This window comes from Modestobacter marinus (genome assembly GCF_019799945.1).
In the GTDB taxonomy this organism is placed as follows: Bacteria; Actinomycetota; Actinomycetes; order Mycobacteriales; family Geodermatophilaceae; genus Modestobacter; species Modestobacter marinus_B.
In genome coordinates this window covers 1-45226 of record NZ_JABGCH010000034.1, presented here as the reverse complement: position 1 = coordinate 45226, position 45226 = coordinate 1, and the positions used below count along the sequence as shown (strand labels likewise).

Genomic DNA, 45226 nt, shown 5'->3' with positions numbered 1-45226 from the left:
GCGCGATGATGTAGACCTCGGGGTGCCCGAAGAACCAGAACAGGTGCTGCCACAGCATCGGCCCGCCGTTCGCGGCGGTGTACACCTGCGCGCCCAGGTGCCGGTCGGCCAGCAGCGCGAACAGCGCCGCGGTCAGGATCGGGAAGGCGAAGAGGACCAGCAGGCTGGTGGTCAGGGTGCCCCAGGTGAAGATCGACATCCGGAACATCGTCATGCCCGGGGCCCGCAGGCAGACGATGGTGGCGATGAAGTTGACCGCGCCCAGGATCGTGCCCAGGCCACTGACCGCCAGGCCGGCGATCCACAGGTCACCGCCGGAGCCGGGGCTGTGCGCGCCGGTGGACAGCGGGGTGTAGGCGTACCAGCCGAAGTCGGCCGCGCCGCCCGGGGTGAGGAACCCCGACACCGCGAGCGACGACCCGAAGAAGAACAGCCAGAAGGAGAAGGCGTTCAGCCGCGGGAAGGCGACGTCGGGAGATCCGATGTGCAGCGGCATGACCAGGTTGGCGAACGCGAAGAACAACGGCGTCGCGAAGAACAGCAGCATGATCGTGCCGTGCATCGTGACCAGCTGGTTGTACTGCTCGGGGGAGAGGAACTGCAGCTCCGGGCGGGCCAGCTCGCCGCGCATCAGCAGCGCCATCAGTCCGCCGAGGAAGAACCAGATGAACGCCGTGAACGTGTACATCAGCCCGATCACCTTGTGATCGGTGGTCCGCAGCAGGGGGAGCAGCCGCGACCCCTTCTCCGCCACGTGCGCAGGACTGGGCTGACTGACGATACGTGACGGTGCGATGGTCACGGGCTCTCCCGGTGTCGCCCGGCTCCCCACCTCTGGGGCTGAGCACAGGATGCACCCAGCCCACCGGGAACGGCCAGGGGAGGGCTCCCCTCCTCCTCATGGGCGACCGCTCGCGGCACACTGAGGACACCGCCGAGACCGCGGCGGACGTCGACCGGACGACCGGTACGGCTCGGGGAGTTGCCATGGACCCGACGAGCGACCCGACGTCGGGCTGCGTGCCCTCGGCGGAGGTGCAGTGCGCCGCCACCCGCGCGGCGTTCGAGCGCAGCGGCCTGTCCCCCGGCCAGCTGTGGACCCGGTACCTGGCCCTCGGCGGCATCGCCGGTGAGGGAGAGGTGGGCGCCTACCTGCTCGGCCTGACCCGGCTGCCGGCGGAGGAGCGGGACCTGGTCGCGCACGCGGTCAACGAGCGCCTGGACGAGCTCGCGCCGCCACGCGCGCCGTACTCGCGCAGCCTGGGCGACGTGCCGGGCAGCGGTGGCCCGCTGTCCGCGCTGCTGGGTGTGGTGGCGGCCGCGCACCGGACGCCGGATCCCGGGCCGGAGCCGCTGTCCCGGACGATGACCAGCATCTGCCCCGTGTGCGAGCGGGCCTTCTGCCAGCCCGCCGACAGCGGGCGGCGCCGGGTGTACGACTCCGAGGCCTGCCGGGCCAAGGCCTACCGCCGGCGCCGGACCGGCAGCCGTCCGGCCCCGGCCGGCACCCCGGCCTGAGTGCGGGCCGGTCCGGTGGCCGCCGACCAGCCCGCCGAGGTCGCCGAGGTCCGGTCGATCCGGTCGGGGTCCCGGGACGAGCACCCCGCCGGGACGCCTCCGCCCGGGCCGGACGCCGACCTCGCCTTCCGGGTGGTCACCGGCCTCGCGCAGGGCGGCATCCCGGCCGCCGCCGGCGCCGGGATCAGCCTGCTGCAGGCCACGGGCGGCAGGGCCACGTGCGCCGCCACCACCCCGCTGGTCACCGCCGCCGACGAACTGCAGTACCGGCTGGACGAGGGTCCGTGCCAGAGCGCCTGGCGCGACGGGGAGGTCGTCCGGGTGCCCGACGTCCGGTCCGACCGGCGCTGGCCGAGCTGGGCTGCGGCGGCCGCGGACCTGGGGATCGGCGCCGCGCTCAGCGTCCCGCTGGACGACGGCGGGGCGGGCCTGGGGTCGCTGACGGTGTACGCCGGGGAACCAGGTGCCTTCGACGACCGGGACGAGCAGTGGCTGCGCCTGCTCGCGCACGCCGCGACCGCCCTGGCCACCGCGCGGCTCCGGGAGGACGCCGACGAGCCGGGCGCGCGGTTGCGGGCCGCCCTCCGGGACCGGGACGTGATCAGCACCGCCAAGGGGGTGCTGATGGCCCGGCACGGCGTGGACGAGGAGACGGCGCTGCACCTGCTGCTGGAGACCTCCCGGGCGTCCGGCACGCGGCTGCGCGAGGTCGCGTCGGACGTCGTCCACGCCGCGGTGCGGCAGCGGTCCTGACCCCGGGCACCGGCCGCTCGACCTGCGGGATGCGCCGACTCCCGTGATCATGAAACCGGACCGGGCCGCAACGGAGCCCGGCCGGGAGGAGCGCGCGCGTGAAGGTCCTGGGCATCAACGCCATCTACCACGACCCGGCGGCCGCCCTGGTCATCGACGGCAAGGTCGTCGCCGCGGCCGAGGAGGAGCGGTTCAGCCGGCGCAAGCACGGCAAGCGCCCGCTGCCGTGGAGTGCCTGGGAGCTGCCGGAGCTGTCCGCCGCGTGGTGCCTGAAGACGGCGGGCATCCGTCCGGAGGAGCTGGACGCGGTCGCGTACTCCTTCGACCCCGCCCTCATGGGGACGCCGGAGGAGTCCGGCCTGTTCGACGACGGCGACGTGATGCGCAAGAAGTACGCCGAGATGGCCCCGGACTTCCTGGCCCACGCGCTGCCCGGGCTCGACCCGGCCAAGGTCCGGTTCGTCAAGCACCACGTGGCGCACGCGGCCTCCGCCGGGCTGGCCGCTCCGCAGCGGGACAACTCGGTGCTCGTGCTCGACGGCCGCGGGGAGGCGCACAGCCACCTCGCCGGCCGCTACGTCGACGGCCGGCTGGAGGTGCTCGCCGGCCAGGCGCTGCCGCACTCGCTCGGCCTGATGTACGAGGAGCTCACCGACCACCTGGGCTTCCTGCGCAGCTCCGACGAGTTCAAGGTCATGGCGATGGCCTCCTACGGGAAGCCGCGCTTCCTCGGCGAGCTGTCCGAGCTGATCCGGGCGACGGGGGACGGCGGTTTCGTCACCGAGCGGATCGACTTCACCGAGTTCGCCCCGCGGCTGGGCAAGGACGAGGCCTGGACCGAGGACCACGCCGACCTGGCCGCCAGCGTCCAGCAGCGGCTGGAGGAGGTACTGGTCGACCTGGCCCGCTGGGTGCACGATCAGACCGGCGACGAGGTCCTGACCCTCGCCGGCGGGACGGCGCTGAACTGCGTGGCGAACACCCGGATCCTCGCGGAGAGCCCGTTCGAGCAGGTCTGGGTGCAGCCCGCCGCCGGGGACGCCGGAACGGCGCTGGGCAGCGCGCTGCACGTGGCCGCCGAGCTCGGTGAGCGCACCGAGCCGATGCCCGGCGCCGCGCTCGGCCGGGGCTGGAGCGACGAGGAGATCGAGCGGTGGCTGCAGACCGCCGCGATCGACTACGAGCGACCGGACGACGTCGCCGAGGCCGTCGCCGAGGTGCTGGCCGACAACGGCATCGTCGCCTGGTTCCAGGGCCGCAGCGAGTACGGGCCGCGCGCGCTGGGCCACCGCTCCCTGCTCGCCCACCCCGGCTACGAGGCCAACCTCGAGCGGATGAACGACGTGAAGGGCCGCGAGCAGTTCCGGCCGGTGGCGCCGATGGTGCTGCTGGAGAAGGCGCCGGAGATCTTCAGCCGCGGCCCGATCCCCTCGCCCTACATGCTGTTCGTGCACGACGTGGCGCCGGAGTGGAAGGACCGCATCCCCACGGTCACCCACGTCGACGGGACGGCGCGGATCCAGACGATCGACCCGGAGACCGAGCCGCTGGTGCACCGCATGATCGCGGCGTTCGAGCGGCGCACCGGGCTGCCGGTGGTGGTGAACACCAGCCTGAACACCGCCGGCCGGCCGATGGTCGACGACCCGCGGGACGCGCTGGAGTGCTTCGGCTCGGCCCCGGTGGACCTGCTCGCGATCGGCCCGTTCGTCGTCCGCCGGCCGGTGCCGACCCGCCGTCCCGCCTGAGGTCACGATCCGGGAACGACGTCGCCGATCGGGTGCTGGGTTCCTCCCACTGGCCGGAAGCTGGGAGTGGCTGTGAGCCGCCGAGACCCGGCGGTGCTGCCACACACGGAGGACCACCCATGTCCACTGCAGATGCCCCCGGCACCGGCCGCCGGGGGATGACCTGGCCCCAGCAGGTCGCCCTCGCCCTCGGCGTCGTCTACGCGCTGATCGGCGTCGTCGGCTTCTTCATCACCGGCTTCGCCGACTTCTTCGGCAACCACACCGGTCCGACGATGTCGCACGGCGAGACGCTGCTCGGGTTCATGATCAACCCGATGCACAACGTCGTGCACCTCCTGATCGGCGTCGTCGGCATCGCCCTCTCCCGCACGCTGCGCGGTGCCCGCACCTACGGCCTGGTGCTGCTGGCGGGCTACGGCGCCGCGTTCGTCTACGGGCTGTTCGCCGTCGGTCAGGACTGGGACTTCCTGAACCTGAACTGGGCGGACAACATCCTGCACCTGGTGACGGCCGTCGTCGGCGCGGCCATCGCCTTCGGCCCGGTGCGCGACACACCGGTCGAGCGAGGGCGGGGCGTGCTGCACCGCACCCACCGTTGATGTCCGCGGGAGTTGCACTCCCGCACCCACCTCACCGCCCCGGCCACCCCGTGTCCGGGGCGGTGGTGCGTCCGCCCCCGTCCGCGGTGGGGGCCGCTCGCCCCGGATACGGTCCGGCCATGGACTTCACCCTCTCCGCCGAGGCCGAGGACGTCACTGGCCGGATGTGGGACTTCATGCGGGAGCGGGTGCTCCCCGCGGAGCCCGTCTACGAGCAGTGGCGTGCCGCGCGCGGCCACGACGACCACGCCCACCCCCCGGTCCTGGAGGAGCTCAAGGCCGAGGCCCGCCGGCGGGGGCTGTGGAACCTGTTCCACCACGAGCTCGGCGGGCTGACCAACCTCGAGTACGCCAGCGTTGCCGAGATCACCGGCTGGTCGCCGGTGATCGCCCCCGAGGTGATCAACTGCGGCGCCCCGGACACCGGCAACATGGAGACGCTGATGCTCTTCGGGACGCCGGAGCAGAAGGCGCGCTGGCTGGACCCGCTGCTGGAGGGGGAGATCCGCTCGGGGTTCGCGATGACCGAGCCCGACGTCGCCAGCTCCGACGCCCGCAACATCCAGACCTCGATCGTCCGGGACGGCGACGAGTACGTGGTCAACGGGCGGAAGTGGTGGACGACGGGCGCCGCCGACGAACGCTGCCAGGTCTTCATCGTCATGGGGAAGACCGACCCCGACGGCCCCGCGCACCGGCAGCAGTCGATGGTGCTGGTGCCCCGGGACACCCCGGGGCTGGAGATCGTCCGGCACCTGCCGGTGTTCGGTTACCAGGACCAGCACGGTCACTCGGAGCTGCGGTTCACCGACGTCCGGGTGCCGGCGACGAACCTGCTGGCCGGTGAGGGCGACGGCTTCATGATCGCCCAGGCCCGGCTCGGCCCCGGCCGGATCCACCACTGCATGCGCGCGATCGGCATGGCCGAGCGGGCGCTCGCGCTGATGGTCGAGCGGGCCAGGTCGCGGGTCGCGTTCGGCCGGCCGCTGGCCGAGCAGGGCACCGTGCGGGAGTCGATCGCGCGCTCGCGCATCGAGATCGACCAGGCCCGGCTGTACGTGCTGCAGACCGCGGACCTCATCGACCGGCACGGGGCCAAGGGAGCCCGCACCGAGATCGCGGCGATCAAGGTGGCCGCCCCGCAGGTGGCCTGCGACGTCATCGACCGCGCCATCCAGCTGCACGGGGGTGCCGGTGTCAGCGGCGACACGGTGCTCGCCCGGTTCTACGCCAGCGCCCGCACGCTGCGGATCGTCGACGGCCCCGACGCGGTGCACATCCGCTCGGTGGCCCGCGAGGAGCTGGCGCGCGAGCGGCCCTGGCCGGGATGAGCCTCCGTTCTGTCGGTGGGGAACGCGATGATCCGCGGGTGACCGTCCCGGACGACGTCGAGGCCCTACTGGCCGAGCACACCGACGAGGTCGCCGCGCTCACCCGCCGGGCCCGCGCGGTGCTCCTCGACGGCCACCCCAAGCTGCGGGAACGGGTCCGCCGCGGGTGGCACAGCATCAACTACGCGCATCCCCACGCCGGCTTCGTCTGCGCGCTCTTCCCGCTCGCCGGGCACGTGCAGCTGGTCTTCGAGCGGGGCGTCCTGCTGCCCGATCCGGAGCGCCGGCTGGTCGGCACCGGGCGCACCGTCCGCTCCCTTGAGCTGCACGACGCCGCGGACGCCGACCCCGACGTGCTGCTGGAGTTCCTCGACCAGGCGATCGCTCTGGGCCGCCGGCCCGCGCGGGCCTGACGAACGCACCTGGGCGGGCCCGGGTCCCGGGCCCGCCCAGGGCGGCTCACGGGCTCAGCGTGGTCCCGAACGAGCCTCCGGCCAGCTTGGCCATCAGCTGCGTGCGGTCCAGGCCGACCGCGGCGAGGGCGTCGCCGTCCCGATCGGTGTCGATCTGCTCGGGCAGCTGCGCGGCCACGGCGTCCGCCGTCTCGTTGTCGCCCTCGGTGTGCAGCACCCGCACCAGCTCGTCCCTGCTGAGCTGCACGGCGCCTCCTCCCCGGCGGGCCCGCCGGCCCGCCCGTCGACGTGGTGCAGATCAGCCTGCCGCCGGTCCCGCGCGGGCGCCAGCCGACGGGTCAGCGCGCCCGCGCCCGCCGCACCAGGAAGGCGCCGGCCCCGGCCAGCACCAGCCCGAGGGCCAGCTGGCCGATGCCGACGACGGTCCGGTCGCTGCCGAACCAGGTGACGCTGGAGACCAGCAGCACGACGGCGATCCCCAGCACCAGCAGGCCGACCAGTCGTTCGTGGCGGCCGCGCGGCGCCGGTGAGGTCATGCCGCCGACCCTACGGACGGACCCGGCGCGCCCGGTCAGGGCGTCGGCCCGCCGGTGGGCGGGGATCCTTCGGGCGCACCGCTCGGCGGGGTGCCACCCGGTCCGCCGGACGGCGGCGCGCCGCCGCTGCCCTCGCCGCCCGGGGCACCGGAGGGGGCGCCGTCGCCGGAGAGCTGACCCCCGGTGGGGGCGGTCGAGGTGTCCACGCCGACGGCCAGCGAGACGGCGTACCCGCTGCTCACGCTGCCGGTGACGGTGCCGAGCTGCAGGGCACCGCCGTCGTCCCCGAAGACGTTGTCACTGTCGAGGCCAACCTGGGCGAGGGTGGCGACCGAGACCTCGTACCCCGCGGTCGCGTAGACCGCCTCGCACGCGTCCTGGGGCAGCGCGACCTGCGACGTCGCGATGGCGCTGGTCGAGTCGGTGATGGAGGCCTCGTCGGGGTACACCTCGAAGTGGACGTGCGGCCAGCGCCCGGTGTAGCAGGCCGGGAAGATGCTGGTGAAGCGGACCGTGCCGGCAGCGTCGGCGAGCTGCACGCCGCGCAGGTAGTTCTCCCCGGTGATCCCGTCGGAGTACAGCGAGTAGCCACCGTCGCGGTCGCAGTGCCAGACGTAGACCGCGACGCCCTCGAAGGGTGCGCCGGCGACCAGGTCGGTCACGGTCAGCTCGAGGGTCATCGGAACGCCCTCGGCGGTGCCGCTCGCGTCGCCGAAGCTGGACCGGATGTCGCTGCGCACGATGCCGCTCTGCTCGAGCACGTCCGGCCCGTTGGAGCCGTCGCCCGGATAGGGCCCGGCCGTCTCGTCGGGGATCTCACCCGAGGCGGTGGACGCCGACGACGCGCTTGCCGACGCACCGCTGCCGCTGGACCCGGAGCCGCAGGCGGCCAGGCCGACACCGGCCACCCCGAGGCCGAGGACGCCCAGCAGCCTCCGGCGGCTGAGCAGGGTGCCGAGGTCGAAGCCGAGCCCCTGGTCGACGACCTCCTCCGCCGGTCTGGGCAGCGGGCGCCCCTCGTACCTGGTTCCGGGCTGCAGGTGGTCTGTCACGTCTCCCCCATCGGTGCCGCGTGCGGATCGGCTCGGAGCATGCACTCCGGAACCACTCCGGCAGCTCGGGAGGACCTGTGCGGGGGCTGTGGAGACACGGGCCCACCTTGACAGGCAAGTGAGCACTTGCCCATGCTTGCCCCGTGGGCGACGTGTTCAAGGCCCTCGCCGACCCGACCCGGCGCACGATCCTCGACGAGCTGCAGGAACGGGACGGCCAGACGTTGTTCGAGCTCTGCAGCCGGCTGGTGATGCGCCACGGCGTGGGCTCCACGCGCCAGGCCGTCTCCCAGCACCTCGACGTCCTCGAGGACGCCGGGCTGGTCAGCCGGCGACGGGAGGGCCGCTACACGTTCCTGCACCTGGACACCGCGCCGTTGCGGGCCATCACCGAACGCTGGCCCACCACCGACCCCCCGGAGGGACCCCCGTGAAGATCGCCATGACCAGCGTCCTCGTCGACGACCAGGAGAAGGCGCTGCGGTTCTACACCGACGTGCTGGGCTTCCTGCCCAAGAACGACGTCCCGATGGGCGAGCACCGCTGGATCACCGTCGTCTCCCCGCAGGCACCGGACGGCGTGGAGCTCGTGCTCGAGCCCGACGCGCACCCGGCCGCCAAGCCGTTCAAGGAGGCCCTGGTGGCCGACGGCATCCCGTACACCGCCTTCGCCGTGGACGACGTGCACGCCGAGCACGCACGGCTCACCGGCCTGGGCGTCACGTTCACGCAGGACCCGGTGGTGATGGGCCCGGTGACCGTCGCCGTCCTCGACGACACCTGCGGCAACCTGATCCAGCTCGTCGCCATGTGAGCCCGGCGGCAGAGGCAGGCTCTCGGCGTCCTGCTCACCAGCCGAAGCCCGCAGGGCACGGAGCGTCGGCTCCCTCGCCGTGTCGATCGCCGCAGGGGACACGCCCCGCCCGTCCACTCCGTCGGATCCACCATGGACTCCCACGTCGGCACCGTCGACCGACAGCCGAGATCAGGAGTCGGGATGAGCGCTACACGGACACCCGTGAACCCGTGGTCGTGGTCGCTCGGCTACGGGTTCAACCAGGCCGAACTGGTGGAGGGCGCGAGCCGGGTACTGGTCCTCTCCGGGCAGGGCGCGGCAGCAGCCGACGGCATGACGCAGCGTGCTGGTGACCTCCCCGGGCAGGTGTCGTTGTCACTGGACAACATCGAGACCGTGCTCAGGGCAGGCGGCATGACGCTGAGCAACGTCGTGCGCATCAACGTGTTCACCACCGACGTCGACGCCATGATGGCGGCCTGGAGTGACCTGGCCAAGCGCTTCCAAGCAGCCGGCGTGGCCCCGACAAGCACGCTCGTGGGGGTGACCCGCCTCGCCTTCCCCGAGATGATGGTCGAGATCGAAGCCACCGCCGTCGACTGAAGCTCCGACTCCGCGGTCCTCCGCGCTGCAGCGTCCGGCGTTGCCGGCCCGCAACCGGGGGCCGACCACCGGCCGCGCCGCGCCGGTTCAGCCGGCCAGGCCCACCCGTTCCCCCGCGGCCCGCCAGCCGGCCTCCGCGCCGGGCGTCGGCAGGTGCAGACGCACGTCCTGGGTGGCGCGCAGCAGCGCCCGCATCTCGGCGAGCCCGCCGGACAGCACCCCGCCCGCGCGGGCCTGGACCAGCGCGTTGCCCAGCGCCGCCGCCTCGACGGGCCCGGCGAGGACCGGCAGCCCGCAGGCGTCGGCGGTGAGCTGGCACAGCAGCGTGTTGCGCGCTCCCCCGCCGACCACGTGCACCACCTCCACGTCGCGGCCGGACAGCTCGGCGGCGCGCCGGACGGTGCGCCGGTAGGCCAGCGCCAGGCTGTCGAGGATGCAGCGCACCGTCTCCGCCTGGCTCGAAGGCATGGTCCGCCCGGTCTCGGCGCAGGCCTGGGCGATCCGGGCCGGCATGTCGCCCGGCGGCAGGAACCGGGCGTCGTCGGGGTCGACCAGCGCGGTGAACGCCGGCACCTGCGCCGCGGCGGCGAGCAGGTCGGGCAGGTCGGCGGGCAGCCCGTGGGCCGCCCAGGTGCGCTGCGACTCCTGCAGCAGCCACAGGCCCATGACGTTGCGCAGGTACCGGACCGTCCCGTCCACGCCCAGCTCGTTGGTGAACCCGGCGGCCCGGCTCTCCTCGGTGAGCACCGGCTTCTCCAGCTCCACCCCGACCAGCGACCAGGTGCCGCAGGAGACGTAGGCGAACCGGTCGGTGGCCGCCGGCACGCCGACGACGGCGGAGGCGGTGTCGTGCGAGCCGACCGCGGTCACCGGCACCGGCCCGGCCAGCCCGGTCTCGGCGAGCACCTCGGTGGTGAGCGCCCCGATCCGGTCCCCCGGCTGGCACAGCGGCGGGAAGAGCGCCCGCGGCAGGCCGAGCCGGTCGATGAGCTCCCCGGCCCACTGCCGGCTGCCGGCGTCCAGCAGCCCGGTGGTCGAGGCGTTGGTGACCTCGGCCCGGACCGCGCCGGTGAGCCAGTGCGCCAGCAGGTCCGGGATCAGCAGCAGCTGCCGCGCTACCCCGAGCTGCGCGGTGCCGCGGGCCGCGGCCAGCTGGAAGACGGTGTTGAACGGCAGGTGCTGCAGCCCGTTGACCCGGTACAGCTGGTCGGGGCCGATGGCGGCGTGCACCGCCGGCACCGCGGTCTCGTGCCGGGTGTCGCGGTAGTGGACCGGATTGCCCAGCAGCGCGCCGTCGGCGTCCAGCAGTCCGTAGTCGACCGCCCAGCTGTCGATGCCCACGCCGTCCAGCCGGCCGGCGTCCCGCCCGGCGGCCCGCAGGCCGTCCAGCACGCCGCCGTACAGCCCGAGGACGTCCCAGTGCAGCGTGCCCGCGGTGCGCACCGGCCGGTTCGGGAACCGGTGCGCCTCGTGCAGCTCCAGCCGCTCCGGGCCGACCCGCGCGGCCATCACCCGGCCGCTGGAGGCGCCCAGGTCGACGGCCGCGAAGGTCCGCTCGCCCCCCTGAGGGGCAGAAGTGGCCACTTCTGCCCCCGTCAGCGGAGGAAGGCGGCGGCGACGCCCGAGTCGACCGGGACGTGCAGCCCGGTCGTGCGGGACAGCTCGCCGCCGGTGAGGGCGAAGACGGCGTCGGCCACGTGCTCGGGCAGCACCTCGCGCTTGAGCAGGGTCCGCTGGGCGTAGAACTTGCCCAGGTCCTCCTCCGCCACCCCGTAGACCGCCGCCCGCTGGGCGCCCCAGCCCCCGGCAAAGATGCCCGAACCGCGCACGACGCCGTCGGGGTTGATGCCGTTGACCCGGATCTGGTGCTCGCCGAGCTCTGCGGCCAGCAGCCGCACCTGGTGCGCCTGGTCGGCCTTGGTCGAGGAGTAGGCGATGTTGCTCGGGCCGGCGAACACCGCGTTCTTGCTGGAGATGTAGACGACGTCGCCGCCCATCCCCTGCTCGATCATGATCCGGGCCGCCTCCCGGGAGACCAGGAAGCTGCCCTTGGCCATCACGTCGTGCTGCAGGTCCCAGTCCCGCTCGGTGGTCTCCAGCAGCGGCTTGGAGATCGACAGCCCGGCGTTGTTGACCACCAGGTCGATCCCGCCGAAGGCCAGCACCGCCTCGCGGAACGCCGCGGCCACCGCCGCGCCGTCGGACACGTCGGCGGCCACCCCCACCGCGACGTCGGTGCCGCCGATCTCGGCGGCCGCCTCGGTGGCCTTGGCCAGGTCCAGGTCGGCGATCACGACGCACGCGCCCTCGGCGGCCAGCCGCAGCGCGATCGCCTTGCCGATCCCGCTCGCCGCGCCGGTGACCAGCGCGACCCGGGTGGCCAGCGGCTTGGGCCTCGGCATCCGGGCGAGCTTGGCCTCCTCCAGCGCCCAGTACTCGATCCGGAACTTCTCGCTCTCGTCGATCGGCGCGTAGGTGGAGACGGCCTCCGCGCCGCGCATCACGTTGATCGCGTCGACGTAGAACTCACCGGCGACCCGGGCGGTCTGCTTGTTGGCGCCGAAGCTGAACATGCCCACGCCGGGGACCAGCACGATCGCCGGGTCCGCGCCGCGCATCGGCGGGCTGTCCGGGGTGGCGTGCCGGGCGTAGTAGGCGGCGTACTCGGCCCGGTAGGCCTCGTGCAGCTCCTTCAGCCGCGCGACGACGTCCTCCACCGGGGCGGTGGCCGGCAGGTCGACCACCAGCGGGCGCACCTTGGTCCGCAGGAAGTGGTCGGGGCAGGAGGTGCCCAGCGCGGCCAGCCGGGGGTGCTCGGTGGCGGCCAGGAAGTCCAGGACGACGTCGGTGTCGGTGAAGTGCCCGACCTGCGGCTTGTCCGTGGACGCCAGCCCGCGGACCACCGGGGCCAGCGCGGCCGCCTTCGCCCGCCGCTGGTCTCGAGGCAGCGCCTTGTAGCCGGTCAGCACCGGCCCGAACGGCTCGGCACGGCCGCGCTCGGCGAGGAAGCGCTCCGCCGTCCGGATGATCTCCAGGCTGTTGGCCTCGCACTGCTCGCTGCTGTCCCCCCACGCGGTGATCCCGTGCCCGCCGAGGATGCAGCCGATGGCCTGCGGGTTCTTCTCGGCGATCGCGGCGATGTCCAGGCCCAGCTGGAAGCCGGGACGGCGCCACGGCACCCACACGACCCGGTCGCCGAAGCACTCGCGGGTCAGCGCCTCCCCCTCGGCCGCGGTGGCCAGCGCGATGCCGGAGTCCGGGTGGAGGTGGTCGACGTGCGCGGCGGTCACCAGGCCGTGCATCGCGGTGTCGATGCTCGGCGCGGCCCCGCCGCGGCCGTGCAGGCAGTAGTCGAAGGCGGCGACCATCTCGTCCTCGCGGTCCACACCCGGGTAGACGTCGACCAGCGAGCGGAGCCGGTCCAGCCGGAGCACCGCCAGGCCGCCCTCCTCCAGCGTGCCCAGGTCACCGCCGGAGCCCTTGACCCACAGCAGCTCGACCGGCTGGCCGGTCACCGGGTCGGTCTCGCTGCCCTGGGCGGAGGTGTTGCCGCCGGCGTAGTTGGTATTGCGCGGATCGGCGCCCAGCCGGTTCGAGCGGCCGAGCAGGTCACTGACCACGGAGTTGGTCACGGTCGATCAGTCCTTCGGGTTGGATCGAGGGGCTTTATCGGGCTCAAGCCCAGGGGCTTGATCGGGCTCAAGCCCGGGGGACGGCGTCAGGCGCCCCAGCCGGCCTGCTGGCCGCCGACGCGCTCGCGGGCGATCCGCTCCTGATGGCCGGAGCGGGCGTAGGCGGCGTACGGGTCGGCGTCCAGGCCCTTGCTCTCGCGCAGCTCGGCCAGCAGCGGGCGGACGTCGGTGCTGAACGCGTCGGTCAGCGCGCCGTGCGCGGCGAGCACGTCCCCGGACTGCTGCGCGGCGTGCAGCGCCTCCCGGTCGACCAGCAGCGCCTTCGCGGTGGCCTCCTGCACGTTCATCACCGAGCGGATCTGGCCGGGGATCTTCGGCTCGATGTTGTGGCACTGGTCGAGCATGAAGTTGACCTGCGACTCCGGGCGCAGCGCGTCCGCCTCGACGATCTCGTTCATGATCCGGAACAGCTGGAACGGGTCGGCCGAGCCGACGATGAGGTCGTCGTCGCCGTAGTAGCGGGAGTTGAAGTCGAACGCGCCGAGCCGGCCGACCCGCAGCAGCTGCATCACGATGAACTCGATGTTCGTGCCCGGCGCGTGGTGGCCGGTGTCCAGCACGACCTGCGCCTGCTCGCCGAGGGCCAGGCAGTGCACCAGCGAGGTGCCCCAGTCGGGGATGTCCATCGCGTAGAAGTACGGCTCGTAGAACTTGTACTCGACCAGCAGCCGGTGCTCCGGGTCGAGCAGGGCGTACACCTGCCGCAGGGAGTCGGCGAGCCGGTCCTGGCGGGCGCGCAGGTCGTCCTGGCCGGCGTAGTTGGTGCCGTCCGGTAGCCACAGCTTCAGGTCGGTGGAGCCGGTGGCCCGCATGACCTCGACGCACCGGGCGTGGTGGTCGATCGCCTTCTGCCGCACCGCCGGGTCGGGATGGGTCAGCGAGCCGAGCCGGTAGTCGTCGTCCTGGAACAGGTTGGAGTTGATCGCACCGATCTGGACGCCGAGGTCGGTGGCGTGCGCGGCGAGCTTGCCGAAGTCGTCGACCAGGTCCCACGGGATGTGCAGCGAGACCCGGGGGGCCACCCCGGTGTAGCGGTGCACCTGAGCGGCGTCCTCGAGCTTCTCGAACGGGTCGCGGGCCACCCCCGGCTGGCCGAACACCTTGAACCGGGTGCCGGAGTTGCCGAACGCCCAGGAGGGCAGCTCGATCGTCTGCTGGGCCAGGGCGTCGAGGGCGCGGGTGCGCTGGTCGGTCACGGCGTCTCTCCGTTCGTTGCGGGGGGCTCCCCGGCCGCCCGCAGCTGGGCGTCGAGGTCGAAGACGAGGTCGAGGGAGGACTTGCCGCGGCCGTCCCCGGTCTCGAAGAAGGGGGCCATCTCGGCCTCCCAGCGGGCGCTCACCTCGGTGGCGTCCACGGCGGCCTGCGCCGCGGCGAGTCCACCCGCGGAGTCGTCGGTCTCGACGATCCCCACGAGCAGGCCGTCCTCGCGCAGGAAGAGCTGGTAGTCGCGCCAGCCGGCGTCGCGCAGGGCGCGCAGCATCTCCGGCCAGACGGCGGCGTGGCGCTCGCGGTACTCGGCGAGCCGGTCCGGGCGGACCTGGAGGGTGAAGCAGACACGAGGCACGGGGGGTTCCTCAGCTCGGGTTGGTGCGGGTCCCGCTGCCGCCGGCCGGCGCACGGCCGGCGGCAGCGGGGACGACTCAGAAGTCGAAGTCGTCGATGTTGTCGGCGTTGAAGACCGTCGGGTCGCCGAGGACGACCTCGCCGTCGGCGCCGACCGTGTACTCGCCCAGCTCGCCGGCCTCGAAGGTCTCGCCCTCGGCGCCGGTGATCTGCCCGGCGGCCAGCGCGGCACCGGCGTAGGCGGCCAGGTAGCCCAGGTCCTCCGGGTTCCACAGCGCGAACGCGGTGACCGTGCCGTCCTTGACGAACTCACGCATCTGGTTCGGCGTGCCCAGGCCGGTCAGCGCGACCCGGCCCTTGTACTCGGAGCCGGACAGGTACCGGGCCGCCGCGGAGATGCCGACGGTGGTGGGCGAGATGATGCCCTTGAGGTCGGGGTAGGTCTGCAGCAGACCCTGGGTCTCCTGGAACGACTTCTCGTCCTCGTCGTCGCCGTAGACGGTCGTGACGATCTCCAGGCCGGGGTGGGCCTCCGCGGCGTAGCTCTTCATGAGCTCGATCCAGGCGTTCTGGTTCGTGGCGTTCGCCGTCGCCGAGAGGATCGCGACCTGGCCCGAGCCGCCGATCTGCTCGGACATCAGGTCGATCTGGGCCTCCGCGATGCCCTGGGGGGTGGCCTGGTTGATGAACAGGTCCCGGCACTCCGGCGAGGTGTCGGAGTCGAAGGTGACGACGTTCGCCCCGCCGGCCCGCGCCTGGTCCAGCGCCGAGCAGATGGCGTTGGGGTCGTTGGCCGAGGTGACGATGACGTCGGCGCCCTGCTGGGTGAGCGTGTTGATGTAGCTCACCTGCGAGGAGGCGCTGGCCTCGGTCGGGCCGACCTCGCTGAACTCACCGTCGATCTCCTGCACGGCGCGCTCACCGCCCGCGTCGGCGACGGCGAAGTAGGGGTTGTTCAGCTGCTTGGGCAGGAAGGCGATGGCCAGGCCCGAGGGGATGTCGGCGTCCGGGTTGGCCGAGGCGCCGGCGCCCGCGTCGGCCGCCGTCTCCTCCTCCCCGCGGGTGGTGCCCCCGCAGGCGGCGGTGGTGACCACCAGGGCCGCGATCGCGGTCCCGGTGAGCAGACGCCGGGCGGTCAGGAAGCTGGTCATTGGTTCCCTCTCTGTGCGCCGGCGCGACGTCGCTGCCGGAGGTCGGTGGATCCGGGGAGGGCTCGGCCTCAGCCCGGTGGTCGTTGTCGCGCCGCCCTCGTCCGGGCCCAGGCGGTGACCTGGGGCGCGACGACGGCGACGATGAGGAGCACGCCGGTGACGATGTTCAGGACGTCGGAGGGCACGTTCACCAGCTGCAGGGCGTTGCGCACCGAGGCCAGCAGCAGCGCGCCGGCAAGCACCCCGAGCAGCCCGCCGCTGCCGCCGAAGATCGACACGCCGCCGAGCAGGATCGCGGCGATCACCTGCAGCTCCAGGCCGGCGGCGTTGTCCGCCCGGGCGCTGCCGTAGCGCAGCGTCCAGAACACCCCGCCCAGCGCGCTGACCACGCCGGCCGCGACGAACAGCCAGAGCTTGGTGCGGGCGACGTCGATGCCGCTGAACCGGGCGGCGTCCTCGCTGTTGCCCATGGCGTACAGCGAGCGGCCGATCGGGGTCGCGTGCAGGAGCACCGCGGTGACCGCGATGAGGACCAGCAGCGGCAGGACGGCGTTGGGGATGCCGGTGCCGCCGATCGAGCCGATCGCCCAGGTGGTCCACGCCCGCGGGAAGTCGGCGACGGCCTGGTCGCCGAGGACGACGAACGCCAGCCCCCGGTAGAGGGCGAGGCTGCCGATGGTCACCGCCAGCGACGGCAGCCCCACCTTGGTCACCAGGAGCCCGTTGACCGCCCCGAGCACCGCGCCCAGCAGCAGGCACAGCGGGATGATCAGCTCCAGCGGCAGCCCGGCGAACCACAGCCTGCCCATCACCGCGCTGCACAGGCCGACCACGCTGGCCACCGAGAGGTCGATCTCGCCGGTGACCACGATCAGCGTCAGCGGCAGCGCGATGAGCGCGATGACCACGACGTCGAGCAGCAGGAAGCCGGCGTTCCGGCTGGAGGCGAAGTTCTCGACGCTGAACGAGGCGATCACCAGGAACAGCACCAGGAAGGTGCTGATCACGCTGCCCGAGGGCAGGGTGAGCCGGCGTCCGCCGGCGCGGGCCGGGGCGCTCGGGGCGGGGGCGGTGTCAACTGCCACGGAGGTTCCTCCCTCGGAGGCGGGCGGCCAGGCGCAGCGTGAGCGTCCGGTCGAGCACGATGGCGGCGATGATCAGCGCGCCGACGGCGGCGTCCCGCCAGAACGGGTTCAGCCCCAGCTGGGGCAGGGCGGTGCCGATCGTGGTGAGCAGCAGGGCGCCCAGCGCCGCGCCCCACGCGCTGCCGGTGCCGCCCGCGATGGCGACCCCGCCGACGACGGCGGCCGCGACCACGTTGAGCTCCAGCCCGGTGCCCGCGGTCGTGTCCAGCGTCTGGAACCGCGCCGCGTAGAGGACGCCGGCCAGCCCGGCGAGTGCGCCGTTGACGACGAACGCCATCAGCACCCGCCGTCCCACCGGTATGCCGGACAGCCGCGCGGCCTCCGGCGCCGAGCCGATGCCGTAGAGCTCCCGGCCGCTGCGGTACGAGCGCAGATACCAGCCGATCACCAGGACGACGGCCACCGCGATGAGGAACAGCACGGGGACGCCCAGCACGCGGGCGCCGCCGAAGGACTTGAAGCCGCTGGGCAGGTCCGCGGCGTTGACCTGCAGCCGGTCGCTGCTGCTGGCCCACAGCGAGTCCAGGCCGCGGATGGCGTAGAGCATGCCGAGGGTGACCACCAGGGAGGGCACCTTGGCGACGGCGACCACCGCGCCGTTGACCAGGCCGCACACCGCGCCCACCGCCGTCCCGGCGAGGAGCGCGACGAGCACCGGCGTGCCGGGCCGGTCGACCAGCAGCGTGCCCGTCGCGTAGGCCGACAGGCCGAGGATCGAACCGACCGACAGGTCGACGTTGCGGGTGATGATCACCATCGTCTGGCCGGCGGCCAGCACGACCAGGATCGCCGCGGAGAGCATCAGGTCGCGGAGGTTCTGCCCGGACAGGAACCGCGGGTTGGCGATCAGCGTGACGCCGATCAGCACGGCCAGCGCGGCCAGGATGCCCAGCTCGCGGACGACGAACAGCCGGTGGGCCAGGGCGGTGCCGCGGCGGGACCGGGCCTCCGCGGCGGCCGGGGCCGCACCCGTCGGGGTCTGCTGGGTCGTCGTCACGACGCGACCCCCAGCTGCGCGGCGCGGGCCGTCTGGCCGGTGGCGGCGAGCATCACGCCGTCCTCGTCGGCCCGGGCGCGCGGGATGTCGTCGACCAGGCGCCCCTCGTGCATCACCAGGACCCGGTCGGCCATGCCGAGCACCTCCGGGAGCTCGCTGGAGATCATCACGATGGCCAGGCCGTCGGCGGCGAGCTGGGACAGCAGCCGGTGCACCTCGGACTTGGTGCCGACGTCGATGCCGCGGGTGGGCTCGTCGACGACCAGCACGGTGGGCTCGGTGGACAGCCACTTGGCCAGCACGACCTTCTGCTGGTTCCCCCCCGAGAGGGTGGACACCGGGTCGCTCAGCTTGCCCGCCTTCACCTGCAGCTTCTTGGTCCACTCCGCCGCCGTCGCGCGCTCCCGGCGGGCGGAGAGCAGGCCCGCGCGGGCGAGCTTCCAGCGCCGGGTGAGGGTGGCGTTGCGCTCGACGGAGAGCTCCATGACCAGTCCCTGCTGACGGCGGTCCTCGGGCACCAGGGCGATGCCGGCGGCCATCGCCGCCGACGGGCTGCCCCCGGCGAGCTCACGGCCGTGCACCCGGACGCTGCCGGCGTCGTAGCGGTCGACGCCGAAGACGGCGCGCATGACCTCGCTGCGGCCGGCGCCGACCAGCCCGGCCAGGGCGACGATCTCGCCGGCCCGGACGTCGAAGGAGATGTCGCTGAAGACCCCGCGCCGGGTCAGACCGCGCACCTCGAGGACGACGTCCCCCGCGGTGACCTCCTGCTTCGGGAAGAGGTCGGCGACGTCCCGGCCGACCATCCGGCGCACCACCTGGTCGACGGTGAGGTCGGCGGCCAGGTCGGTGGAGACCCACTGCCCGTCGCGCATCACCGTGATCCGGTCGCAGAGGTCGAAGACCTCGTCGAAGCGGTGCGAGATGAACAGCACCGCGGCACCCTGGTCGCGCAGCGCCCGGGCCACGACGAACAGCCGCTCGACCTCCACGCCCGAGAGGGCGGCGGTGGGCTCGTCCATCACCAGCACGCGGGCGTCGAAGGACAGCGCCTTGGCGATCTCGACCATCTGCTGGTCGGCGATCGACAGACCGCGGGCCGGGCGGTCGGGGTCCATGTGCACGCCGAGCCGCTCGAACAGGGCGCGGCACCGCTCGGTCAGCGCCTTGCGGTCGATCCGCCGTCCGCCGGCCAGCGGCTGGCGGCCCATGAAGATGTTCTCGGCGACCGACAGGTCGGGGAAGAGCGTCGGCTCCTGGTAGATGACCGCGATGCCGGCGGCCCGCGCGGCGGCCGGGCCGTCGAGGACGAGCGGCTGCCCGTCGAGCAGCACGCGGCCGCTGTCCGGGCCGTGCACCCCGGCCAGGATCTTCACCAGGGTGGACTTGCCGGCGCCGTTCTCGCCGACCAGGGCATGCGCCTCCCCGGCGCGCAGCTCCAGCTGCGCGCCGCGCAGCGCGGCGACCGCGCCGAAGGACTTGGAGACGTCCTGGAGCGCGAGCACCACGGGCGCTGGGGCTCCGGACGGCGTGCCGTCGGCCACGTGACCTCCTCGTCGGGTAGATATGTGAAACGTTTCAGACCGGTGTGGCGCAAACCATAGAGAGGCTGCTAGGAATGTGTCAACCGTCACCGCCATATCGGATTCGGGCCGTGATCCCGGGCCCGGAACGGTGTTGACACGTTTCAAGAGACCGGCCACGGTGAGTCACCGCTACGGTGGCTCCACGCATCCAACGAGGAGGTCAGCGCTGACCGCCAGCATCCGGGACGTCGCCGTGCGGGCCGGTGTCTCGGTGGGCACCGTCAGCAACGTCCTCAACCGGCCCGACGTCGTCAGCCCGCAGACCCGGGAGCGGGTGCAGGCCGCGATCGCCCAGCTCGGCTTCGTCCGCAACGAGTCGGCCCGGCACCTGCGTGCCGGCCGCAGCCGCACGATCGGCCTGGTCGTCCTGGACATCGCCAACCCGTTCTTCACCGACGTCGCGCGCGGGGTGGAGGACGTCGCCAACCCCGCCGGGCTCGCGGTGATCCTCTGCAACTCCGACGACCGCCCGGCCAAGGAGGCCGCGCACCTCGACGTCCTCGCCGAGCAACGGGTGCAGGGCGTGCTGATCACGCCGACCGCCGCGCTCTCGCCGAACCTCCAGGCGCTGCGCGACCGCGGCACGCCGGTGGTCCTGCTCGACCGCCGGGCGCCCGGGCCCGACCAGTGCGCCGTCGCCGTCGACGACGTCCTGGGTGGCCGGCTGGCCGCCGACCACCTGCTCGAGCGCGGGCATCGGCGGATCGCCTTCATCGGCGGCTCGTCGGGGCTCCCGCAGGTCCAGGAGCGGCACGACGGCGTGGCGGCCGCCGTCCGCGACGGCACCGGCAGCGACGACTCGCTCCTCGTGCTGTCCCCCGCCACCCTCACGGTCGCCGGGGGGCGGGAGGCCGCCGCGCAGATCATCGGGATGCCCGCCGGACGCCGGCCGACCGCGGCGGTCTGCGCGAACGACCTCATGGCGCTCGGCGTGCTGCAGGAGATGGTGCGGCACGGGGTCCGGGTGCCCGACGAGTTCGCCATCGTCGGCTACGACGACATCGACTTCGCCGCCGCGGCCGCCGTGCCGCTCACCTCGGTCCGCAAGCCCCGGCAGGAGCTCGGCCGCCGGGCGGCCGAGCTCCTGCTCGACGAGGCCGGGGACGGCGAGCACCAGCACCAGCAACCGGTCTTCGAGCCCGTGCTCGTGGTCCGTGAGTCCAGCATGGTCCGGCGCTCCCGGACCGTCGCGAGCTGAGCGGAGGTCTCAGAGTGAAGGTCGCGCTCTTCGCCACCTGTCTGGTGGACACGATGACGCCGTCGGTGGCACACGCCACCGCGTCGCTGCTGCAACGGCTGGGGCACGAGGTGGTGGTGCCGCCCACCCAGGCCTGCTGCGGCCAGATGCACGTCAACACCGGTTACCGGCGGGAGGCGGTGTCCATCGTCGCCAACCACGTGCGGGCGTTCGCCGGCGCGGAGGCGATCGTGTCGCCGTCCGGTTCCTGCGTCGCCTCGATCCACCACCAGCAGGCCGACGTCGCCCGCCGGGCCGGGGACGAGACGCTGGCCCGGGACGCCGAGGAGCTGGCCGGGCGCACCCACGAGCTGTCCCAGTTCCTGGTCGACGTGCTCGGCGTGACCGACGTCGGCGCCTACTACCCGCACCGGGTCACCTACCACCCCACCTGCCACTCCCTGCGGCTGCTCAAGGTCGGTGACCGGCCGCTGCGGCTGCTGCGCGAGGTGCGCGGGCTGGAGCTGGCCGAGCTGCCCGGCGCCGAGCAGTGCTGCGGCTTCGGCGGCACGTTCGCGGTGAAGAACGCCGACACCTCCACCGCGATGCTCACCGACAAGATGGCCAACGTGCTGTCCACGCACGCCGAGATCTGCACCGCCGGGGACGCCTCCTGCCTCATGCACATCGGCGGCGGGCTCTCCCGGCTGCGGGCCGGCACCCGCACCGTGCACCTGGCCGAGATCCTCGCCTCGACGGAGGAAGCCGTGACCCCGCACCAGAGCACCAAGCCGGCAGTCTCCCGCCCCACCACCCCGGCGGTGACCGCGTGACCGCGACCGTCCCTCCCAAAGCGCCGACGTTCCTCGGCCTGCCCACCGCCCCCCGCGGCGTGGGGCACCTGCGCGGCGACCAGTCGTTCCCGGACGCCGCCCGCACCGCCCTGCGCGACGGCCAGCTGCGCGCCAACCTGGGCCACGCCACCACCACCATCCGCAACAAGCGGGCCAAGGTGGTGGGCGAGGTGGCCGACTGGGAGCAGCTGCGCGCCGCCGGCAAGGCACTGAAGGCCGCGACCATGGCCCACCTCGACGAGCACCTGGAGGAGCTCGAGCGGCAGGTGACCGCCCGCGGCGGCACCGTGCACTGGGCGCGCGACGCCAACGAGGCCAACGAGATCGTCACCCGGCTGGTGCAGGCCACCGGCACCGGCGAGGTGGTCAAGGTCAAGTCGATGGCCACCCAGGAGATCGCCCTCAACGAGGCGCTGGAGGCCGTGGGCATCGAGGTGTTCGAGACCGACCTCGCCGAGCTGATCGTGCAGCTGGGCGAGGACAAGCCCTCGCACATCCTGGTGCCGGCGATCCACAAGAACCGGGCCGAGATCCGGGAGATCTTCGCCCGCACGATCCCCGGGGTGGACCCCGGGCTCACCGACGAGCCGCGCCAGCTGGCGATGGCGGCCCGCAAGCACCTGCGCGAGCGGTTCCTGCGCGCCCGGGTGGCGATCAGCGGGGCGAACTTCGGCGTCGCCGAGACCGGCACGCTCACCGTCGTCGAGAGCGAGGGCAACGGCCGGATGTGCCTGACCCTCCCGGAGACGCTGATCACAGTCATGGGGATCGAGAAGGTGGTGCCCACCTGGCGGGACCTGGAGGTCTTCCTGCAGCTGCTGCCCCGGTCCTCCACCGGCGAGCGGATGAACCCCTACACGTCGACCTGGGCCGGGGTCACCCCCGGCGACGGCCCGCAGGAGTTCCACCTGGTGCTGCTGGACAACGGGCGCACCGCGGTGCTCGCCGACGAGGTGGGCCGGGAGGCGCTGCACTGCATCCGCTGCTCGGCCTGCCTGAACGTCTGCCCGGTGTACGAGCGGGCCGGCGGCCACGCCTACGGCTCGGTGTACCCGGGGCCGATCGGCGCGATCCTGTCCCCGCTGCTGACCGGGGTGGAGGACAACGCCTCGCTGCCCTACGCGTCCTCGCTCTGCGGGGCCTGCTACGAGGTGTGCCCGGTGGCGATCGACATCCCGTCGATCCTGGTGCACCTGCGCGCCGAGCACGTGGAGGCGCAGGAGAAGACCACGGCAGAGGCGGTCGCGTTCCGGGCGCTGGCGAAGGTCATGTCGAACCCGCGGCTGTGGCACCTCGCGCAGCGGGCCTCCCGGCTGGGCCGGCTGCTCTCCCGCGGGCGGCCCACGCTGCCCAACGCCCTACCCCCACCGATCTCCGGCTGGACCCGCAGCCGTGACCTGCCCACCCCGCCGACCAGCACGTTCGTCGAGCAGTGGACCCGCGAGCACCGGAGTGCGAAGTGAGTGCGCGCGAGGAGGTGCTCGGCCGGATCCGGACGGCGCTGGGCGCGACCCGGGCCGCCGTCCCCGACGTCGTCCGGGACTACCGGCAGGCCGGCGAGCACCCGGCGACCGGACCGGAGTTGCTGGACCTGCTGGTCGACCGGGTCGAGGACTACCGGGCCACCGTGCTGCGCTGCGCGCCCGCCGAGGTCGGGGCCACCGTGCGCGCCGCCCTGGACCAGGGGCTCGGCGCCGGCTGGGCGGCCGCCGACGTCGTCGTGGCGCCCGGGCTGCCGGCGGACTGGCGCCCGGAGGGCTGCGACGTCGACGACGACCGCCCACCGGTGCAGCTGGCCGACCGGTCCGCGTCGGTCACCGCCGTGGCGGTGGCCATCGCCGAGACCGGCACCCTGGTGCTGGACGGCTCCCCCGACTGCGGGCGGCGGGCGTTGTCCCTGCTCCCCGACTGCCTGGTGTGCGTCGTGACCGCCGACCAGGTGGTCGGCGGCGTCCCGGAGGGCATCGGGCGGCTGGACCCGCTGCGCCCGCTGACCATGGTCAGCGGACCGTCGGCGACCAGCGACATCGAGCTGCAACGCGTCGAGGGCGTGCACGGTCCCCGCACCCTGCTGGTCGTGCTCGCGGCCTGAGCTGAGCCCGGAGGTTCAGCCCTGCTTGCTGGGCGGCTCGCCCTCGTCGAGCGCGGCCTGCGCCCGCACCGGGTCGTAGGCGCACACGTCGGTGACCGCGGCCGCCGGGTTCCCGGCCGACGTCGGCGCGGCCGACCCCGTCGGCACCGGGGCGGGTGCGGTGGAGGGGGCCGAGGACGGCGCGCTGCCGGTCGGCGTGGTGTCCGCCGGGTCCGCCAGGGCCTGCTGCACCACGGAGCGGATGAGGTCGTAGTCCGGGTAGGCCGGGTTGATCACGGTGTCGTCGAAGACCACGCTGCGGATCGTCTGGCCCTTGACCCGGAACGCGAGGTCCACGACGTCGTCGAGCAGCGACTGCGGCAGGTCGGTGGAGACGATGTCCTGGGTGGTGGCCGCGAGCTGGCGGTAGCGGGCCAGCACGGTCACCGGATCGGCGGCGTCCACGATCGCGTCGATCACGCAGCGCTGCCGGTCCATCCGCAGGTAGTCCGACAGGCCGTACCGGCCGCGCGCGTAGTCCAACGCGCGGGTGCCGTCCATGTGCTGGTCCGGCCCCGGGGCGATGTAGGCGTCGGGGAGCTCCTGCCCCTCGATCCCGTTGACCGGGACGAAGTAGTTGACGTTGACCGTGATGCCGCCGAGGGCGTCGACCAGCCGGGCGAACCCCTCCAGGTTCACCAGCACGAAGTAGTCGATGTCCAGGCCGAGCGCCTCGCCGACGCCCAGCTTCAAGAAGTCCGCGCCCGGGTCGTCCGTGGGCCCCAGGATGTCCGGGTACCACTCGGGCCCGTTGCGGTAGACGGCGTTGAGCAGGCTCTCGGCCTCGCTGCCGGCCTCGAAGCCGTCCGGGTAGACCTCGGCCAGCGGGCTGTCGGCCGGGAACGGCAGGTCCTCCAGGTTGCGGGGCAGGCTGAACAGCGTCGTCCGGCCGGTCTCGGTCTGGACGTTGGCCACGATCACCGTGTCGGTGCGCACGCCCTCGCGCCCCACCCCGCCGTCGCCGCCGAGCAGCAGGAAGTTGACCTCGTCCCGGTTGCCGAACGGGTCGGACCGGTTGCCGAACGGGTCGGACTCGTCGGCCGGGGTGGGCACCGTGGCGCTCTCGCGGTCGGCGAAGACGTTGTCGACCAGCTCGCGCTGCGCGGCGGCGAACTGGACGACGAGGTACGCCGGGCCGGCCACCCCCGCGCACAGCAGCGCGACGACCAGGGCGCCGAGGCCCTTCTGCCACGGCCGGCTGCCGCGCGGCAGCAGCGCGCGGTACCCGGACACGACGACGACCAGCCACACCAGCCCCAGCGCGGCGGCGCCGATGAGGACCCAGCGCAGCGCGGCGGTATCGACCGCGAGCCGGAGGGCCTCCCGCCGCCCGCCGGTGGCCAGCCACACGCCGGCACCGACGAGGAGCAGGAGCAGCACCAGGAGGGTGGCCCCGACCTTGCGGCGGCCGGCGGCGAGGTGGGCCGTGCCGGGCAGGACGGCGCCGACGACGGTGAGCGCGAGAGCGGAGCCGAACCCGCGGCGGCGGGCAGTCGCCACCTCGATCGCCTCCTCGTCACGCTCGGGCGCGCCGGCGTCCCGGCCGGGTCGACGGGACGTCGGTGCGGAGTCGCTCACGCGGGGCCCGTCTGCTCGCCGATGCCGGTCATCCGGACATGTTCCCACTGTTCAGCGCGCTGACACGGGCCCGCGTGACCGCGGCCGAGCATCGGGCGGGCGCGGCGGTGACCTCCGCCTCGACTCCGGCGGACTGTCGATCACCGGAGGGGGTAGGACCCATCCCTGCGGTGTTCTTACGGTGCCGTAGGTTCCGAGACCGTAGGCAACGGACCCAGGAGGCCCTCGTGTCCCAGACGTCGCGCCAGGGGGCGCTGCTCACCGAGCTCGAGCCGGTCGTCGCGGAGAACCTCGACCGCCACCTCGCCTTGGCCCAGGAGTGGCACCCGCACGACTACATCCCGTGGTCCGAGGGGCGGGACTTCGCCCTCCTCGGCGGCGAGGACTGGTCCCCGGAGCAGTCCCGGCTCGACGAGACGGCCAGGGCCGCGATGTTCACCAACCTGCTCACCGAGGACAACCTCCCCAGCTACCACCGGGAGATCGCCACCCGCTTCGGCCGGGACGGCGCCTGGGGGACCTGGGTCGGCCGGTGGACGGCGGAGGAGAACCGGCACGGCATCGCGCTGCGCGACTACCTCGTCGTCACCCGCGGCGTCGACCCGGTGGAGCTCGAACGCGCCCGGATGGACTACATGACCTCCGGCTACGACTCCGGTGACCGGACCCCGCTGCAGACGGTCGCCTACGTCTCCTTCCAGGAGCTTGCGACCCGGGTGAGCCACCGCAACACCGGCAAGGCCACCGGCGACCCGATCGCCGAGCGGCTGCTCGGCCGGATCGCCAAGGACGAGAACCTGCACATGGTCTTCTACCGGAACCTGGTCTCCGGGGCGTTCGACATCGACCCCGACGCCACGATGCGCGCCGTCACCGACGAGGTCATCCGGTTCGAGATGCCCGGCGCGACCATGGCCGGTTTCCGCAAGAACTCGGTGATCATCGCCAAGGCCGGGATCTACGACCTGCGCCTGCACCACGACGAGGTCATCACCCCCGTGCTGCGCGCCTGGAAGGTGTTCGAGCGCACCGACCTCGGGCCCGAGGGCGAGAAGGCGCGCGAGGAGCTGGCCGAGTTCCTGACCGGCCTGGACGCGCAGGCCACCCGGTTCGTGGAGAGCCGGGAGCGGCTGCGGGCCCGGATGCAGGCCAAGCAGGACACCGAGCTCGCCCCCCTGCCCCAGGCCTGACCGGTCGCGCCGCGACCTCACGCGGGGGTCGCGGCCGCTGTGCGGCGGACCTTGCCGTCACGTAACGCCGGTGGCGGCGGCGCGTAACGACGCGGTCATAACTTCCCCGCATGACGTTCGCAGACTGCCGACAGCTGGTCGTCGTCGGCGGGGGCATGGTCGCCCACCGGCTCGTGGAGGCGCTGGTCGACCGCGGCGCCGTCGCCGAGGGCGGCTGGCAGGTGACCGTGCTGGCCGAGGAGCCGCGGGCGCCCTACGACCGGGTCGCGCTCACCTCCTACTTCTCCGGCCGTGACCCCGACGACCTCTCCCTCGGCCAGCCGGGGCTCTGGGACACCCCGGGGGTGCAGCTGCGCCGCGGGGAGGCGGTCACCGCGATCGACCGGGACGCTCGCCGGGTCACCACGAGCGCCGGCCGCGAGGTCGGCTACGACGCCCTCGTCCTGGCCACCGGGTCCTCGGCGTTCGTGCCGCCCGTGGGAGGCCGGGACCTGTCCGGCTGCTTCGTCTACCGCACCGTCGACGACGTCGCCGCGCTGAGGCAGTTCGTGGCCGACGCCGCCGCGCGCCTGCAGGGACGCCGGACCCCGCGCCGGGTGGTGGGTGCGGTCGTCGGCGGTGGGTTGCTGGGGCTGGAGGCGGCCGGCGCGCTGACCGCGCTGGGCGTGGACACCCACGTGGTCGAGTTCGCCCCTCGGCTGATGCCGCTGCAGGTCGACGAGGGGGGCGGGGAGGCGCTGGCCCGCCTGGTCGGTGCGCTCGGCGTGCAGGTCCACGCGGGGACGGCGACGGCGCGGCTCACCGCCGGCCGCGACGGCCGGGTGGCGCGGATGCACGCCGCCGAGGGCTCCGCCGCCGGTCTCGACCACCTGGACGTCGACGTCGTCGTCTTCGCCGCCGGCGTGCGCCCGCGCGACGAGCTGGCCCGGGCGTGCGGCCTCGCGGTCGGCCCCCGCGGCGGGATCGCCGTGGACACCACCTGCCGCACCGAGGACCCGGCGATCTGGGCCGTCGGCGAGGTCGCCAGCGTGGCGGGCCGGACCTACGGCCTGGTGGCGCCGGGCTACACGATGGCCGAGATCGTCGCCGACCGGCTGCTCGGGGGCGCGGCCGAGTTCCCCGACCCCGACCTGTCCACCAAGCTCAAGCTGCTCGGGGTCGACGTGGCCAGCTTCGGAGACGCGTTCGGCACCGCGCCGGGCGCCCTGTCGGTCGTCTACGGCGACCCCGTGGCCGGCGTCTACAAAAAACTGGTCCTCTCCGACGACGCCCGCACCCTGCTCGGCGGGATCCTGGTCGGTGACGCGGGTGCCTATGCCGCGCTGCGCCCGATGGTGGGCCGGGAGCTGGGTGGTGACCCGGCCGCGTGGCTGCTGCCGGAGGGCGCCGAGGGCGGCCCGGTCACGGCCGGGCTGCCCGACGACGCCGCGGTCTGCTCCTGCAACAACGTCTCCGCGGGCGCCATCCGCGACGCGGTGCGCTGCGACGGGTGCACCGACCTCGGTGCGGTGAAGGCGTGCACCCGGGCCGGCACCAGCTGCGGCTCCTGCCTGCCACTGGTCAAGAAGCTGGTCGGCACCGAGCTCGAGGCCGCCGGCGTGGCGGTCAGCACGGCCCTGTGCGAGCACTTCGACGTGAGCCGGGCCCAGCTGTTCGACATCGTCCGGGTGACCGGGATCAGCAGCTTCAGCGAGCTGGTCGACCGGTACGGCCGGGGCCGGGGCTGCGACATCTGCAAGCCCGTCGTCGCCTCTGTGCTGGCCAGCCTCGACGGCCGGCACGTCCTGGACGGCGAGCGGGCCACGCTGCAGGACACCAACGACCACGTGATGGCCAACATCCAGAAGGACGGCACCTACTCGGTGGTGCCGCGGATCCCCGGCGGCGAGGTGACCCCGGAGGGCCTGATCGCCATCGGCGAGGTGGCCCGGGACTTCGGCCTCTACACCAAGATCACCGGCGGGCAGCGGATCGACCTGTTCGGTGCCCGGGTCGAGCTGCTGCCGGCCATCTGGCAGCGCCTGGTGGACGCCGGCTTCGAGTCCGGCCATGCCTACGGCAAGGCGCTGCGCACGGTGAAGTCCTGCGTCGGTTCCACGTGGTGCCGCTACGGCGTGCAGGACTCCGTGGCCCTCGCCGTCGCACTGGAGCTGCGCTACCGGGGGCTGCGGTCCCCGCACAAGATCAAGCTGGGGGTGTCCGGCTGCGCCCGCGAGTGCGCCGAGGCGCGCGGCAAGGACGTCGGCGTGATCGCCACCGACAAGGGCTGGAACCTCTACGTCGGCGGCAACGGCGGGTTCACGCCGCGGCACGCGCGGCTGCTGGCCGAGGACCTGGACACCGCGACGCTGGTCCGCACGATCGACCGGTTCCTCGTCTACTACGTGCGCACCGCCGATCGGCTGCAGCGCACCGCGCCCTGGCTGGAGGAGATCGAGGGCGGCCTGGACCACGTGCGGGCCGTCGTCCTGGACGACAGCCTGGGCATCGCCGCCGACCTCGACGCGGCGATGGCCGCCCACGTCGAGGGCTACACCGACGAGTGGCGGGCCACCCTCGAGGACCCGGAGAAGCTGCGGCGCTTCGCCTCCTTCGTCAACGCCCCGGACTCCCCCGACCCGTCGCTGGCCTACGTCGTCGAACGCGGCCAGCCACGACCGATGACCGCCGACGAGCGCGCGGACGACGCGACCGGCCGGTCCGGCGCCGTCCTCGTCGCCGGACCGCGCCTGGAGGTGCTCCACCCGTGACCACCCTCGCCCCCTCTGCCGACGCGGACCCGGACGCCAGTCCCTGGACGCCGGTCTGCGCCGTCGCGGACCTGCAGCCCGAACGCGGCGTCGCCGCCCTGGTCGACGGCCGGCAGGTGGCGCTGTTCCGGCTGTTCGACGGCAGCGTGCACGCCGTGGGTCACCGCGACCCGTTCAGCGCCGCCTACGTGATCGCCCGCGGCATCGTCGGCACCCGGGGTGAGGTCCCGACGGTCGCCTCGCCGATGTACAAGCAGGTCTTCGACCTGCGCACCGGCGTGTGCCTCGACGCCCCGGACGACGCCGCGGTGCGGCTGCCGGTGCACGCCGTCCGGCTGCGGGAGGGACTGGTCGAGGTCGGTCCGCCGCTCGCATCCCGGTGAGCGAGCGGGGAGCCGAGCTGCACAGCACCCTGCCGCCGGGAGCCGAGCCGCCACCCCTCGCGGGGTACCCGGTCGCGGTCACCGCGGCCCGCCGACGCGAGGAGCTGGGCGCGCTCCTCAAGCGACGCGGCGCGCGGGTGGTCCTACGCACCGGCGATCCGCATCGTGCCGCTCCCGGACGACGCCGAGCTCGTGGCGGCGACCCGCTCGGTGCTCGCCGCACCGGTCGACCTGGTGGTGGTGACCACCGGGGTCGGCTTCCGCGGGTGGCTGGAGGCGGCCGAGGCCTGGGACCTGCCGCTGCGCGAGCACCTGGAGGGGGCGCGGGTGATCGCGCGCGGCCCGAAGGCGCGCGGCGCCATCCGCGGCGCCGGGCTGGTCGACGCCTGGTCACCGCCGTCGGAGAGCTCGGCAGAGGTGCTCCAGTACCTGCTCTCCGGCGCCGCGGGACCGCTGGCCGGCCGGCGGGTCACCGTCCAGCTGCACGGCGACCCGCTCCCCGACCTGGTCAGCGGGCTGGTCTCCGCCGGTGCCGAGGTCGTGCGGGTCCCCGTCTACCGGTGGGTGCCGCCGGAGGACACCGGGCCGCTCCGCCGGCTGGTCGACGCCGTCGCGGCTGGCGGGGTGGACGCGGTGACCTTCACGAGCGCACCGGCGGCCGGGAGCCTGCTGCAGGTCGCCACCAAGGCGGGGGTGCGGGACGACGTGCTGCGGGCGCTGCGCTGCTCCGTCGTCCCCTTCGCCGTCGGCCCGGTGACCGCCGGCCTGCTCACGGCCGCCGGGGTGACCGCCGTGCAGCCCGCGCGCGCCCGGCTGGGGGCGCTCGCCCGGGAGGTGGTCGCCCGGCTGCCGGAGCGCGACCCGGTCGTGGACTGCGGCCGGCACCGCGTGCAGGTCCGCGGGCACGCCGTCGTCCTCGACGGGAACCTGGTCGAGCTGCCCCCGGGGTCGATAGCGGTGCTGCGCGCCCTGGCGCGCCGGCCGGGGACAGTGCTGTCTCGCGCCGACCTGCTCACCGAGCTGTCCGGCGGCCAGGACGGGCACGCAGTGGAGGTCGCCGTGGCGCGACTGCGGGCCGCGCTCGGTGCACCGGTGGTCAGCACGGTGGTCAAGCGCGGGTACCGCCTGGCCACCTAGGCTGGTCCCCCGTGCGCCTGGCAACGTGGAACGTGAACTCCATCCGCAGTCGAGCCGACCGGGTGGAGGCCTGGCTGCGGCGCAGTGACGTCGACGTCGTCGCACTGCAGGAGACCAAGTGCCGGGACGACCAGTTCCCGGAGGAGCGGTTCCGCGCGCTGGGCTACGAGGTCGCGCACGTCGGCCACTCGCAGTGGAACGGCGTCGCGCTGCTGTCCCGGGTGGGGCTGTCCGACGTCGAGGTCGGCTTCCCCGGCATGCCGACCTGGGCGGCCAAGGAGGGCGTCGAGCCGGCCGCCGAGGCCCGCGCGCTGGGGGCCACCTGCGGCGGGGTGCGGGTGTGGAGCCTGTACGTGCCCAACGGCCGCACGCTGGCCGATCCGCACCTGCAGTACAAGCTGCAGTGGCTGGAGGCGTTGCGCGTCGCCGCGGGCGGCTGGCTGACCACCGACGCCGACGCCCAGGTCGCGTTGGTCGGCGACTGGAACATCGCCCCGCAGGACGACGACGTGTGGGACATGTCGGTGTTCGCGCACTCCACGCACGTCTCCGAGCCCGAGCGGGCGGCGTTCCGCGGGGTGGTCGAGAGCGGCTTCACCGACGTCGTCCGGCCGTACACCCCGGGGCCCGGCGTCTACACGTACTGGGACTACACCCAGCTGCGCTTCCCCCGTCGCGAGGGCATGCGGATCGACTTCGTGCTCGCCTCCCCCGCGCTCGCCCGCCGGGTCAGCGGGGCGCTGATCGACCGCGAGGAGCGCAAGGGCAAGGGCGCCAGCGACCACGCCCCCGTCGTGGTCGAGCTGGCCGACTAACGGACCGACCGGGCGCCCTGGGGCACATCTGGGGCACACGAGGCGCCGGCTGTGTCCCACGCCGCGTCGATGGCGCTGCGCGTCCGGTCGTCCGAGTCCGGCATCAGGTGCCCGTAGGTGCTCAGGACCAGCGAGGCGTCCTCGTGCCCCAGCCGCTCGGCCACCGCCACGACCGACTCACCGGCCGCGAGCAGGACGCTCGCGTAGTGGTGCCGCAGGTCATGACTCGTCGTTCCCTTCGGCAGCCCCGCCTCGGTCACCGCCCGACGGATCAGGTTGTGGCGGTAGTAGACGTGCCCGAGCGCGGTGCCCTTCCCGGTAGTGAAGATCGTCCCGTCTTCGGCCGCTGGGTACGCCGCCAGGTGGGCCGCCAGCACGTCGGCGACCATGCGGGGCAGCGGCACGGTCCGCCTCGACCGGGGAGTCTTTGGCTCGCTCCGCTCCCCCTTCGACCCCTGGGTGAACTGCCACTCGATCCGCACGGTGCGGCGCAGGAAGTCGACGTCCGCGACGCGTAGAGCCAGCAGCTCGCCGATCCGAAGGCCGAGTCCGGCCTGAGTGAGGACCATGATCCGGTAGCGCTCCGGCATGGCCTGGGCGAGGGCCGCGACCTGCTCGACCGACAGCGGCACGACCCGCTCCCTCTCGTGCCGAGAAAGTTGGATGCGGACGACGGGTGAGGAGGCCACCAGCCTGTCGAGGACCGCGGCCCCGTACACGCTTCGCAGCAGCCCGACCGCTTGTCGCAGGGTGGTCGGGGCCAGCACCCTCGACCGGTCGGTGGCCCACGCCTGAACCTCGGACGGGCGCACGTCCGCGGGCGCCGGCGCCGGTGAGGGCTCCCCCGGCGAGCGGCGCCACGAGTCCCGCGCAGCCCCAGCCGGTGAAGACCCGACCGTAGGCCCGGGGGAAGGCGCACACCACGACCCGGTCCGCCGTGACCGCCGGGACCAGCGCGGAGACCGCGCCGTAGGCCAGCCCCGTGCCGGCGAAGGCGCCGAGGACGAGCCAGGGGGCCGTCGGTCTGCCGAGACTCGCCGCGGAGATGGCGGCGACGCCCAGCGCCGTCGCCAGCGCAGGCGGCCGGCCGATCCGGTCGGACCACCAGCCGGCGACCAGCCGCCCGACCAGGTTGCCGGCGGCCAGCAGCGAGACCGCCGCGCCGGCCACGCCGGAGCTCAGGCCGCGGTCGGCGGCCACCGGGGCAGCCACGGCGAACACCAGGAGCCCGGGAGCGGCCCCACCGGCGAAGAGCACCCAGAGCAGCACAAGGGTCCGCCGCGGCAGCGGCCCGGCCGCCGCCGTGCCACGGCGCTCAGGGCGGTCGGCGGGGGCGAGCAGTGCCGCCCCCGCCAGCAGGCCGCCGACCATCACCGCCAGCGCGCCCAGGCAGGCCCGCCAGCCGACGGCGGCGAGCGCCGCTGGAGCAGCCAGGCCGAGGAGCACCGGACCGGCGGCGTAGGCGGCGACGACCAGGTCGGTCGCCGTGCCGCGGCGGGAGGTGGGGACCGGGCGGCGAGCCCGACCGCGACGCCGGAGGCGAGTCCGCTCGCGGTGCCGAACAGCGCCCCCACCCCGCCCCACAGCGCCAGCGGATGCGGCACGGCCGCCGCTCCACCGAGGCCGGTGGCCGCCAGCCCGGCGGCACCGCCGAGCAGCCGCCGGGGCCCCACGGCGGGAAGCGCCCGGCCCGCGGCCAGCAACGCGGCCGTGAAGACGGCGATCGAGACCGCGAAGACGGCGGCGCCCGCGGAGCCCGGTGCGCCGACGTCCGCGGCCGCCTGCTCGGCGACCAGGCTCCAGCCGAACAGCGTCCCGGCGGCGAGGTTCGCCACCGCGCCGGACACGACGGGCCGCTCCACCCTCGGACCCTCCGGGCTCGGCAGCGGTGGACTTGGCTCAACGTCCCTACCAGGCCGTGCCCGGTCAAGCGGGCGCCGCGCCCGGCGTGTCCCGAAACACGCAGGACACACGTTCGACATCGCCGCGAAATGCCCGGGGGGCTCCATCCGGTGCGTCACGACGCGCCGCGCGGCGTCGGGACCGCGGCCTGTGCGGGATCCAGCGCCTTGATCGCCTCCGGTGGCCGGGACGAATGTCCGCCTGGTCCGAGGGGCCAAGTGCCCCTCCGCCGGTGCACCCGGAGGTCCGACATCGCCGTCTACCTGTACCGATGCCCCGACCACGGCACGACCGAGACCCGCTGCGCGATGGGCGCCGCCCCGGCCGCGGTCGAGTGCCCGGCCTGTGGGACGCCCGCCGCGCGGGTGTTCACCGCACCCCGCCTGTCCTTCGGCTCCCCGGTGCGGCGCGCTCTCGTCGAGCGCACGGAGCGCACCCGGGACGAACCCGACGTCGTCTCCTCACCGCCTCCGGGGCGGGGCCCCGGCCGGCGAGCCGACGTGCTGCGCAATCCGGCCCTGAGCCGGCTGCCCCGCCCCTGACGGCGGGGCGCTCCGCAGGTCCACGGGAACCCGACCCACTCACAGAGGGGAGTGACCGACATGGCCAGCGTCGGTCTGCTGTACGTCGGAGCGGTCCTGATCGTCAACGGCCTGATGCTGCTGGGCCGGGTGGACGCCCGGGCGGCCGCGCCGCTGAACTTCTTCGTCGGCGCGCTGCAGGTGTTCACGCCGACCTACCTGATCATCACCTCGGGGGGCGACCCGGACGTGGTCCTCGGCGCCTCCGGCCTTTACCTGTTCGGCTTCACCTACCTGTACGTCGGCCTGAACCTCATCTACGGCCTGGACGGCACCGGGCTTGGCTGGTTCTCCGCCTTCGTGGCGGGCTGCGCGGTGGTCTTCGCGGGGCTGAACTTCGGCCGGCTCGACGACCCGGCCTTCGGTGTCATCTGGCTGTACTGGGCGGTGCTGTGGGCGCTGTTCTTCCTCGTGCTCGGGCTCAAGCGGGAGGGGCTCACCCGGTTCACCGGTCTGGTGGCCGTCGTGGCCGGGGTGGTGACCTGCGCCGTCCCCGCGTTCCTGCTACTGACCGGCGTGTGGCAGGACAACGTGATGACGTCGGCGATCGTGCTCGCCGTCGTCCTGCTGCTGTCCCTGGCCCTGTTCCCGAAGTTCCGTGACCGGCGAGCCCCGGCAACCGACGCCCCGGCGCCCGAACTGCGCGAGGGCGAGACCGCCGCGCAGGCCGCCGGCCCGTCCCAGCCGGCCGACCGGAGGAGGTGACCCGCCGACCGAGCAGCCGTCCCACCGTTCCGCTCCCGAGACCAGGAGGCCAGCCCGTGCCCGAACTCGTGTTCCCCCTCGACTCCAGCAAGAAGTTCACCGAGCAGCAGTACCTCGGCCACAACCGGTGGCACCCCGACATCCCGACGCAGGTGACCGTCCGGCCCGGGGACAGCTTCCGGGTGCATTGCCGCGAGTGGTTCGACGGCGCCATCCACAACGACGATTCCGCCGACGACGTCCGGGACGCGCCGCTCAGCACGGTGCACGTGCTCAGCGGGCCCTTCGCCGTGGAGGGCGCCGAGCCCGGCGACCTGCTGATCGTCGACATCCTCGACGTGGGGCCGATCCCCCAGGAGGATTCCGGCCCGCTCGCCGGGCAGGGCTGGGGGTACACGGGGATCTTCGCCACGCAGAACGGTGGCGGTTTCCTCACCGAGCAGTTCCCGGACGCGTACAAGGTGATCTGGGACTTCTCCGGGCAGACGGCGACGTCCCGGCACGTCCCGGGCGTCTCCTTCACCGGCATCGTGCACCCCGGCCTGATGGGCACCGCGCCCTCCGCGGAGCTGCTGGCCCGCTGGAACCGCCGCGAGGGCGCCCTGATCGCCACCGACCCCGACCGCGTGCCACCGCTGGCCCTGCCGCCGCTGCCACAGGACGCCATCCTGGGCGGGCTGGAGGGCGCCGAGTACGACCGCGTCGCCGGCGAGGCAGCGCGCACCGCTCCACCCCGGGAGAACGGCGGCAACCAGGACATCAAGAACCTGACCAAGGGCAGCCGGGTCTTCTACCCGGTGTTCGTGCCCGGTGCGAAGCTGTCGATGGGCGACCTGCACTTCTCCCAGGGCGACGGTGAGATCACCTTCTGCGGGGCCATCGAGATGGGCGGCTTCATGGACCTGCACGTCGACCTGATCAAGGGCGGGATGGAGACGTACGGGGTCAGTGAGAACGCCATCTTCATGCCCGGGAACGTGGACCCCCGCTACGACAAGTGGCTGGCCTTCTCCGGGACGTCGGTGACCCTGGACGGCGAGCAGCGCTACCTGGACTCGCACCTGTCCTACCAGCGGGCCTGCCTGCACGCGATCGACTACCTGACGAAGTTCGGCTGGTCCCCCGAGCAGGCGTACATGATCCTCGGCGCCGCGCCGATCGAGGGCCGGCTCTCCGGGGTGGTCGACATCCCGAACTCCTGCTCCACCGTCTACATCCCGACCGGGATCTTCGACGTCGACGTCACGCCCTCGTCGTCCGGGCCGGCCCGGGTCGACCCTGGCATGGGCGTTCCGAAGTCGAGCTTCTGAGCAGGACCGTCCGTCCATCCCGTTCGCACTGACCTGAGGAGTTCCCGTGCCCGAAGTAATCTTCGAAATCAACCGTGACCTGAGCGTGTCGATGCGCGACCAGACGGTGCCCGGACACAACCGCTGGCACCCCGACATCCCGCCGGCCAACACGGTCGCGCCCGGCGCCACGTACCGGATCGAGTGCAAGGACTGGACCGACGACCAGGTCCGCAACACCGACGACGCCGACGACATCCGGGACATGAACATCGACCCGTGTCACATGCTGAGCGGCCCGTTCGCGATCGAGGGCGCCGAGCCCGGCGACATGCTCGTGGTCGACATCGTCGACATCGGCCCCTTCGACGTGCAGCCGTGGGGTTACACCGGGATCTTCGCCAAGGAGAACGGCGGCGGCTTCCTCACCGACTACTCCCCGCAGGCGTCCAAGGCGATCTGGGACCTCGACGGGATCTGGACCAGCAGCCGGCACGTCCCCGGCGTGCGGTTCATCGGCAACTCCCACCCGGGGCTGTTCGGCTGTGCGCCGTCGCCGGACCTGCTCGCCGAGTGGAACCGCCGGGAACAGGCACTGATCGACCAGAACCCGGACCGGGTCACCGGTGACATCCCCGCCCACGGCGGCGAGACACCCGGCGCCCCGCAGGTCCCTGGGCTTGCGCTCCCCCCGTTGCCCCATGACGCGTTGCTCGGGACGCTGAGCGGCAGCGACTTCGAGCGGGCCGCCGCCGAGGCCTGCCGCACCATCCCGCCGCGGGAGCACGGCGGCAACGTCGACATCAAGGACCTCGGCGTCGGCAGCCGGGTCTACATGCCGGTCTTCGTGACCGGCGGCCTGTTCTCGATCGGCGACCTGCACTTCGCCCAGGGCGACGGCGAGATCACCTTCTGCGGGGCCATCGAGATGCCCGGGTTCATCGACCTGCACTTCGACCTGATCAAGGGCGGGATGGACAGGTACAAGCAGTCCATGCCGTTCTTCAAGCCGGGTCGGGTCGGGCCGAACTACTCGGAGTTCATCACCTTCGAGGGCATCAGCGTCGAGGACGGCCGGAACTACTACATGAACGCGACCGTCGCCTACCGCCAGGCCTGCCTCAACGCCATCAACTTCCTGATGCCGGCCATGGACTGGACCTTCGAGCAGGCCTATCTGTTCCTGGGGGCGGCGCCGGTCGACGGCCGGATCGGCGGCGTGGTGGACATCCCGAACAGCGCGGTCTCGATCAGCATCCCGCTGTCCATCTTCGACCGGAACATCCTGCCCGGCGGCGCCGGCGGCGGCCGGGATCTGACGGCCGACTGACGCCGGTGGTGCGGGGGCGGGCCCGGCCCGCCCCCGCACCGCCTTCCTTCCTGCCCCACCCCTGAGAGGAGCACCGCGTTGCCGCTGTATGAGTTCCGCTGCCCCGAGTGCGGACCCTTCGACCTGAACCGGGACATGCGCGACGCCGCGTCCACGGCGCCGTGCCCGGCCTGCGACCAGCCGGCGCGGCGCCGTTACCGCGTGGGGGTCGGCCACCACTCCACGGGTGTGCTGCGCGACGCGGGACGGGCGGACCGGGCCCGGGTGGACCGGGCGCGCACGGGCGAGCCGACGGTCACCGGTCCGCCCTCGGGACGACGGCTGCCCGGCGGCGGGGCGCACCGGCACTGACCCGGCGGCGGGACCGGCCGGCCCCGGCTACCGTCCACAGCCATCAGCACCATCCCGAGCCCCGCTCCGGACGGAGGGCCATGCCGCTCGTCTCCCGCCTCGGGACCACCCCGGTCAAGGGCACTGCCCTGCACCATCCCCAGACCGTGACGGTCACCGACAACGGAGTGCTGGAGAACCGGCGCTTCCACCTCGTGGACGCCCAGTACCGGCTCTACAACGGCAAGCAGCACGGCCCGCTCGTGCGGCTCACCGCCGAGTTCGATGCCGACAGCCCGCACCTGCGCCTCCGCTTCCCCGACCGTCCGTCCGTCGAGGGGCGGGCCGCCGACCTCGGCGAGGCGGTGTGCACTGACTTCTACGGGCGGGACGTCGACGGGCACCTCGTGGAGGGACCGTGGTCGGCCGCGCTCAGCGACTTCGTCGGGGAGGAGGTGCACCTGGTCGCGGTCGACCGCCCCGGCGACGCGGTCGACGTGCACCCTGTCACGCTGATCTCGTCGGCGACCATCGAGCACCTGCGCCGCGTCACCCCCGACGGCGGGCCGCTGGACCACCGTCGGTTCCGGATGCTGGTCGAGGTGGACGGCTGCGACGTGCACGAGGAGGACACCTGGGCCGGCCGGCGCGTGCGGATCGGCGGGGCCACCGTCCACGTGGTCGGTCCGGTGCCACGGTGCGTGGTCACCAACGAGAACCCCGACAGCGGGGTGGTCGACTTCAACACGCTCAAGGCGATCGTGCGGTACCGCGGCGAGCTCGCCACCGACCTGAGCACCCCGGTCGCGCACCTCCCCGACAACGGCGCGGTCATCCTCGGCATGTACGCCACGGTCGAGCAGCCCGGCGAGATCGCCCTCGGCGACCGGGTCGAGCTCCTCGACGAGACCGCCGTCCAGCCCGCCTGACCCGTCCCCGAGACCCAGGAGCCCCCATGCCACGGCCGACCGATCACGAGTTCTTCGACCTGGGGGACGTCGTCCTGCAGGGCGGTGCCACTCTGCGCGGCGCCCGGCTCGCCTACAAGACGTACGGCACGCTGAACGCCGACCGGTCCAACGTGATCGTCCACCCGACCTGGTACAGCGCCTGGCACGACGCCAACGACTGGACGACGGGGCCGGGCCGGGCGCTGGACCCGGAGAAGTACTTCATCGTCGTCCCCAACCAGCTGAACAACGGCCTGTCGACGTCGCCGAGCAACACCCCGCCGCCCTACGACGGGCCGAACTTCCCGCGCGTGACCTTCTACGACCAGATCGAGGTGCAGCACCGGCTGCTCACGCAGAAGTGGGGCATCGAGTCCATCGAGCTGGTGCTCGGGTCGTCGATGGGCGCCGGGCAGACCTACCAGTGGGCCGTCAGCCACCCGGAGATGGTGAAGCGGGCCGCGCCCATCGTGGGGTCGGCGATCACCAGCGAGCACAACCAGGTCTTCCTCAAGAGCCTGCGCGCGGCGCTCACGGCCGACCCTGTGTTCGACGGCGGGCGCTACTCCCCCGACGCGCTCCCGACCGTCGGCCTGCGCGCCTTCGCCCGGATCTACGCCGGCTGGGGTCTCTCCCAGGCCTTCTACTGGCAGCGGGAGTACCGCAACCTCGGCTTCTCCTCCCTCGAGGACTTCCTCGTCGGGTTCTGGGAGGGCTACTGGCTCGACGAGCGCGACCCCAACGACCTGCTGGGGATGCTGTGGACCTGGGAGCACGGCGACGTCGGGAAGACTCCGGGCTTCGACGGCGACACCGAGGCCGCGCTGCGCTCGATCCGCTGCCCGGTCCTCGCCATGCCGGCGAAGACCGACCTGTACTTCCCGCCGGAGGACGAGGAGTGGGCCTCGCAGTTCATCGAGAACGGTGAGGTCCGGGTCATCCCGACCGTCTACGGGCACTTCGCCGGGCTGGGCCAGAACCCGGCGGACAACGAGTTCATCGACCGGGCGCTGACGGAGCTGCTGGCCCGCCCGGCCTGACCGGGTCGGCGAGGCTCAGCCTCGATCCACCGTCGATCTTGGTCGGTTCGTCGGCCCATGATCCGATCTTGATCGGCCGGTGTGAGCGCAGCGCAGCCGCCGGTTTGTCCGGCTCTTCCACTGTCGGTCTCCGGTCGGGCCTGGTGGGGCGGTGGTCGGTCAGACGGCTGCGGGTGGTCCGCAGGTGGCGTCGAAGAGCTGGGTCCAGGCGTGTTCCCAGGGCCAGTCGCGGGGCAGGTGCATCCGCAGCCGGCGGGCGGAGCGCGGGAGATCCGGGTCGGGACGGCGATCAGCTGGGTGCGGATGGTGCCGGTGGTCGCCCGGGCATGGAACTGGGAGGCCAGTGCGCCGGCGGCGCGGGTGAGGTTGAACGCGATCGCGGCCAGCACCAGCCAGGCGGAGTTCGCCGCGAACTTCCCCGAGGGCAGGTGGGCCAGCGGTCCGGCCTTGAGGTCGGCGTTGATCTGCTCGATGACCGCGTGCTGCCGGTGGGTGGTCTCGGCCTGCAGCATCGGCTGCGGGGAGTCGGTGAACACCGCGTGGTGGCGGTAGGCGGCGAACAGCTCGGACTGGCCTTCAGGCACCGAGGCGGGGTTCAAGCGCTTGACCCGGCGGACGTTCAGCCGCCCGGTGATGTGGTCGGTCTTGCGGCGGGAGGTGAACGCGGTGAAGCCGATCTCGGCGACCTCGGCTTCGGAGACCCAGCACTGGCCCTCGTCGTCCCAGACGGCGTGCGGGTAGCGGATCGGGGTCCAGGCGTCCTCGGCGCTCGCGGCGATCGCCTTCTTGACCGCGGCGTCCATCCGGGCGGTGATCGAGAACCGGGCGCCGCCGCGGCGGGCGGTGGCGATGACGGCGTGGCAGCGGGCATGGGGCGGTCGCGGCGCCTGCCTGTCGGTCACCCCGACTCCCAGGCTGGGCGCTTCGGCGGGGGTCGCGGCTGACTGGAGCACATCTGGGGCACATGATCTTGCGGTTGGGACTGATGGGCACTGATTGACTGCGATGTATTCATGCAGGTCAAACCTCGAGTCGTCGTCTTCGCGCTGGTCACGCGCGCCCAGTCACACGTACTGGGACTACACCCAGCTGCGCTTCCCCCGCCGCGAGGGCATGCGGATCGACTTCGTCCTCGCCTCCCCCGCGCTCGCGCGCCGGGTCAGCGGCGCGCTGATCGACCGCGAGGAGCGCAAGGGCAAGGGCGCCAGCGACCACGCGCCGGTGGTCGTCGACCTGGCCGACTAACGGACCGAGGGGACGTCCTGGGGACATCCGGGCGCACGGGGCACACGGGGCACTGGCTATGTCCCACGCCGCGTCGACGGCGCCGCGCGTCCGGTCGTCCGAGTCCGGCATCAGGTGCCCGTAGGTGCTCAGAACCAGCGAGGCGTCCTCGTGCCCCAGCCGCTCGGCGACGGCCACGACCGACTCACCGGCCGCCAGCAGGACGCTGGCGTGTGGGGGCGGTCGGCCCCCGGGCAGAACATTGGTCGGCGCGGGGCAGCCAGCAGCGCGCCCCGCGGCCCGGGCGCGGCGGCGGCGAGGAGGTGCCCTCGTGCAGATACCGGTACGCGGGCGCTGATCGCGCTGTCGGCGGCCGCAGCTGTCTGCGGTCGCAGGCGCCGAAGCGGCGAGCAACTGTGCAGGGCTTCTAAGGCTCGAGCGCCGATTCTCGCCCCCCGGGGGTGACCTTTCGATGGGGCTCGTTGACGTTGTTGACCAACATGTGAACGATCATGGTCATGGCGACGAAGCAGGTCGTGAGCATCACCGATGACATCGACGGGCGCGAGGGTGCCGAAACCGTCACCTTTGCCTACGCCGCACGCGGCACGAGATCGACCTAGCAGAGAAGAACAAAGCCAAGCTGGAGAAGGCGCTCCGGTCGTTCATCGCGGCGGCGCGCAGGGCCGGCGGCTCGGACCATTCCCGTGCTCGCAAGGGGTCCGCGGCGCCGACGCGGACCTTCCGGCCGTCCGCGCGCGGGCTGCAGAGCACGGCTTTCAGGTGAGCGGCCAACCACACCTGGGGGCTACCCCTACCCTCCGCACGCCCTGACCGTCCGTGAGGTTCACAGTGTTGGACTCGGGCCGTGCGCGGCCGCTTCGCCGCCGATCAGGAGGTGGCCGCTACCGGCGCCCGAAGTCAGAAGATGGATGATCGGGTGGTCCGGGGGGAGCGCTCGACGACCGCGCCTCAGGGTGTCCTCGCCCAGCGCGCGGGCCGGCTCGGCGTCGCCCAGCTGGCCCAGGGCGAGGGTGAGACCGGTCGCCGCCCACAGGGTGATCAGGTGGTCGGGACCGAGCACCCGGCGGCAGCGCCGCAGGGTGTCCTTCCCCAGGGCGCGAGCCGGCTCGGCGTCGCCCAGGTGGCCCAGGGCGACGGTGAGGTCGTACGCGGACAACAGGGTTCTCGTGTGGTCCGGACCGTGTACCCGGCGGCAGCGCCGCAGCGTGTCTTTGGCAATGGCGCGGGCCGGCTCGGCGTCGCCCCGCCGGATCAGGGCGAAGGTGAGGGTGGTCGCCGCCCGCAGGGTGATGGGGTGGTCGGGGCCGAGCACCTGCCGGCAGCGCCGCAGCGTGTCCCGGCCCAGCGCGCGGGCCGGCTCCGACTCGCCCAGCTGGTTCAGGGCGCGGGTCAGGGCGGTGGCCACCAGCAGGGTGGTGGTGTGTTCCGGGCCGAGCACCCGGCGGCAGCGCCGCTGCGTGTCCCGGCCCAGCGCGCGGGCCGGCTCCGACTCGCCTACCTGGACCAGCGCGACGGTGAGGGTGGTCGCCGCCCGCAGGGTGGTGGGGTGGTCGGGGCCGAGCACCCGCCGGCAGCGCCGCAGCGTGTCCCCGCCCAGCGCGCGGCCCGACTCCGCCTCCCCCACCGAGCGCAAGGCAAGGGGGAGAGTGCTCGCGGCGGTCAGGGTGTCGGGATGGTCGGGGCCGAGGATCCACCGCCAGCGGTCAAGCACCGGTTCGCCGACAGCCCGGCTGCCGTGGCTGTCACCGCGGGCCTGCAGATAGCGGGCGGTGTCCAAGACCAATTGCCGGCTGGCGGGAGAGTGGTCCCCCAACGGGGCGGTGGCGAGCACGTGCGGAGCCAGCTCGGCGTAGGCGGTCCACCTGGCCGGATCCTCCGGGTCACCCGGGGATGCGGCGGCCAGGAGCGCCACCACCCGCTGGCCGGTGGCGTGCTGCCGGTCGGGAGGAAGTCGGTGGCGGATCACCGCCTGCACCAGCCGGTGCACCTGGAAGCCTTCGCAGTCGCCGTGGGGCGGGGCGCAGTGGCGGCGGGCCAGGGAGTAGCCGACCAGCGCTCCGACGGTGTCGGCCAAGACATCGGGCTCGGCGGCCGTGGAGCGTAGCGGCTCACCGAGCAGTTCAGGGTGGTCGGCGAACAGAAACAGCGGAATGGGTTCGGGAGCGAGGAAGGCGGCCAGTTCGAGCAGCTGCACGGCGGCCGGATCCTCGTCGCGCAGCCGCTCCAGCGACAGCCCCCAGGCGGTGTCGATCCGCCCGGAATATCCGACCACGTCGCCGCGGGCGAGCAGGCTGGCGCGGCGGGCGCGGAACCGGCGCAGATAGTCCGCGGCCGGCAGATCGGTCTGCTCCAGATAGCCGGCGGCCTGCGCAGCGGCTAGCGGCAGGTCGCCGAGCTCGGCGGCGAGCTGATTGGCCAGCTCCGCGTCCAGGCCCGGGATGCGGGCGCGCAGCAGCGCGATCGTCTCCGGTCGAGTGAGCACGTCGACCTCTATCCGCCCGCCGAGAGCGCCCCAGCCGGGGAAGCGGGAGGTGATCAGCACGTGTCCGGTTCCGCCGGGCCGGTAGGCGGCGACGTCGGCCGGCCGCTCGGCGTTGTCGAAGACCAACAGCCAGCGGTCCCGGCGGCGCAGCTCGGCCAGCAGCCGCTCCACGGTGTCGCTAACCGTGGGCCCGGCCGACAGACCCAGCCGGACAGCCAGCCCGGCGAGCGTCTCGGGGATGAGCACGGGTTGCTCTGCATCGATCCACCACACCAGGTCGTAGTCGGCGGCGAATCGGTGCGCGTACTCGAGTGCGAGCTGGGTCTTGCCCACCCCACCCAGCCCGTAGAGCGCCTGCACCACCAGCGTGCCCTCGCCCGCACGCAGCCGCCGGCGTAGCTCCGCCAGCATGCCGTCCCGGCCGGTGAAGTGCGGATTGCGCGGCGGCACCTTCCACACCTCCGGCAGGACGCCGGCGAACCCCGGCTTGTCCGTCGGCGCTAGTCCCGCTCGGGGAAACGGCGGCGCGTTCGTCGGCCGGCCGCCGGCCAGCTGAGCCCGCAGCCGGGCCGCCGCCGCGGCCTCGTCCAGGTCGGTCAGGTCCAGATGGATCAGTGGCGCGTACAACGAGGGCAGGGTGACCGGCTCGACCAGCACCGGCACGATCCGCCCCTCCTCCGCCGCGGACCCGGCGAACGCCGCGCGCAGCTCCGCGCCGCCGAACGCGGAGGAGAAGTACGCCTCGGTGCACACCGCCAGCAGCCGGTCCGCCCGCTCCAGCGCCGCCTCCATCCGAGCCACGAAGTCCTGGCCCGGAACCCAATCCCACACGTCCAGCTCGACGGCGTAGCCGGCCTCCTGCAGCTGCCAGGCCAGCCACTCCGCCCAGGCGGTATCCCGACCGGCGTGGCTGATAAAGAAATCGGTCCCCCGACCGCTCACGCAACAGCCATACACCCATCACCCGCCGTACGCGAGACCCCGGCGCGACAGCCCGACACAGCAGCCGTTCCGTCGGGGCGTACACCGTCCCTTAGCCTCGATCTGCCGGCGATGTTGAGCAGCCGCAGGCGGAGCCGTTTGGGTTCCCAGGTCCGGGCGGGGGTGTCGGCCAGGGCGAGGTGCCGCGGGTCCAGGCGAGCAGGTCCGCGGCGGGCGCGACGAGTTCCAGCCAGATCTGGTTGGCGGCGAAGTCGTGCAGCGGCAGGTTGCGCAGTCCGGTGTCCTTCAGGCAGCGGATCCGGTCCTCGGCTCGGGCCCGCAGCCGGTGCTGCAGGTGACGTCCCGTCCGGTGGTGTAACTCGCGGCCGTGGGGAGTTTCTGCGGGTTGGACTATGACGCGATCAGTGCCGGCTGCGCTACCTCCTCCGCCGGGTTCTGGGGTCGGTTGAGCAGGGCCATGGAGCCTTCGGCGAGGTAGCGGCGGTCGGAGACCTGCCATTCGTCGTGGGCCTCCACGAGGACCGCGCCGGCGAGGCGGTGCAGGGCTTCGGGGTTGGGGAAGACGCCGACGACGTCGGTGCGGCGCTTGATCTCCTTGTTCAGTCGCTCCAGTGGATTGGTCGACCAGATCTTCTTCCAGTGGCTTACGGGGAAGCCGGTGAAGGCCAGCAGGTGCTCCGCGGCGTCCCGCAGCATCGCCTCGACCTGTGGGAGCAGGTAGGGCGAGCATGCCGGCGATGACGTCGAGCTGGGAGCGCACGTGCTCGGCGTCGAGCTGGGCGAAGATCGTGCGGATCGCGGCGGCGACCATCTCGGCGTTCCCCTTGGGCACCCGTGCCAAGACGTTGCGCATGAAGTGGGCCTGTCAGGAATCAAGCTGTTCTTTCCCGGATTCGGGGTCGACGATCTGCTATGCGCGTCGACGA

44 protein-coding genes and 4 pseudogenes are annotated in these 45226 nt (G+C 73.3%); 28 read left to right on the top strand and 20 right to left on the bottom strand.

The features are described 5' to 3' along the window. Positions 1–754 (bottom strand): cytochrome c oxidase subunit I (locus HK417_RS21115; RefSeq protein WP_439957937.1); only part of this gene is annotated, 754 nt, incomplete at its 3' end. Positions 755–987: 233 nt separating this feature from the next. On the opposite strand from HK417_RS21115, the gene HK417_RS21110 reads away from it, so the two are divergent. From HK417_RS21110 to HK417_RS21085, 6 genes are all read left to right on the top strand, one after another. Beyond that, positions 988–1518 carry a hypothetical protein gene (locus tag HK417_RS21110; protein WP_222271178.1) on the top strand — a complete coding sequence of 177 codons (531 nt, stop codon included), beginning with the start codon at positions 988–990 and terminating at the stop codon, positions 1516–1518. Continuing rightward, positions 1519–2271, top strand: coding sequence for a GAF and ANTAR domain-containing protein (locus tag HK417_RS21105; protein ID WP_222271168.1), 753 nt, complete (start codon positions 1519–1521; stop codon positions 2269–2271). A 98-nt stretch (positions 2272–2369) separates the two neighbouring features. Then, positions 2370–4019, top strand: coding sequence for a carbamoyltransferase family protein (locus HK417_RS21100; RefSeq protein ID WP_222271166.1), 1650 nt, complete (start codon positions 2370–2372; stop codon positions 4017–4019). Positions 4020–4138: 119 nt separating this feature from the next. Continuing rightward, positions 4139–4621, top strand: a complete 483-nt coding sequence (locus tag HK417_RS21095) for a DUF4383 domain-containing protein (RefSeq protein ID WP_222271157.1) — start codon at positions 4139–4141, stop codon at positions 4619–4621. Positions 4622–4740: 119 nt separating this feature from the next. Further along, positions 4741–5952, top strand: a complete 1212-nt coding sequence (locus tag HK417_RS21090) for an acyl-CoA dehydrogenase family protein (RefSeq protein WP_222271155.1) — start codon at positions 4741–4743, stop codon at positions 5950–5952. A 38-nt stretch (positions 5953–5990) separates the two neighbouring features. Further along, positions 5991–6365, top strand: coding sequence for a DUF1801 domain-containing protein (locus tag HK417_RS21085; protein ID WP_222271153.1), 375 nt, complete (start codon positions 5991–5993; stop codon positions 6363–6365). A gap of 46 nt (positions 6366–6411) precedes the next feature. On the opposite strand, the gene HK417_RS21080 is transcribed toward HK417_RS21085, so the two are convergent. The 3 genes from HK417_RS21080 to HK417_RS21070 all read right to left on the bottom strand — a co-directional run bounded on the left by HK417_RS21080 (position 6412) and on the right by HK417_RS21070 (position 7953). Then, the gene (locus tag HK417_RS21080; RefSeq protein ID WP_222271144.1) at positions 6412–6612 is read right to left on the bottom strand and encodes a hypothetical protein; all 201 of its coding nucleotides are present in this window, start codon (positions 6610–6612) and stop codon (positions 6412–6414) included. 91 nt (positions 6613–6703) lie between these two features. Continuing rightward, positions 6704–6901, bottom strand: coding sequence for a hypothetical protein (locus HK417_RS21075; protein WP_222271142.1), 198 nt, complete (start codon positions 6899–6901; stop codon positions 6704–6706). A gap of 35 nt (positions 6902–6936) precedes the next feature. After that, positions 6937–7953: an intradiol ring-cleavage dioxygenase gene (locus HK417_RS21070; protein WP_222271140.1), complete on the bottom strand. Its 1017-nt coding sequence runs from the start codon at positions 7951–7953 to the stop codon at positions 6937–6939. 143 nt (positions 7954–8096) lie between these two features. Here HK417_RS21070 and HK417_RS21065 point away from each other — a divergent pair, with 143 nt between their 5' ends. From HK417_RS21065 to HK417_RS21055, 3 genes are all read left to right on the top strand, one after another. After that, positions 8097–8387, top strand: coding sequence for an ArsR/SmtB family transcription factor (locus HK417_RS21065; RefSeq protein WP_222271138.1), 291 nt, complete (start codon positions 8097–8099; stop codon positions 8385–8387). After that, positions 8384–8767 (top strand): VOC family protein, encoded by a 384-nt coding sequence (locus HK417_RS21060; protein WP_222271128.1) that lies wholly within the window; start codon positions 8384–8386, stop codon positions 8765–8767. Before HK417_RS21065 ends, HK417_RS21060 begins: the two co-directional genes overlap by 4 nt. Before the next feature lie 183 nt (positions 8768–8950). Continuing rightward, the gene (locus HK417_RS21055) at positions 8951–9352 is read left to right on the top strand and encodes a RidA family protein (RefSeq protein WP_222271125.1); all 402 of its coding nucleotides are present in this window, start codon (positions 8951–8953) and stop codon (positions 9350–9352) included. 87 nt (positions 9353–9439) lie between these two features. Here HK417_RS21055 and HK417_RS21050 read toward each other — a convergent pair whose 3' ends face one another. The 8 genes from HK417_RS21050 to HK417_RS21015 all read right to left on the bottom strand — a co-directional run bounded on the left by HK417_RS21050 (position 9440) and on the right by HK417_RS21015 (position 19444). Continuing rightward, positions 9440–10936: a rhamnulokinase gene (locus HK417_RS21050; protein ID WP_308123744.1), complete on the bottom strand. Its 1497-nt coding sequence runs from the start codon at positions 10934–10936 to the stop codon at positions 9440–9442. An 11-nt stretch (positions 10937–10947) separates the two neighbouring features. Beyond that, a complete protein-coding gene (locus HK417_RS21045) occupies positions 10948–12984 on the bottom strand; it encodes a bifunctional aldolase/short-chain dehydrogenase (RefSeq protein WP_222271116.1) in 2037 nt (678 codons plus the stop codon). Between the two features lie 86 nt (positions 12985–13070). Continuing rightward, positions 13071–14240, bottom strand: a complete 1170-nt coding sequence (gene rhaI / locus HK417_RS21040) for an L-rhamnose isomerase (RefSeq protein ID WP_222271106.1) — start codon at positions 14238–14240, stop codon at positions 13071–13073. Next, positions 14237–14608, bottom strand: coding sequence for an L-rhamnose mutarotase (locus tag HK417_RS21035; RefSeq protein ID WP_222271104.1), 372 nt, complete (start codon positions 14606–14608; stop codon positions 14237–14239). Before HK417_RS21035 ends, rhaI begins: the two co-directional genes overlap by 4 nt. Before the next feature lie 76 nt (positions 14609–14684). Then, positions 14685–15758, bottom strand: coding sequence for a rhamnose ABC transporter substrate-binding protein (gene rhaS / locus HK417_RS21030; protein WP_222271102.1), 1074 nt, complete (start codon positions 15756–15758; stop codon positions 14685–14687). Positions 15759–15826: 68 nt separating this feature from the next. Beyond that, a complete protein-coding gene (locus HK417_RS21025; protein ID WP_222271099.1) occupies positions 15827–16843 on the bottom strand; it encodes an ABC transporter permease in 1017 nt (338 codons plus the stop codon). Further along, on the bottom strand, positions 16833–17900 hold the full coding sequence (locus HK417_RS21020; RefSeq protein ID WP_222271097.1) for an ABC transporter permease: 1068 nt from the start codon (positions 17898–17900) through the stop codon (positions 16833–16835). The genes HK417_RS21025 and HK417_RS21020 overlap by 11 nt, the downstream gene beginning before the upstream one ends. Beyond that, the gene (locus tag HK417_RS21015) at positions 17897–19444 is read right to left on the bottom strand and encodes a sugar ABC transporter ATP-binding protein (protein WP_222271094.1); all 1548 of its coding nucleotides are present in this window, start codon (positions 19442–19444) and stop codon (positions 17897–17899) included. The genes HK417_RS21020 and HK417_RS21015 overlap by 4 nt, the downstream gene beginning before the upstream one ends. A 160-nt stretch (positions 19445–19604) precedes the next feature. On the opposite strand from HK417_RS21015, the gene HK417_RS21010 reads away from it, so the two are divergent. From HK417_RS21010 to HK417_RS20995, 4 genes are read left to right on the top strand one after another with little or no spacing between them, the layout of a single operon-like run. Beyond that, entirely contained in the window at positions 19605–20684 is a 1080-nt protein-coding gene (locus HK417_RS21010) for a LacI family DNA-binding transcriptional regulator (RefSeq protein WP_308123743.1), read from the top strand. Positions 20685–20698: 14 nt separating this feature from the next. Next, complete coding sequence (locus tag HK417_RS21005; protein WP_222271091.1) at positions 20699–21496, top strand: (Fe-S)-binding protein; 798 nt, start codon at positions 20699–20701, stop codon at positions 21494–21496. Beyond that, positions 21493–22980: a LutB/LldF family L-lactate oxidation iron-sulfur protein gene (locus HK417_RS21000; protein WP_222271089.1), complete on the top strand. Its 1488-nt coding sequence runs from the start codon at positions 21493–21495 to the stop codon at positions 22978–22980. Before HK417_RS21005 ends, HK417_RS21000 begins: the two co-directional genes overlap by 4 nt. Next, the gene (locus HK417_RS20995; protein ID WP_222271087.1) at positions 22977–23609 is read left to right on the top strand and encodes a LutC/YkgG family protein; all 633 of its coding nucleotides are present in this window, start codon (positions 22977–22979) and stop codon (positions 23607–23609) included. Before HK417_RS21000 ends, HK417_RS20995 begins: the two co-directional genes overlap by 4 nt. Positions 23610–23624: 15 nt before the next feature. Here HK417_RS20995 and HK417_RS26620 read toward each other — a convergent pair whose 3' ends face one another. Continuing rightward, on the bottom strand, positions 23625–25226 hold the full coding sequence (locus tag HK417_RS26620) for an LCP family protein (protein ID WP_308123741.1): 1602 nt from the start codon (positions 25224–25226) through the stop codon (positions 23625–23627). 227 nt (positions 25227–25453) lie between these two features. Between HK417_RS26620 and HK417_RS20985 the strand changes: the two genes are divergently transcribed. From HK417_RS20985 to HK417_RS20965, 5 genes are all read left to right on the top strand, one after another. Further along, positions 25454–26416 carry an acyl-ACP desaturase gene (locus tag HK417_RS20985; protein WP_222271063.1) on the top strand — a complete coding sequence of 321 codons (963 nt, stop codon included), beginning with the start codon at positions 25454–25456 and terminating at the stop codon, positions 26414–26416. A 110-nt stretch (positions 26417–26526) separates the two neighbouring features. Beyond that, positions 26527–29166 (top strand): nitrite reductase large subunit NirB, encoded by a 2640-nt coding sequence (gene nirB / locus HK417_RS20980; RefSeq protein ID WP_222271061.1) that lies wholly within the window; start codon positions 26527–26529, stop codon positions 29164–29166. After that, positions 29163–29549, top strand: a complete 387-nt coding sequence (nirD, locus tag HK417_RS20975; protein WP_222271043.1) for a nitrite reductase small subunit NirD — start codon at positions 29163–29165, stop codon at positions 29547–29549. The genes nirB and nirD overlap by 4 nt, the downstream gene beginning before the upstream one ends. A 165-nt stretch (positions 29550–29714) precedes the next feature. Beyond that, positions 29715–30686, top strand: a complete 972-nt coding sequence (locus HK417_RS20970) for a uroporphyrinogen-III synthase (protein ID WP_308123740.1) — start codon at positions 29715–29717, stop codon at positions 30684–30686. Between the two features lie 11 nt (positions 30687–30697). Continuing rightward, complete coding sequence (locus HK417_RS20965; protein ID WP_222271040.1) at positions 30698–31501, top strand: exodeoxyribonuclease III; 804 nt, start codon at positions 30698–30700, stop codon at positions 31499–31501. Here the strand turns inward: HK417_RS20965 and HK417_RS20960 are convergent. The 3 genes and pseudogenes from HK417_RS20960 to HK417_RS20955 form a co-directional block, all read right to left on the bottom strand. Further along, positions 31498–32268, bottom strand: coding sequence for a tyrosine-type recombinase/integrase (locus HK417_RS20960; protein WP_308123739.1), 771 nt, complete (start codon positions 32266–32268; stop codon positions 31498–31500). The genes HK417_RS20965 and HK417_RS20960 overlap by 4 nt on opposite strands. 73 nt (positions 32269–32341) lie before the next feature. Then, positions 32342–32872 (bottom strand): annotated as a pseudogene (locus HK417_RS27035) (MFS transporter); the annotation flags it as partial. Further along, entirely contained in the window at positions 32872–33363 is a 492-nt protein-coding gene (locus tag HK417_RS20955) for a hypothetical protein (RefSeq protein ID WP_222271038.1), read from the bottom strand. The pseudogene HK417_RS27035 and the gene HK417_RS20955, both read right to left, overlap by 1 nt. Positions 33364–33621: 258 nt before the next feature. Here HK417_RS20955 and HK417_RS20950 point away from each other — a divergent pair, with 258 nt between their 5' ends. The 7 genes from HK417_RS20950 to HK417_RS20920 all read left to right on the top strand — a co-directional run bounded on the left by HK417_RS20950 (position 33622) and on the right by HK417_RS20920 (position 39628). Then, complete coding sequence (locus tag HK417_RS20950; RefSeq protein ID WP_308123738.1) at positions 33622–33945, top strand: zinc ribbon domain-containing protein; 324 nt, start codon at positions 33622–33624, stop codon at positions 33943–33945. 60 nt (positions 33946–34005) lie between these two features. Further along, on the top strand, positions 34006–34689 hold the full coding sequence (locus HK417_RS20945; protein WP_222271037.1) for an AmiS/UreI family transporter: 684 nt from the start codon (positions 34006–34008) through the stop codon (positions 34687–34689). Between the two features lie 56 nt (positions 34690–34745). Further along, positions 34746–35999, top strand: coding sequence for a formamidase (gene fmdA, locus HK417_RS20940; protein WP_222271036.1), 1254 nt, complete (start codon positions 34746–34748; stop codon positions 35997–35999). A gap of 46 nt (positions 36000–36045) precedes the next feature. Continuing rightward, complete coding sequence (gene fmdA / locus HK417_RS20935; protein WP_222271035.1) at positions 36046–37308, top strand: formamidase; 1263 nt, start codon at positions 36046–36048, stop codon at positions 37306–37308. Positions 37309–37386: 78 nt separating this feature from the next. Continuing rightward, positions 37387–37659: an FmdB family zinc ribbon protein gene (locus HK417_RS20930; RefSeq protein ID WP_222271034.1), complete on the top strand. Its 273-nt coding sequence runs from the start codon at positions 37387–37389 to the stop codon at positions 37657–37659. A gap of 80 nt (positions 37660–37739) precedes the next feature. Next, positions 37740–38567 carry an MOSC domain-containing protein gene (locus tag HK417_RS20925; RefSeq protein ID WP_222271033.1) on the top strand — a complete coding sequence of 276 codons (828 nt, stop codon included), beginning with the start codon at positions 37740–37742 and terminating at the stop codon, positions 38565–38567. Between the two features lie 26 nt (positions 38568–38593). Then, on the top strand, positions 38594–39628 hold the full coding sequence (locus HK417_RS20920) for an alpha/beta fold hydrolase (protein WP_222271025.1): 1035 nt from the start codon (positions 38594–38596) through the stop codon (positions 39626–39628). A gap of 159 nt (positions 39629–39787) precedes the next feature. Here HK417_RS20920 and HK417_RS27310 read toward each other — a convergent pair. Further along, a pseudogene (locus HK417_RS27310) lies at positions 39788–39987 on the bottom strand (IS1380 family transposase); the annotation flags it as partial. A gap of 646 nt (positions 39988–40633) precedes the next feature. On the opposite strand from HK417_RS27310, the gene HK417_RS27030 reads away from it, so the two are divergent. From HK417_RS27030 to HK417_RS27025, 3 genes are all read left to right on the top strand, one after another. Further along, positions 40634–40873 (top strand): endonuclease/exonuclease/phosphatase family protein, encoded by a 240-nt coding sequence (locus tag HK417_RS27030; RefSeq protein ID WP_368858537.1) that lies wholly within the window; start codon positions 40634–40636, stop codon positions 40871–40873. A 497-nt stretch (positions 40874–41370) separates the two neighbouring features. Continuing rightward, positions 41371–41475, top strand: coding sequence for an Lsr2 family protein (locus HK417_RS20905; RefSeq protein ID WP_222271014.1), 105 nt, complete (start codon positions 41371–41373; stop codon positions 41473–41475). Next, positions 41466–41639 carry a hypothetical protein gene (locus HK417_RS27025; protein ID WP_222271191.1) on the top strand — a complete coding sequence of 58 codons (174 nt, stop codon included), beginning with the start codon at positions 41466–41468 and terminating at the stop codon, positions 41637–41639. Before HK417_RS20905 ends, HK417_RS27025 begins: the two co-directional genes overlap by 10 nt. 60 nt (positions 41640–41699) lie before the next feature. On the opposite strand, the gene fxsT is transcribed toward HK417_RS27025, so the two are convergent. From fxsT to HK417_RS20885, 3 genes and pseudogenes are all read right to left on the bottom strand, one after another. Further along, a complete protein-coding gene (gene fxsT / locus HK417_RS20895; protein ID WP_222271005.1) occupies positions 41700–44300 on the bottom strand; it encodes an FxSxx-COOH system tetratricopeptide repeat protein in 2601 nt (866 codons plus the stop codon). A 101-nt stretch (positions 44301–44401) separates the two neighbouring features. Then, positions 44402–44634, bottom strand: a pseudogene (locus HK417_RS20890) (transposase); the annotation flags it as partial. Between the two features lie 56 nt (positions 44635–44690). Then, positions 44691–45165 (bottom strand): annotated as a pseudogene (locus HK417_RS20885) (transposase); the annotation flags it as partial. Between the last annotated feature and the right edge of the window lie 61 nt (positions 45166–45226).

Coding starts and splice junctions, on each gene's coding strand:
- HK417_RS21110 (WP_222271178.1), top strand. CDS start 988: ATGGACCCGACGAGCGACCCGACGTCGGGCTGCGTGCCCTCGGCGGAG.
- HK417_RS21095 (WP_222271157.1), top strand. CDS start 4,139: ATGTCCACTGCAGATGCCCCCGGCACCGGCCGCCGGGGGATGACCTGG.
- HK417_RS21090 (WP_222271155.1), top strand. CDS start 4,741: ATGGACTTCACCCTCTCCGCCGAGGCCGAGGACGTCACTGGCCGGATG.
- HK417_RS21075 (WP_222271142.1), bottom strand. CDS start 6,901: ATGACCTCACCGGCGCCGCGCGGCCGCCACGAACGACTGGTCGGCCTG.
- HK417_RS21055 (WP_222271125.1), top strand. CDS start 8,951: ATGAGCGCTACACGGACACCCGTGAACCCGTGGTCGTGGTCGCTCGGC.
- rhaS (WP_222271102.1), bottom strand. CDS start 15,758: ATGACCAGCTTCCTGACCGCCCGGCGTCTGCTCACCGGGACCGCGATC.
- nirB (WP_222271061.1), top strand. CDS start 26,527: ATGACGTTCGCAGACTGCCGACAGCTGGTCGTCGTCGGCGGGGGCATG.
- HK417_RS20945 (WP_222271037.1), top strand. CDS start 34,006: ATGGCCAGCGTCGGTCTGCTGTACGTCGGAGCGGTCCTGATCGTCAAC.
- HK417_RS20925 (WP_222271033.1), top strand. CDS start 37,740: ATGCCGCTCGTCTCCCGCCTCGGGACCACCCCGGTCAAGGGCACTGCC.
- HK417_RS20920 (WP_222271025.1), top strand. CDS start 38,594: ATGCCACGGCCGACCGATCACGAGTTCTTCGACCTGGGGGACGTCGTC.
- HK417_RS27030 (WP_368858537.1), top strand. CDS start 40,634: ATGTATTCATGCAGGTCAAACCTCGAGTCGTCGTCTTCGCGCTGGTCA.
- HK417_RS20905 (WP_222271014.1), top strand. CDS start 41,371: ATGGCGACGAAGCAGGTCGTGAGCATCACCGATGACATCGACGGGCGC.